The 57,671-nt window shown below is 38.9% G+C and carries 51 protein-coding genes, 4 pseudogenes, 1 CRISPR repeat array and 1 riboswitch (2 of these 57 running past the window's edge); of the genes and pseudogenes, 50 read left to right on the top strand and 5 right to left on the bottom strand.

All coding sequences use genetic code 11. The features are described from left to right. The 4 genes in view from EHLA_RS09725 to EHLA_RS09710 are tightly spaced (at most 9 nt apart) and all read left to right on the top strand, a layout consistent with a single transcriptional unit that may run on beyond the window. On the top strand, positions 1–705 hold the 3' portion of the coding sequence (locus tag EHLA_RS09725) for a DUF4430 domain-containing protein (protein WP_173854284.1). Its footprint begins 516 nt before the window's first position; only the last 705 of its 1,221 coding nucleotides appear in the window; its start codon lies off the left edge, out of view; its stop codon occupies positions 703–705. A gap of 9 nt (positions 706–714) precedes the next feature. Further along, a complete protein-coding gene (locus EHLA_RS09720; RefSeq protein ID WP_096240616.1) occupies positions 715–1,653 on the top strand; it encodes an energy-coupling factor transporter transmembrane component T in 939 nt (312 codons plus the stop codon). Next, positions 1,641–3,416, top strand: coding sequence for an ABC transporter ATP-binding protein (locus EHLA_RS09715; protein ID WP_096240614.1), 1,776 nt, complete (start codon positions 1,641–1,643; stop codon positions 3,414–3,416). Before EHLA_RS09720 ends, EHLA_RS09715 begins: the two co-directional genes overlap by 13 nt. Next, positions 3,386–4,381 (top strand): ECF transporter S component, encoded by a 996-nt coding sequence (locus EHLA_RS09710; protein WP_096240612.1) that lies wholly within the window; start codon positions 3,386–3,388, stop codon positions 4,379–4,381. The genes EHLA_RS09715 and EHLA_RS09710 overlap by 31 nt, the downstream gene beginning before the upstream one ends. A gap of 220 nt (positions 4,382–4,601) precedes the next feature. Here the strand turns inward: EHLA_RS09710 and EHLA_RS09705 are convergent. After that, a pseudogene (locus tag EHLA_RS09705) lies at positions 4,602–5,991 on the bottom strand (transposase). Between the two features lie 364 nt (positions 5,992–6,355). Beyond that, positions 6,356–7,745 (bottom strand): annotated as a pseudogene (locus EHLA_RS09700) (transposase). Between the two features lie 167 nt (positions 7,746–7,912). Between EHLA_RS09700 and EHLA_RS09695 the strand changes: the two are divergent. The 7 genes and pseudogenes from EHLA_RS09695 to EHLA_RS09670 all read left to right on the top strand — a co-directional run bounded on the left by EHLA_RS09695 (position 7,913) and on the right by EHLA_RS09670 (position 14,237). After that, positions 7,913–8,926 (top strand): TIM barrel protein, encoded by a 1,014-nt coding sequence (locus tag EHLA_RS09695; RefSeq protein WP_157908572.1) that lies wholly within the window; start codon positions 7,913–7,915, stop codon positions 8,924–8,926. A gap of 378 nt (positions 8,927–9,304) precedes the next feature. Beyond that, positions 9,305–10,429 carry an adenosylcobinamide amidohydrolase gene (locus EHLA_RS09690; protein ID WP_096240604.1) on the top strand — a complete coding sequence of 375 codons (1,125 nt, stop codon included), beginning with the start codon at positions 9,305–9,307 and terminating at the stop codon, positions 10,427–10,429. Then, a pseudogene (locus tag EHLA_RS17035) lies at positions 10,426–10,581 on the top strand (TetR/AcrR family transcriptional regulator); the annotation flags it as partial. The gene EHLA_RS09690 and the pseudogene EHLA_RS17035, both read left to right, overlap by 4 nt. A gap of 21 nt (positions 10,582–10,602) precedes the next feature. Then, entirely contained in the window at positions 10,603–11,025 is a 423-nt protein-coding gene (locus EHLA_RS09685) for a hypothetical protein (protein WP_242970784.1), read from the top strand. 87 nt (positions 11,026–11,112) lie between these two features. After that, positions 11,113–11,250: riboswitch (cobalamin riboswitch) on the top strand. A gap of 286 nt (positions 11,251–11,536) precedes the next feature. Then, on the top strand, positions 11,537–13,402 hold the full coding sequence (locus EHLA_RS09680; protein ID WP_096240600.1) for an ABC transporter substrate-binding protein: 1,866 nt from the start codon (positions 11,537–11,539) through the stop codon (positions 13,400–13,402). 167 nt (positions 13,403–13,569) lie between these two features. Then, positions 13,570–13,791, top strand: a complete 222-nt coding sequence (locus EHLA_RS09675; protein ID WP_096240598.1) for a hypothetical protein — start codon at positions 13,570–13,572, stop codon at positions 13,789–13,791. A 104-nt stretch (positions 13,792–13,895) separates the two neighbouring features. After that, positions 13,896–14,237 carry a DUF3784 domain-containing protein gene (locus EHLA_RS09670; RefSeq protein WP_096240596.1) on the top strand — a complete coding sequence of 114 codons (342 nt, stop codon included), beginning with the start codon at positions 13,896–13,898 and terminating at the stop codon, positions 14,235–14,237. Positions 14,238–14,563: 326 nt separating this feature from the next. Here the strand turns inward: EHLA_RS09670 and EHLA_RS09665 are convergent. Together EHLA_RS09665 and EHLA_RS09660 are read right to left on the bottom strand one after the other, a co-directional pair. Continuing rightward, positions 14,564–15,761 (bottom strand): annotated as a pseudogene (locus EHLA_RS09665) (IS256 family transposase). A gap of 199 nt (positions 15,762–15,960) precedes the next feature. Continuing rightward, complete coding sequence (locus EHLA_RS09660) at positions 15,961–16,782, bottom strand: AraC family transcriptional regulator (protein WP_096240594.1); 822 nt, start codon at positions 16,780–16,782, stop codon at positions 15,961–15,963. An 879-nt stretch (positions 16,783–17,661) separates the two neighbouring features. On the opposite strand from EHLA_RS09660, the gene EHLA_RS09655 reads away from it, so the two are divergent. From EHLA_RS09655 to thiI, 9 genes are all read left to right on the top strand, one after another. Beyond that, positions 17,662–18,120, top strand: a complete 459-nt coding sequence (locus EHLA_RS09655; RefSeq protein WP_096240592.1) for a sigma factor-like helix-turn-helix DNA-binding protein — start codon at positions 17,662–17,664, stop codon at positions 18,118–18,120. Then, a complete protein-coding gene (locus tag EHLA_RS09650; RefSeq protein WP_096240590.1) occupies positions 18,089–18,334 on the top strand; it encodes a helix-turn-helix domain-containing protein in 246 nt (81 codons plus the stop codon). The genes EHLA_RS09655 and EHLA_RS09650 overlap by 32 nt, the downstream gene beginning before the upstream one ends. Before the next feature lie 168 nt (positions 18,335–18,502). Beyond that, the gene (locus EHLA_RS16240) at positions 18,503–18,712 is read left to right on the top strand and encodes a hypothetical protein (protein WP_096240588.1); all 210 of its coding nucleotides are present in this window, start codon (positions 18,503–18,505) and stop codon (positions 18,710–18,712) included. Between the two features lie 47 nt (positions 18,713–18,759). Beyond that, on the top strand, positions 18,760–18,954 hold the full coding sequence (locus EHLA_RS09640; RefSeq protein ID WP_096240586.1) for an excisionase: 195 nt from the start codon (positions 18,760–18,762) through the stop codon (positions 18,952–18,954). A gap of 100 nt (positions 18,955–19,054) precedes the next feature. After that, on the top strand, positions 19,055–19,273 hold the full coding sequence (locus EHLA_RS09635) for a type II toxin-antitoxin system Phd/YefM family antitoxin (RefSeq protein ID WP_096240584.1): 219 nt from the start codon (positions 19,055–19,057) through the stop codon (positions 19,271–19,273). Between the two features lie 84 nt (positions 19,274–19,357). After that, positions 19,358–20,617 (top strand): tyrosine-type recombinase/integrase, encoded by a 1,260-nt coding sequence (locus EHLA_RS09630; RefSeq protein WP_096240582.1) that lies wholly within the window; start codon positions 19,358–19,360, stop codon positions 20,615–20,617. Positions 20,618–20,784: 167 nt separating this feature from the next. After that, positions 20,785–24,057: an Ig-like domain-containing protein gene (locus EHLA_RS16635; protein WP_242970710.1), complete on the top strand. Its 3,273-nt coding sequence runs from the start codon at positions 20,785–20,787 to the stop codon at positions 24,055–24,057. A gap of 355 nt (positions 24,058–24,412) precedes the next feature. Continuing rightward, the gene (locus tag EHLA_RS09620) at positions 24,413–25,561 is read left to right on the top strand and encodes a cysteine desulfurase family protein (protein ID WP_096240580.1); all 1,149 of its coding nucleotides are present in this window, start codon (positions 24,413–24,415) and stop codon (positions 25,559–25,561) included. A gap of 96 nt (positions 25,562–25,657) precedes the next feature. Further along, complete coding sequence (gene thiI / locus EHLA_RS09615) at positions 25,658–26,842, top strand: tRNA uracil 4-sulfurtransferase ThiI (protein WP_096240579.1); 1,185 nt, start codon at positions 25,658–25,660, stop codon at positions 26,840–26,842. A gap of 82 nt (positions 26,843–26,924) precedes the next feature. Here thiI and EHLA_RS09610 read toward each other — a convergent pair whose 3' ends face one another. After that, positions 26,925–27,161, bottom strand: coding sequence for an HPr family phosphocarrier protein (locus EHLA_RS09610; protein ID WP_021907228.1), 237 nt, complete (start codon positions 27,159–27,161; stop codon positions 26,925–26,927). 255 nt (positions 27,162–27,416) lie between these two features. On the opposite strand from EHLA_RS09610, the gene mtaB reads away from it, so the two are divergent. From mtaB to cas2, 30 genes are all read left to right on the top strand, one after another. Beyond that, the gene (mtaB, locus tag EHLA_RS09605) at positions 27,417–28,769 is read left to right on the top strand and encodes a tRNA (N(6)-L-threonylcarbamoyladenosine(37)-C(2))-methylthiotransferase MtaB (protein WP_096240576.1); all 1,353 of its coding nucleotides are present in this window, start codon (positions 27,417–27,419) and stop codon (positions 28,767–28,769) included. Between the two features lie 54 nt (positions 28,770–28,823). Then, on the top strand, positions 28,824–29,081 hold the full coding sequence (locus EHLA_RS09600) for an IreB family regulatory phosphoprotein (RefSeq protein ID WP_005350395.1): 258 nt from the start codon (positions 28,824–28,826) through the stop codon (positions 29,079–29,081). Between the two features lie 2 nt (positions 29,082–29,083). Continuing rightward, positions 29,084–29,521 (top strand): Holliday junction resolvase RuvX, encoded by a 438-nt coding sequence (gene ruvX, locus EHLA_RS09595; RefSeq protein WP_021907230.1) that lies wholly within the window; start codon positions 29,084–29,086, stop codon positions 29,519–29,521. A gap of 39 nt (positions 29,522–29,560) precedes the next feature. Beyond that, the gene (locus EHLA_RS09590; RefSeq protein WP_096240574.1) at positions 29,561–29,848 is read left to right on the top strand and encodes a DUF1292 domain-containing protein; all 288 of its coding nucleotides are present in this window, start codon (positions 29,561–29,563) and stop codon (positions 29,846–29,848) included. A 122-nt stretch (positions 29,849–29,970) separates the two neighbouring features. Then, the gene (locus tag EHLA_RS09585) at positions 29,971–31,635 is read left to right on the top strand and encodes a ribonuclease J (RefSeq protein ID WP_096240572.1); all 1,665 of its coding nucleotides are present in this window, start codon (positions 29,971–29,973) and stop codon (positions 31,633–31,635) included. 3 nt (positions 31,636–31,638) lie between these two features. Beyond that, positions 31,639–32,028 carry a YlbF family regulator gene (locus EHLA_RS09580; RefSeq protein ID WP_096240570.1) on the top strand — a complete coding sequence of 130 codons (390 nt, stop codon included), beginning with the start codon at positions 31,639–31,641 and terminating at the stop codon, positions 32,026–32,028. Between the two features lie 122 nt (positions 32,029–32,150). Further along, complete coding sequence (locus EHLA_RS09575) at positions 32,151–32,516, top strand: endolytic transglycosylase MltG (RefSeq protein WP_096240568.1); 366 nt, start codon at positions 32,151–32,153, stop codon at positions 32,514–32,516. Continuing rightward, complete coding sequence (locus EHLA_RS09570; protein ID WP_096240566.1) at positions 32,513–33,163, top strand: O-methyltransferase; 651 nt, start codon at positions 32,513–32,515, stop codon at positions 33,161–33,163. The genes EHLA_RS09575 and EHLA_RS09570 overlap by 4 nt, the downstream gene beginning before the upstream one ends. A 100-nt stretch (positions 33,164–33,263) precedes the next feature. Then, on the top strand, positions 33,264–34,487 hold the full coding sequence (locus EHLA_RS09565; RefSeq protein ID WP_096240564.1) for a peptidase U32 family protein: 1,224 nt from the start codon (positions 33,264–33,266) through the stop codon (positions 34,485–34,487). 58 nt (positions 34,488–34,545) lie between these two features. Further along, positions 34,546–35,175: an RNA polymerase sporulation sigma factor SigK gene (sigK, locus tag EHLA_RS09560; protein ID WP_096240562.1), complete on the top strand. Its 630-nt coding sequence runs from the start codon at positions 34,546–34,548 to the stop codon at positions 35,173–35,175. 35 nt (positions 35,176–35,210) lie between these two features. Next, the gene (locus EHLA_RS09555) at positions 35,211–35,726 is read left to right on the top strand and encodes a YqeG family HAD IIIA-type phosphatase (protein WP_096240560.1); all 516 of its coding nucleotides are present in this window, start codon (positions 35,211–35,213) and stop codon (positions 35,724–35,726) included. A gap of 62 nt (positions 35,727–35,788) precedes the next feature. After that, complete coding sequence (efp, locus tag EHLA_RS09550; RefSeq protein ID WP_021907673.1) at positions 35,789–36,346, top strand: elongation factor P; 558 nt, start codon at positions 35,789–35,791, stop codon at positions 36,344–36,346. Positions 36,347–36,574: 228 nt separating this feature from the next. Beyond that, positions 36,575–37,729, top strand: coding sequence for a polysaccharide deacetylase family protein (locus EHLA_RS09545; protein WP_162290858.1), 1,155 nt, complete (start codon positions 36,575–36,577; stop codon positions 37,727–37,729). A 178-nt stretch (positions 37,730–37,907) separates the two neighbouring features. Beyond that, a complete protein-coding gene (locus EHLA_RS09540) occupies positions 37,908–38,768 on the top strand; it encodes a DMT family transporter (RefSeq protein ID WP_096240556.1) in 861 nt (286 codons plus the stop codon). Positions 38,769–39,081: 313 nt separating this feature from the next. After that, entirely contained in the window at positions 39,082–39,465 is a 384-nt protein-coding gene (locus EHLA_RS09535) for a BlaI/MecI/CopY family transcriptional regulator (protein WP_157908571.1), read from the top strand. A 221-nt stretch (positions 39,466–39,686) separates the two neighbouring features. Next, the gene (locus EHLA_RS09530) at positions 39,687–40,043 is read left to right on the top strand and encodes a hypothetical protein (RefSeq protein ID WP_096240553.1); all 357 of its coding nucleotides are present in this window, start codon (positions 39,687–39,689) and stop codon (positions 40,041–40,043) included. 191 nt (positions 40,044–40,234) lie between these two features. Further along, a complete protein-coding gene (locus EHLA_RS09525) occupies positions 40,235–40,507 on the top strand; it encodes a co-chaperone GroES (protein WP_021907677.1) in 273 nt (90 codons plus the stop codon). Between the two features lie 89 nt (positions 40,508–40,596). After that, entirely contained in the window at positions 40,597–42,219 is a 1,623-nt protein-coding gene (gene groL, locus EHLA_RS09520; RefSeq protein WP_096240551.1) for a chaperonin GroEL, read from the top strand. A 328-nt stretch (positions 42,220–42,547) separates the two neighbouring features. Beyond that, the gene (locus tag EHLA_RS09515) at positions 42,548–43,876 is read left to right on the top strand and encodes a hemolysin family protein (RefSeq protein WP_096240549.1); all 1,329 of its coding nucleotides are present in this window, start codon (positions 42,548–42,550) and stop codon (positions 43,874–43,876) included. Continuing rightward, the gene (locus tag EHLA_RS09510) at positions 43,860–45,167 is read left to right on the top strand and encodes a TrkH family potassium uptake protein (RefSeq protein ID WP_096240547.1); all 1,308 of its coding nucleotides are present in this window, start codon (positions 43,860–43,862) and stop codon (positions 45,165–45,167) included. Before EHLA_RS09515 ends, EHLA_RS09510 begins: the two co-directional genes overlap by 17 nt. Positions 45,168–45,183: 16 nt before the next feature. Next, positions 45,184–45,846 (top strand): potassium channel family protein, encoded by a 663-nt coding sequence (locus EHLA_RS09505; RefSeq protein WP_096241617.1) that lies wholly within the window; start codon positions 45,184–45,186, stop codon positions 45,844–45,846. Between the two features lie 154 nt (positions 45,847–46,000). After that, positions 46,001–46,477, top strand: coding sequence for a DUF1700 domain-containing protein (locus EHLA_RS09500; protein WP_096240545.1), 477 nt, complete (start codon positions 46,001–46,003; stop codon positions 46,475–46,477). 28 nt (positions 46,478–46,505) lie between these two features. Continuing rightward, positions 46,506–47,687, top strand: a complete 1,182-nt coding sequence (locus tag EHLA_RS09495) for a M20 metallopeptidase family protein (RefSeq protein WP_096240543.1) — start codon at positions 46,506–46,508, stop codon at positions 47,685–47,687. Positions 47,688–47,976: 289 nt separating this feature from the next. Beyond that, positions 47,977–50,196 carry a CRISPR-associated helicase/endonuclease Cas3 gene (locus tag EHLA_RS09490; protein WP_096240541.1) on the top strand — a complete coding sequence of 740 codons (2,220 nt, stop codon included), beginning with the start codon at positions 47,977–47,979 and terminating at the stop codon, positions 50,194–50,196. 19 nt (positions 50,197–50,215) lie between these two features. Next, a complete protein-coding gene (cas5c, locus tag EHLA_RS09485) occupies positions 50,216–50,944 on the top strand; it encodes a type I-C CRISPR-associated protein Cas5c (protein ID WP_096240539.1) in 729 nt (242 codons plus the stop codon). Then, positions 50,938–52,770 (top strand): type I-C CRISPR-associated protein Cas8c/Csd1, encoded by a 1,833-nt coding sequence (gene cas8c, locus EHLA_RS09480; protein ID WP_096240537.1) that lies wholly within the window; start codon positions 50,938–50,940, stop codon positions 52,768–52,770. The genes cas5c and cas8c overlap by 7 nt, the downstream gene beginning before the upstream one ends. A gap of 1 nt (position 52,771) precedes the next feature. Then, the gene (cas7c, locus tag EHLA_RS09475) at positions 52,772–53,632 is read left to right on the top strand and encodes a type I-C CRISPR-associated protein Cas7/Csd2 (RefSeq protein ID WP_096240535.1); all 861 of its coding nucleotides are present in this window, start codon (positions 52,772–52,774) and stop codon (positions 53,630–53,632) included. Next, positions 53,629–54,303: a CRISPR-associated protein Cas4 gene (gene cas4, locus EHLA_RS09470; RefSeq protein WP_096240533.1), complete on the top strand. Its 675-nt coding sequence runs from the start codon at positions 53,629–53,631 to the stop codon at positions 54,301–54,303. Before cas7c ends, cas4 begins: the two co-directional genes overlap by 4 nt. Next, complete coding sequence (cas1c, locus tag EHLA_RS09465; protein ID WP_096240531.1) at positions 54,300–55,322, top strand: type I-C CRISPR-associated endonuclease Cas1c; 1,023 nt, start codon at positions 54,300–54,302, stop codon at positions 55,320–55,322. Before cas4 ends, cas1c begins: the two co-directional genes overlap by 4 nt. Positions 55,323–55,350: 28 nt before the next feature. Further along, the gene (cas2, locus tag EHLA_RS09460) at positions 55,351–55,641 is read left to right on the top strand and encodes a CRISPR-associated endonuclease Cas2 (protein ID WP_096240529.1); all 291 of its coding nucleotides are present in this window, start codon (positions 55,351–55,353) and stop codon (positions 55,639–55,641) included. Positions 55,642–55,802: 161 nt separating this feature from the next. After that, positions 55,803–57,671: direct repeats of the CRISPR family, unit length 33 nt; unit sequence GTCACATCCCACACGGGATGTGTGAGTAGAAAT (it continues 379 nt past the right edge of the window).

Raw genomic sequence — 57,671 nt, 5'->3', positions numbered from 1 at the left:
AAGGAACAGGGAGGAAATCTGGCTAAGATGAGTGATGTTACCATTGCAGCAGACATGGAGAATGGTTCTACGGTGCTGACCATGAATGTCTCCACACTGGACGGCGACTGCTATGTGGTAGGCGGGATCACCGGTACCCAGAATAAGGGGGCAGACGGTGCCAACGATGCTGTAGGCTCCTCCGGCGGAAGTTCCGTCAGCGGTTCCGGAAACAGCAGTTCATCGGGAAACAGTTCTGACACTGGCTCTGGTGATTCCTCCGATGGTGACGTGAAGAACAGTGAGAGCTCTGCCACCGTCCATACCTGTACCATCTCCATCAGCTGTTCCACCATCTTAAACAACATGGGCAATCTGACCGCAGGAAAGGAAGAGTTCGTGCCTTCCAATGGGCAGATCCTCGCTCCGTCCACGATAGAGTTCACCGAAGGGGAGAGCGTCCATGATGTTTTAAAACGGGTATGCAAAGAAGCGGGGATCCATATGGAATCCACCTATACCCCGATGTACGATACCGCATATGTGGAAGGAATCAACCAGCTTTACGAATTTGACTGCGGCGAGCTGTCCGGCTGGATGTACAATGTCAACGGGTGGTTCCCGAACTACGGCTGCAGTAAATACAAGGTGGAAGACGGCGATGTGATCAACTGGGTCTATACCTGTAATCTTGGAAAAGACGTTGGGGACAACTCAATGTATTAAGGAGTGGCCATGAAAGATACATTTTCGACTTACCATCCGTTATTAAATATGCTGTATTTTGTGGGGAATATCGGGATCACAGTCTTTGTGACCCATCCGGTCCTCCTGGGGATCTCCTTTGTATCGGGAATCGCCTATTCTTTCCTGCTGAAAGGAGTAAAGCATACTTTAAAGTTCAACTTGTGCTTTTCCATCCCGGCGATGGCCATCGTGGCGCTGATCAATCCCATGTTCAACCACTACGGTGTTACCATCATCGGCTACCTGTATAACGGGAATCCGTTTACCCTCGAGAGCTGTGTGTATGGCGTCATCATGGCACTGATGCTCGCCTGCACCCTGATCTGGTTTTCCTGCTATACGGAAGTGATGACTTCTGATAAGTTCATCTATCTCTTTGGAAAGATCATCCCGGCCCTCTCTCTGGTGCTGTCCATGTGTCTCCGATTTGTGCCACGGTTTGTCCGCCAGATGGGCGTGATCTCAGACGGACAGAAATGCATCGGGCGAAGTACGAAGAACGGCAGCCTGGTCAAACGGGCGAAACATGGGATCACGATCTTCTCCATCCTTGTGACGTGGGCGCTGGAAAATGCCATTGAGACTGCGGATTCCATGAAATGCCGGGGGTATGGTGAGAAGGGCAGGACTGCCTTTTCCATCTACCGTTTTGATAAAAGGGACAGCCTGTGTCTTTTGTTCATGGCCGTCTCCTTCGGGCTGACCCTCTTTGGGGCTTCCCGGGGATATGCCTTTTCCAGGTTCAATCCGAGGATCATCATAGAGGGAGTTCCCCTCACCCCGGGCAGTGCCTTGGTATTCGGCTCTTACCTCATTTTCTGCCTGATGCCGGTCGTTATGGAACTGTCTGACCGGCAGATGTGGAAGCTGCGGAGAAAAGACATACAGAAACAGGCGATAGGAGGATACCGTTTATGGGAAGCATAAAGAAGAAAGGAACATTTTTAGAGATCCAGGATCTTTCTTTCGCATATCCTGAGGAAGAAAAACGCGCACTGGATCATGTGAACCTAACAATAGAAGAAGGGGAGTTTCTGGTGCTTTGCGGAAGGAGCGGGTGCGGCAAGAGTACCCTTCTCACCCACCTGAAGACGCCGCTGACTCCCCATGGGAAACGGAAAGGGGAGATCCTCTTTCAGGGGATGCCCCTTTCCGATATGAGCAACCGGGACCAGAGCCGGAAGATCGGATATGTCCTGCAGAACCCGGATAACCAGATCGTCACAGACAAAGTCTGGCATGAACTGGCCTTCGGTCTGGAGAGCCTCGGGTACTCCACGCCGGACATCCGTATACGTGTGGCGGAGATGGCAAGCTATTTCGGAATCCAGGACTGGTTCTACAAAAACGTGGCGGAACTTTCCGGAGGGCAGAAGCAGCTCTTAAACCTGGCATCCATCATGGCCATGCATCCAGACCTGCTTGTCCTGGATGAACCCACTTCCCAGCTGGATCCCATCGCAGCCTCCGATTTCCTGGAGACTGTAAAGAAGATCAACCGGGACCTGGGGACTACCATCATCCTGACAGAGCACCGGTTAGAGGAAGTCTTCCCGTCTGCAGACCGGGTGGCCGTTATGGAGGAAGGGACCATCCTCGCAGAAGGAAGCCCGTCCCATATCGGGCAGGTCTTAAAGGAAAAAGACCATGAGATGTTCCTGGCCATGCCGGTACCGATGCAGATCTATTCCATGGTGGATGCAGATGTACCAGTGGAATGCCCGGTCACCGTCCGGGATGGAAGGAAATGGCTGGATGCCGTCTGCGAAAAAAAAGGCATTCTGCCGGAAGAAAAAAGGGAATCTGCCCATGGACCGGAAGGAAAGCATTCTATTCATTCCGGGAAAGGGCAGGACAAAGGAGAAGAGAGGGAAGTCCTCCTGGAATGCAGGGATGTTTGGTTCCGGTATGAAAAGGACACGCCGGACGTGGTGAAGGGCCTGAACCTTTCCCTATATAAAGGGGAATTTTACTGCCTTTTGGGAGGAAACGGGACCGGAAAAACCACCACCCTTTCCCTGATTAGCCGCCTCCGGAAACCTTACCGGGGGAAGATCCTCCTGGGCGGAAAGGATATACGCCGCTATACAGACAGGGAACTGTTCCACGGCTTTTTAGGCGTGCTCCCACAAAACCCGCAGTCCCTTTTTGTGAAAAAGACAGTCGAACTGGAACTCTTTGAGATGGTGGGAGGAAAGAAAGAACGGAAAAATGACGAATATAACCTGTCACTGGAAAAGAAGGATGTAGTGGACGGCATCATGCAGGTGACCCATCTGGAAGGACTCCTCCACCGACATCCCTATGACCTTTCCGGAGGGGAACAGCAGAGGCTGGCCCTGGCAAAGATCCTGCTGCTCCGGCCGAAGCTCCTCCTGATGGACGAGCCGACCAAAGGTCTGGACAGTTATTTTAAAAAGGAATTTGCAGATATCCTGGCCCTCTTAAAGGAGCAGGGGGTGACCATCTTCATGATCTCCCATGATATCGAATTCTGCGCCAGCCATGCGGACCGGTGCGGACTGTTCTTTGATGGCAGCGTGGCGGCATCCGGGACTCCGGAAGCCTTCTTTGCCGGAAATAATTTTTATACGACAGCAGCCAACCGGATGGCGAGAAAATATTTTCCAATGGCAGTGACCGGAAAGGATGTGGCAGAATGTCTCAGACAGCAAACGAAGAATTCCTGAAGCAGTTTTATCAGGCGGAAGAGACCCAAACAGACAGCCTGGGGAAAAGGGTGGCATCTGCAGTCCTCCCGGAAAGCGCAGCCAGACATAAAAAGAAAAAACGGCTGGAAGAGATGAGACAGGCGGTGGAGGACCTCAGGGAAGAAGGCGGAGCCGGAGACCAGGTCCTGTATGATGATATATTTGAAGTGGATTCCGAAGCATTTATCACTACGGAAAAAAGAAAACTGTCCAAAAGGACAAAAGTAAGCCTATTCCTCCTTCTTGTGATGATCCCGGTCACCATCGCCATCGGGGTCATCCGTTTCCGGGGTACCGCTTACGATGCGGGGACCCTCCTGCAGACCATTTTTGGGAGCCGGGTCTACTACTTCATCAGCCTGGTAATCATGGTGTATGCGCTGATCCCGTTCTTTATGGTATTTGAGGGGAGAAAACCTCAGGCAAGGGAGATGATCGTCCTGGCGACCATGGCCGCTCTGGCCTGTGCCGGAAGGGCAGCTTTCTTCATGTTACCCAGCTTTAAACCGATCGTTGCCATCGTCATCATCAGCGGCATCGCCTTTGGGGGTGAAGCCGGATTCCTGGTGGGGGCAGTCACGATGCTGGTCAGCAATTTCCTCTTTGGACAGGGACCGTGGACCCCGTGGCAGATGTTCGCCATGGGATTTATCGGGTTCCTCACTGGGATCCTCCACCAGAAAGGCCTGCTCCCTGCAAAACGCCTGACCCTCTGCTTTTACGGATTTCTGGTGACCTTTTTCATCTATGGCGGCATCATGAACCCGGCGGCCCTCTTCATGAGCGTTTATGAATTTACCTGGAGCGGCCTGCTGGCAATCTACATATCCGGCGTGCCGGTGGACCTGGTCCATGCCACCTCAACCTTTCTCTTTTTGTGGATCGGTGCAAGGCCGTTATTGGAAAAACTTCAGAGAATCAAGATAAAATACGGATTACTATAGTAGGTAATTGCGAAACTCGCTAAGCTCGTTCTCAATCTTGAACTTAAACAGGGAAGGATTCGTGCAGAGCACGAATCCTAGAATAAAAAGTGGATAACCGGACATTTTAGGCGCACTTTAATAAGCCCTCGGCTTTATGGAGTTGGTAAGTCCTAGGCTATGAAAGATTTTAAACTTCTGATGTATTGTCGTTGATGGATTTTGTCGGCAACAACTACAGTTAGTAACTGTGATATACCAGCAAGAAGTAAATCTGCATGAAGTGTTTTTTTGTTTGTTGTTTTTCGATTGGCGACACAAAAACTGTCTTTAAAGTGGTTGATTGATTTTTCAACATTTACTCGGATTTTGTAAGTGTCATCCCATTCCTGTGAGCCGCGTTCCACACCGGGGTATGCTCTAAGGTTTTTTTCGAGATAAACGTAAATCATTCTACCACAGGAAGAAGTTGTACATGGATTATCGCAGTGGCACACCCGTCGTTTTGATTTGTCTTCACGATTGTATTCCCATTTCATTTTGGGACATACAAATTTCATGGTCGGAAGATTATTTCTTAAGTGAGACTTGCTACCTTCCCGTTTCATAGGGAGTGAAGGATCATGAGGACAGCAGGGAATACCATTTTCATTGAATGTATAATCCACGTTATCCAGTGACAGTTTTACCTTTAAAGGGATAAATGCTTTTTGAAATTTAAAATCTTCAAATAAGGATTTGTAGATTTCAATCGTATCAAAGGCAGCATCACCAAGAAATATCTTAGGATTGATAAGAGGGTGCCGTTCTTTGAAATCTTTAAGGGTTGGAATCAAGGCTTTCGAATCGGCAAGTGATTTATCTTCATCAGGAGATTTTGATTTCTTTTCAACAATGATGTCAGGATGAGAAGCAAGATAATCCTTGTTATAAAAATCAATGGAGCGAACAATGCCAAGTCCATTGGTCGTAATGCCAAATTTATAAGCATAGCAGAAATGACCATTCACATACTGCTGCTTTACTTCTGGGTTAGCAGCGGCGGATGCAGGCATAGAGGCATAGGCTGCCTTGTAAGGATCATACGAATCATCGAAGTTATGAGCTTTAGCATAGGACTTAAGCTGTTTCATAATGCGGTTAGCGTATTTTGGATTGTTTTCAGTCACATATGCTTCAATTCCTGAAGTATCAAACAAAAGCATAGAGGCGAGATTACCGTCAATGTCCTGGCAGATTGGCTCCGTGATATCTACGAGATTGTCAAAAACTGATTGTAAGTCCATTAAAAAATCCTGTTTAAAGCGAGTGATTTTTGAAGCGTCAGGAACTTTAGTAAAGCCACAGAATTCCCTCAGGTGTCTGGAATAATGAAGGAAGATTAACAGGAGAGAATCTGTTGGAATAGAAAAGAGGCGTTGTATAATCAAAGCCCAAAGCATTGCATTCAAAGGATATTTACGATTTCTGCCAGTGGATGCGTAGTAATGCTTGTAAAAAGAAGTCGGAATAATTTTATCAAGGTCAATGTGATTTTCGAGCAGAGTAAGGAAATGAGGTTTGTCAGATTCATAAATATCTTTACAATCTTCAAAAATATCTGCCAAAGAGAGTTGTTTTTGTGGTATCATAGATATATCTCCTTTCGGGGCGTGGTTTATGGTTTCTAGTCAACTCCATTATATCACAAACCGTGAGGAGATTTTTATTTTCAGCAACAAAAAATGTCGTATTTATGCGGCTTGTGGCGTTTCGCAAATGCCTAATTACTATAGTAGGTAATTGCGAAACTCGCGATGCTCGTTCGCAATCTTGAACTTAAACAGGGAAGGATTCGTGCTTAGCACGAATCCTGGAATAAAAAGTGGATAACCGGACATTTTAGGCGCACTTTAATAAGCCCTCGGCTTTATGGAGTTGGTAAGTCCTAGGCTATGAAAGATTTTAAACTTCTGATGTATTGTCGTTGATGGATTTTGTCGGCAACAACTACAGTTAATAACTGTGATATACCAGCAAGAAGTAAATCTGCATGAAGTGTTTTTTCGTTTGTTGTTTTTCGGTTAGCGACACAAAAACTGTCTTTAAAGTGGTTGATTGATTTTTCAACATTTACTCGGATTTTGTAAGTGTCATCCCATTCCTGTGAGCCACGCTCCACGCCGGGGTATGCTCTAAGGTTTTTTTCGGGATAAACGTAAATCATTCTGCCACAGGAAGAAGTTGTACATGGATTATCGCAGTGGCACACCCGTCGTTTTGATTTGTCTTCACGATTGTATTCCCGTTTCATTTTGGGACACACAAATTTCATGGTCGGAAGATTACTTCTTAAGTGAGACTTGCTACCTTCCCGTTTCATAGGGAGTGAAGGATCATGAGGACAGCAGGGAATACCATTTTCATTGAATGTATAATCCACGTTATCCAGTGAAAGTTTTACCTTTAAAGGAATAAATGCTTTTTGAAATTTAAAATCTTCAAATAAGGATTTGTAGATTTCAATCGTATCAAAGGCAGCATCACCAAGAAATATCTTGGGATTGATAAGAGGGTGCCGTTCTTTGAAATCTTTAAGGGTTGGAATCAAGGCTTTCGAATCGGCAAGTGATTTATCTTCATCGGGAGATTTTGATTTCTTTTCAACAATGATGTCAGGGTGAGAATCCAGATAATCCTTGTTATAAAAATCAATGGAGCGAACAATGCCAAGTCCATTGGTCGTAATGCCAAATTTATAAGCATAGCAGAAATGACCATTCACATACTGTTGCTTTACTTCATGGTTAGCAGCGGCGGATGCAGGCATAGAGGCATAGGCTGCCTTGTAAGGATCATAAGAATCATCGAAGTTATGAGCTTTAGCATAGGACTTAAGCTGTTTAATAATGCGGTTGGCGTATTTGGGATTGTTTTCAGTCACATATGCTTTAATCCCTGAAGTATCAAACAAAAGCATAGAGGCGAGATTACCGTTAATGTCCTGGCAGATTGGTTCTGTGATATCTACGAGATTATCAAAAACTGATTGTAAGTCCATTAAAAAATCCTGTTTGAAACGAGTGATTTTTGAAGCGTCAGGAACTTTAGTAAAGCCACAGAATTCCCTCAGATGTCTGGAATAATGAAGGAAGATTAACAGGAGGGAATCTGTTGGAATAGAAAAGAGGCGTTGAATAATCAAAGCCCAAAGCATTGCATGCAAAGGATATTTACGATTTCTTCCAGTGGATGCGTAGTAATGCTTGTAAAAAGAAGTCGGAATAATTTTATCAAGGTCAATGTGATTTTCGAGCAGAGTAAGGAAATGAGGTTTGTCAGATTCATAAATATCTTTACAATCTTCAAAAATATCTGCCAAAGAGAGTTGTTTTTGTGGTATCATAGACATATCTCCTTTCGGGGCGTGATTTATGGTTTCTAGTCAACTCCATTATATCACAAACCGTGAGGAGATTTTTATTTTTAACAACAAAAAAATGACGTATTTATGCGACTTGTGGCGTTTCGCAAACGCCTAAATTACTATAGATAGGAAAGGAGATGATTACAGTGGGATATTTACCGGAATGCAGATCCATGAATTTTTCTGTATATTCAGGGATGCTGGACCGATATAAAGACAGTGATGATATCAAAAATGCCTGCAGAAAAGCAGGACTGAACGGGCTGGAAGTGATCCTGGCGGGGGAATCCGACCAGGGAAAGATCCTGCCGGAGATGGTCAACGGGGTCCACTTGTATTTCCATATATTCTGGATGGATTACTGGCTGGGCAACTATGAACGCCTCGACCGGGAATTTGATTCCAGGGAGCAGTGGATCGACTATTATGGAGGGCAGGACAGGGAAGCCTATCTGAACTTCCTGCGGAATGATTTGAGATATGCGGAAGAGAATGGTGCCAGATATGTGGTCTTCCACGTCTCGGAAGTGACACTTCGGGAAAGCTATCAGTACAAGTACCGGTATACGGATGAAGAGGTGATCGATGCATCCCTGGAGATCATCAATACCCTGCTGGATGAACATGAATACCCTTTCGATTTCCTTGTGGAAAATCTCTGGTGGAGTGGCCTTGACATGAAGACCCCGGCATTGACAAAAAAGCTGGTGGAAGGGATCCATAGCGAACGAAAGGGGATCATGCTTGACCTGGGCCACTACATGAACACAAACAGTGACTTAAGGACACCGGAAGATGCGGTGGCCTACGTCAATGCCATGCTGGATGCCCACGAAGAGGCAGGATGCCCGGTCACAGACTGGATCAAGGGGATCCATCTCCAAATGTCCCTTGGTGGGGAATACGTCAAAAAGCAGAAAGCAGAATGGGAGCAGGCTCCCATGAACTTTGACGACTATCCGTTCTATGAGCTTTTTCAGCTCGCCTACGAACACGCCTGTAATATTGACCTCCATCAGCCGTTCCTCGGCGAAGGCGTGAAAGAACTCATTGAGCGGATACATCCGGACTATGTGACAGAGGAGTTCCAGCAGAACAGCCGGGAAGAATACGAGCAGTTTGCAGAAGCACAGGGAAAACTGTTGGGATATATTGAATAAAGATGAATATTATTTTCATGAGAGAAGGATATTGAGTTTATGATTCGATATCCTTTTCGTTACTGCGAAAGAGATATTTAAGAACGCTTCGGCGTTCTTGCTGCGAGATGTGCATTATGCGTTAGCATGACATAATTCTTATGTACATCTCTGCAATCCGCCGGAGACTTTTATCAAAGTCGGAGTTTTCTCCAGCTTCGATAAAAAACCGTATACGGAGATATAGGAAAATAAAAAGACTTATGTTAAGATAAATCTAAGAAAATTATACATTGGTCTCATATAAATTGGTGCCATTATAATATGATATGCATTGATTTAATGAGAAGCAACATGGCTATAGTGTAGAAAGAAATAGTCTTTAGGGGTGTGCAAAACATGAAAATATACGATTTTTCCAATGGAGATGAATTGCATCATTATAAAAAAGCCCTGGTGCTCACTTTCCGGGGATCTCGGGATGTGCTGAGTACCGGGCCGGATAATGGAGGTTTTCGAAAAGATCTGGAGGCAGTGTTTAATGTAGATATTAATCCGGGAGCCGGAATGGGGTGTGTGATGCGCGGCAAAACCTACGAAGAACATATGAATGTCATTGTTATCGAGGATCTGGGTTTGGATCCTTCCCATTGCAGCGGTTTATGCACGGCGGCAAGCATGGACAATGTGTCCATCCAGACGATGAAATATGAAGAATGCGCACCTTTTTCTGTGACGGCTATTGTTACGGCAGGGATTGAACATAATGGCGGAAGAGTTGGTGAACCGGCCCTCTGGCATGAGACGGGAGAAGAATTTTGCCAGGTAAAGCCGGGAACCATCAATATTTTATTACATATTGATGCCAATCTGGATGCGGGAACTCTTGCACGGACCGTGGTAACCTGCACGGAAGCCAAGGTGGCGGCCATTCAGGAGTTACAGGCACCAAGCTGTTCATCTCGAGGAATCGCTACCGGTTCCGGAACCGATGGGGTCATTGTCATTTCCAATCCGGAATCAGCAACGAAGCTGACCAATGCCGGAAAGAATTCCAAGCTGGGAGAATATATCGGCAAAACAGTGATGCGGGCAGTGAAAGAAGCCCTGTCTCTCCAGTCTGGATTAAACCCCAAAGGACAGCATGATATTATCTGTCGCATGGGTCGTTTTGGAGTGACCGAAGATGCCCTGTGGGAATATTACAAGGAACAGGGGAAAGGAACTCTTTCCAGAGCGGAATTTATGGACAGGCTTGACCGTAAAAGAAAGGATTCCCGTCTGGTAACCAATGCATCTCTCTATGCCCATCTCTTAGATCAGTTAGACTGGGGATTGTTGGATGCAGGAGAAGTCTGGCAGGCAGCAAAAGAACTGCTGGTTTTTCCTGACTTAGAGAAACAGGAAACGGCAGAGAAAGTACCGGAAGAATTACCGGAAAAGATACAGGTGGACAAAGAAGCAACGATTCAGTGGATGATTGAGCAGTATGTAAATGCTCTTTCCTATTTTAAAGAAATATGAAAAGAGAATTAAAAACAGAACTAACAAAACAGAAAATAATAAATGCTGCAATCCGTGAATTTTCCAGGAGCGGATATGAAAAAAGTTCCATTAATGAGATATGCAAAAGTGGAATAAATAAAGGCTTGATTTATCATAATTTTAAAAATAAGGATGAGCTTTATCTCATTTGTGTGAAGATAAGTTGCGATGGTTTTTTGGATTTGATGGATCAGAAGATGGAAAAGGTGGATATGAATCGATATTTCGAACTCCGGGAAGAGTATTCCTGCAGGGAAGAAAGCCGTATTTTTTTTGAGGCATTATTGAATCCTCCGGTTCATCTTGAACAGGAGATACGAACAGTCCTGAAGCCTTTTTATGAACACAGGGAAAAGGTGATAAAAGAAGTACTTTCATCCTTTCCATTGAGAGAAGGCTGGACCATGGAGGAAGCCTGCCGTTATTTTGCTCTCATCATAGATGGGTATAATGAATTTTTCAGCAGAAAGAGAATGAACAATCCTGAGTTGACATCCATCGTGGAAAAGCATGAAAACGATGTGCCGAAATTGATCGACCTGTTACTGTATGGAGTTGTGAAACGGTTGCAATAAGATTGACATTGGAAAAAAACAGGTATATAATTGACCTGTAGGTCAATTTTTTGGTGTGGCTTTGTAAACCATCGAAAATTGTTTAATTACATATTGTTGGATCATAGAACGTGAAGCAATTCATGTTCCATAAGGGGAAACAGGTGAAAGTCCTGTACTGTCCCGCAACTGTAAGTGGTTTTGCGCCATAAGTCAGAGTACCTTACTATGATCCGTTGTCTGATCTGCGAGGTATGGGAATGTAATCCCGATTTTGCAAATCTTTAATAAGAACCTTAAAACCCTTGAAAATCCAGTATTTTCAAGGGCTTTTCTTTTCTGATGACGGAAAGGAATGAAAAGGGGCATCTGGTCAGTTGGCTGGATGTCTCTTTTCGTTCTTAAGAACTAATTATTGGTCATATCTTGATTTTTTGTGGGGAGATGATATAAATGTAATTTGAAACATTATATACAGGAATGAATGAGCATGTTGCAAAGGCATTTGAAGTAGAATGTGAGGAGAAGGAAAATGAAAATTAAAATCAAAATCAAAATGAAAAAATTATTTTGCCTGTTGCTGGCGCTTATCATGACATCAACGGTGATGACCGGATGCGGGACACAGTCTGACGACGAAAAAAAGAATGAAAAAGAAACAGTAAGAGTTGCTTTGTGGGGTTCACAGCTTTTGGAGAATTATACCCAGTATCTGTGCGATACTTTCCCGGAGGTTGAGTTTGAATTCACACTTGCAACTAATTCCACGGATTATTACCGCTATCTGAATGACCATGATGATTTGCCGGATATTATGACTGTGAGACGATTTTCACTGAAGGATGCTGTTTTATTAAAGGATTTTCTGTATGATTTTTGTGATACGGAACTTGCTTCTACATTTTATGGTACATATCTTGAGAATTATACTTATGATGATGGTACTATTAATTTGCTTCCGGCATGTGCGGATGTAGATAGTATCATTATCAATGAGACGCTGTTTAAAGAGCATAATATTGATATCCCTACAGATTATGATTCTTTTATTGCTGCCTGTGAGGCGTTCGAAAAGTTGGGGATTAAGGGATTTTCTTCTGATTTTGGTGACGATTATACATGTATGGAAGTGCTTCAGGGTTTTTCAATTTCACAGCTTTTATCGATGGAAGGCAGGGAATGGCGCCAGAAGTATGAGAGTGGACTGACTAATCAGCTTTCAGAAGAAGTATGGATGCCGGTCTTTGAGAAATTTTTTGATATGAAGGAAAAGACAGGAATTGGAAAAGCAGAAGTAGAAATGATCAATCAGGATCCTAAAAAATTATATTTAGCCGGTAAGCTTGCGATGTACCGTGGTACAGGTGCAGATGCAATCGGTTTTTCGGGGCGCGAGGGAGACCACTCCATTTTGCTTCCATATTTTGAAGAGGATGAGAAAGATAACTGGTATTTGACATATCCTTCCTTCCAGGTTGCTGCCAGTAAAAAAGCAATGGAAGATCCTGAAAAGGAGAAACTGCTTCTCAGAATTATGGAAGCCATGTTGAATCAGGAAGGCCAGAGCTGCATCTCTTACGGAAAGAATATGATTCCTTATAACAGGGACGTAGATTTAGAACTGTTGCCGGAACTTGACAATATAAAACCATATATCGATCAGAACAAGATGTATATCCGCCTGGCTTCCAGTGAGATGTTCAGCATATCTCAGAATGTGGTGCAACGCATTCTGCTCGGCGAATTGAACACACCGAAAGAGGCGTTCGACGCATTCAATGTTCTTATGACCGAGAACGATACGTCTGATGATGTTGTAGCGCATATCAATACCGCATATTCCAATAAATTTACGACAGAGCATGGTAACCTTGCAGCATCTGCAGTTTATAATACTGTTCTTTCAGAAGCTGATGTTGATCTGGTATTTGGACAGTCATGCTATATAAGCAACGATGTCTATGAGGGCGATTATACGGAAAAGGATTTGGGATATCTTATTAATAATGATGTAGGAAAGCCTGTTATTGCTCATCTGACAGGGGAACAGATTTTCAAACTTGTTGAAAACACTCTTTCACTTAAGGGTAACAGAGGAGTTTGCTGTAATGACAGTACCCTGTATGTATCCAGTGGCTTTGAGATGAATATCTCAAGAACTGAAAGCGGCTATTCGCTTAATTCATTGACTGTAGGAGGGGAAAAGATGGATCAAAATGCGGAATTTTCCGTACTCCTTTGCAGTGACTACGACTGGTATGTGGTTGATGCCATGAAGGCAGTAGGGTGTGAAGATTACAAGATTGACGATGTCCATTTTGAGGAATATGTTTTCAAGAGACTCATTGAGAAAGGTGGTCAGTTGGAAGAGCCTTCGGATTACATTACCCTACAATGACACTGAATTCAAGAACGCCTCGGCGTTCTTGAATCAAATCAATCATGTTGAAATAGTAAGCACAGAATATGAATTTCAAAAAGGTGCTGACAAAATGCTAATAATAAAATAGGGGATTCATATTTAAAATTTGATAGTTGGAATTTATGAATTATTTGGAGAATATCATGAAAAAAACTATTTTTGTTTTGGGAATTATTTTCATCCTAATCAGTGTTATCGCATTTTTAATCGGGGGATTGTTTTGTTATGTTAGCAATCATATGTTGGATGGGCCGGCCGGTCTTTATGCACATCAGCGCGCAATAATGATGACAGCAATTATCTGTGGAATTATTTTGCTGGTTGTTGGGGTTGTCTTCTTGATTTTGTCAAAAAAGATGCGTTAGAAAATTATCTCGGAAGTTTTTGATGGGAAATTCATATTTATGAAATTGAAAAATATCCAGTTTTTAGTTCTGGATCAATCGGGATGTGAGGAGAGGAATGTGTTATGACATTAAAAGATATAAGCAGCGGCCCTGATTGGATTATATGGGTAGTCGGCATTATCTTGGCTATATTCAGTATTATTCTTCTTACAGGACATGGTGCAAATTTGATAGCTGGATATAATACAGCAAGTAAGGAAGTAAAGGATAAGTACAATGCTAAGAAACTTAGCAGAGTCGTCGGAGGTGGAATGACCGTTATAACCGGTTTGGTGTTTGCTATGGGGATTTTTGAGAATGTATTGCCAGCATCGTTTGCAGCAATATCCTTAATTATTATTATTATTATTATAATAGATATTGTAATAATGCTTGTGATAGCAAATACGGTCTGTAAGAAGTAGGCCTGTTTGTTGGTTTCAGGTATCGAACAACTTATGCCAAAACAGAGATCATGCCAGAGACATCAGAAGATAGTCAGTATACATTAAAAATATATATGATCGGGGAACCGTAATGGCCTTTCGGTGTTGCCCATTGCAGATTGGAATTATTGGCGGTGTGAAATTTTCTCTGTAAATCGATCTTCTATGATAATTGCTTGGGAGTAAATAGCATTTTTTGCCATTTACTCCCTTGATTTATATATAGCAAGAATCCGATGGCATGTCAAGAGCGGCTCCATAAATGGAGCCGTGCATTTACTTTTGATATGACAGCCGGATTTTTGTTATTCAGGCATCCTTTCCGGATACATGATCACTAATTCTGCCCTTACTTTTCCCCAGTTTCTTATTGGCATCGTCCATTTTTTTGCTACTTCAAACGTAGAAAGATACAAGGCTTTTAAGAGAGCTTGGAAATACGCTTCTTTGTTTATTCAGTCTCCTGTAAGATGAATTCAGGGATTCGATTGCATTGGTCGTATAAAAAGCGGTCCTTGTCTCTTTGGAAAATTTAAAGATCGGTGATATGGCATCCCAGTTTTCTCTCCACCGGTTTAAGACGCCTGGGTAGTGTGTCTCCCATTTTTCAGAAACCATATCTAACTGGCTCAATGCAGCTTTTTCATCCGGAGCGGTATATATTGTTTTCAGTTCTTTCGCAAAAGCTTTCATGTCTTTGTTTGCCACATATTTCAGTGTGTTCCTGACCATATGGACAATACAGCGTTGCTGTTCTGTCATTGGAAATGCCGCAGTGATGGCCTCTTTTATCCCTGTCAGCCCATCTGAGCAGAGAATCAGGATATCACGGACTCCGCGGTTTTTCAGGCTGTTCAGGACACTCAGCCAGTATTTACTGCTTTCGTTTTCACCGATCACGATGGTAAGTACCTCTTTTTTCCCTTCCTCGTTGATGCCGAGGACAACATATGCCGCAAGTTTCCGAATCACACCATCATCCCGGACGGAAAAATGTACGGCATCAATGAATACGATTGGATAGACAGCTGCCAGCGGACGGTTCTGCCATTCCTCAATCCGGGGCAGCTGCTTGTCCGTGATATCGGAAATCATACCTTCACTGACTTCGAATCCATAAATATCCTCAATGGTATCGGAGATCTGGCGGGTCGTCATCCCTTTTGCATACATGGCAATGATCTTATCGTCTATGGAGGAGATATCTTTTTTCCGTTTCGGGACAATCTTTGGCTCAAAAGTGCTTTCCCGGTCCTGAGGGACATCCACTTCGAACTCACCATATTTACTTCGCACCCGTTTGGATTTTGTGCCATTACGGTAATTCGGTTCTTCAGAACGTTCATATTTTTCATATCCAAGATGGTCGTCTATCTCGGCTTCAAGCATTTCCTGGATAGTACCGGAAAGAAGATCTTTCAGGGCATCCTGGATATCTTCTGCGGTTTCGATATCATACTCCTGGAGCAGCCCCTGGATGATGTTTCTTTTTCCTTCTGTCATTGGTTTCGGTTTGTAAACTTTTTTCTTTCTGTTTGCCATAATAAAAGGCCTCCTATGTTTTAATATTTTATCATAGAAGACCTTATAATTACTTATATTTTATTCTTTTACAGACTTTTTTTCACAGGCTCTCATAAACACAGCGACTACAGAGCAGATGGGATGTATTATTTTTTTCTTTTTTCGTCTATTACCAAATCTACAAATCAGTCACTGGCAGATAAAGATATGCTTCTTCTCCCTGATAACATTCAAAACACATCCCCTGATGTGATATTTTATACTCTTTTTGCGTACAGAGCCATTCGGTAAAGACGTAACGCCAGCCATCCCGTACAGCATCCGCTGTTTTTTCAGGAGTTTCCTGTGATTTAATTGTAAAAACTGCATATCGTCCGGCAGGAATCTCCACCTTATGGAAACCATCTGGAATTTCTGTAGAGTCAGTTAAAAAGCCAAAGAAATAGTGTAATTCACCGCTGATATGATCGGGATGAATCCATAGACCAACTTCGCCATAATCATGGATTCCTTCTGGATAGGCAGGGTATTCTTTAAAATTAATGTGATTCCAATAAGCACCAGATTTGCTATAATCACTGTCATATTCGCCGGGAATCTCATACCCAAGCGCTATCTGAGACTGTAATGTTTTAATTTCAACGTGTAGCATAATAAAGACCTCACTTTCTTTATTTTGTTTTAAATATTCTCGTGCACTAATACCATATTCTTTACGAAATGCTTTAGAAAAACCAGAACTGGTTTCAAAGCCATTATCAAATCCGGCCTGTGTGATGCTCATTCCAGATAAAATATCCTTTTTTGCTTTTTCCAAACGGAGAAGGCGTATGTATTTTCCCGGTGACATATCACAGCAGATTTTAAAAATGTGGCAGAAATGATAAAGAGAGTAACCATAGCGGGAAGCCAGAGCTTCTGCTGTTAATGGGTATTGAAGATGAGTTTTAATGTAGGTGGTACAATCTTCTATTATTTCTAAAGAATTATTTTTATTCACAATCTCTCCTTTCTGTAGTTTTTATGGGTGTTGTCAGTACATGTGCAGTCAGTGGCTGTAGATTTTATTATAAATATCATACACCAATACACAGGTTATGTTTTATAAATATTGTATCAGAGAAAAGAAAAAAGACTTTTCCAGAGTTGCGAAGTTTATCTGAAGAATAGAAATCGTCCGTAGTGGGAGTTGTAAATTGACAGAATATTATAGGTGATTTACAATATAACTAAAAAACATTTGGATATTAAAAAAATAATATTCAAGTCGAGCAACCGCGAGACTTGGCGCGTGATTCTGGTCAGCGTAAGCTGACATATTCTTTACAGAATCACTGCGCATCCTCGCGGAGCGTTTATCTCAGTCGGAGATTTGTTCTTAAATCTGATTTTTTTGGACTACACTCTGGCCGAAAAACCGGGGTCTAAAACCATAGATTCAACCTACGATTTGACCGGCCTGAGGGACTACACCCTGGCCGAAAAACCGGAGTCTAAAACATCCATTTCTGAATATAGACGAGCACTCTCGGAACCACACTTTGGAAGAAAAAACAGAATAGGCGTGAATATATAAAAAATCCCCGTATAGATACGTTTAAGTAGTTATCTATACGAGGATTTTTTTATTGTAGAAAAGCACATACTTTTATAAAAAATATATTTACTTTTGGATCAATATTGATATAATTTATAACTGAATCTCTTTTCTCTAAAGTCCAATAGATGAATCATCATCTGTTTGGACTTTTTTTGATTTTTTTAAAAAAATTTCTGGAACACCCGAACATTTGAGGTATTGCAATCGGTATATGTAATGAAAGGGAAATAAATCACTATTACACAATTGCAAACATAGTCGGGAAGGAGGTGAACTCGAATGGGTAAATCATCTTCTTCCGATGATAAAGAGACAATCAGATATCGATTTGATTCTTTTTGTAAAAAAGCATTGAAAGGTGAAGTCGCTGATTATGAAAGGCATATGGCATATCGAAGGGAACATGAAATTTCTTTTTCCGAATTATCTGAGCAGGAATTACGAAAACTGTATGCAACTGATGAGTACAAGTCAGACAGTTATCTATTTCAGGCATTGGGATATGATATCGAAGTGAGAGATGCATTGATTGCGGAAACATTGCAGTTATTAACAGAGAAGAAACGAAATGTTGTCTTGCTGTCTTATTTCATGGACATGAGTGATGCGGAGATTGCCAGAGAGATGAATCTGGTACGCAGTACCATTCATGAGCATCGGAAACGGTCTCTTGAACAAATGAAAAAAATAATGGAGGGAACTTTAGATGGAAAAAAAGAATCAAGTGAAAAAAGCTGATCTGTTGCCTTTCTATATAATAAAGGCAGCATCAGATGGTGATGTGGAAGCAATCAACACGGTCGTGGATCATTATGAGGGATACATAATCAGATTATCAATTCGGAAAATGTATGATGAGTATGGACAGATTCATTTTTGTATCGACGAGATACTTCGCAGACACCTTGAAACAAAACTGATTACAAAGGTTTTGGATTTTAAGATAGCATAGCATGTTTTAGATTTATTCCCTTTTCAAATATCTGAAATATTTTGAACCTTGATAATTTAATATGGAATTCCTGCAAGTACGTGTGAAGTAGTTGAGCCGTGTAATAAATACGCCATGATTATCTGTTCAGGTTAATTTTCCAACAAAATGTTACAAAGCAAGTTGAAAATGGATTCATGCGATGAAATGTTTGTAAGAAACAACATTGAAGTAAAGGTAAGAGCGAGAAATATTTCATTACAGTCAGAGGTTGGGAACTCTGTGGCGAAGATGCTGCTTTTGATAATGATACTTCCGGCAAATGACCGGTCTGAAAAAGATGGTGCAATTCCAATGGGGCTATACCCGATGGCCGCTTGCAGGGGATTATTCTATTGATAGAAAGGAATATTTGTTATAATTATGATTGGAAAAGAGGAGTACAAATGGAGTGTGAAAAAACATTATTGTCTTTTGAAGAATTTTGTAATTATGTTGGAATTGGAAAGACAAAAGCAAGAGAATTGATATCGAATCCATGCTGTAAATATGTTGTCAGGATAGGCCGAAGAGTTTTTATTCATAAAGAATTGTTTGATGAAGAATTGAAGAAAAATGCAAAATATGGATTAACTATGTAAATTAGTATTGATCAATGAAAAATATCTATGACTAATGAAATGATATTGCTTGTTATTGCGTCATGATTGTGCTACAATGATTATGAAAGGAGATGGGAAAATGCCAAAAATAATACCAGTTAGGGAACTTAGAAATACAAGTGAAATATCAGAAATGTGCCATAGTTCAGATGAGCCGGTGTTTATTACAAAAAACGGATATGGAGATATGGTAATCATGAGTTTGGAAACTTTTGAAAAGAATTCTGGTATGAGAGATTTCTATACTAATTTAGAATTTCCAAACGGGAGAACATCAGATTTAAAGAAACATAAATAGCATTTTTGCATCTCTGAAATTTGATTTATTTTATTAGTGATTGGATCTTTTTCGTTGTAAGAAAACAATAGAAAGGATGCAATTATGGGTAAAAGCTTAAATGGTAAGGAATTAGGGAGAGGCATAACTCAGCGACCGGATGGCAGATATATGGGACGTGCACAAGTTGAAGGTAAGTCCATCGTTCTATATGACTGGAAATTAAAAAATCTCAAAAAGAATTTGGCAATTGCTATTGACGAAGTCAAAAGAGACAATTTATCAAAGAATGGTATTGGAAAATATATCACATTAAATGAATGGTTTGAAGAGTGGTATTCTAAATATAAAGCTCCAATATTAAAAAATGGAGGTTCCCCTTCATATAAGAGAAAATTTGTTAATTATTATGGCGTTCGTATTGGAACAAAACCTTTGATTGATATCAGACAGATTCATGTTCAGACTGCAATTGCTGATATGATTGAATGTGGCAGATCTTCAAAATCGATTAGAGAAGCTACGGGTATTTTCCAGAGCTGCGTCGAGGCTGCTATTGCCAATGGTTTAATGACAATTAATCCTGTTCTTGGAGTAGTAATACCGAAATGTGAAACAGTTGAAAGACGAGTGTTGTCTGTTGAAGAACAGGAAATTTTTCTGGAATATCTGAAGAGTCAGAACCATTGGTATCAGGAAATGTGTCAGTTCCTTCTGCTTACAGGTTTGAGAGTTGGGGAAGCAAGTGCTCTACGATGGGATGATATAGATTTTGTACATAAATTTATATATGTTAAAAGAAGTCTAACTTATGAGTATATAAATGGTGCAAAAACGCTGAAAATAACTACTCCCAAAACAGAAAATTCCGTCAGGAAAGTCCCATTTTTTGGGGAAACACAAGCTGTTCTTGAACGACAACATGAAAAAATCAATAGTAGACGGCAAGAAAAGAAAAATGTATGGCGGCAACCAGAAGAATTTGGTGATCTTGTCTTTTTAACATCGCTTGGATCTCCTGTTGGACGACATAATTTAGAAAGCATATTGCGAAGTATCACAAAGCAGATTAATGAAATGTTTCGTGTAGAGGCGCAATATACAGGAGAGGTTCCACGTCATATCGAAGGGATTCATCCTCATGCTTTAAGACATACTTTTGCTACAAGATGTTTTGAAAAGGGTATGTCACCGAGAACTGTCCAGGAGATAATGGGACACGCAAATTATAACACTACAGTTTCTTATACACATGTGTTGGATGACATCAAACAGAAGGAGGCAATGAGAGTAGGAAACTTTCTGGAAAATAAAATTGAACAGAGTCCGGCAATTGATTATGAAAGCTTAATAGGCATTATGTGATGCTGTATTTTACTCACGTATATTGTGTAGACGTCCATTAATAACTTACGAAATCAGATTATATCGTAAGATAAAAATGGGATGAACAGTGATTATGGAAGATTGTTAGAATAAACTAATCACGAAAACTATGCAAAACAGATGTAAAGCTTTCTGTGGGGGATTCTGTGCAGGCAGTTTATAATAAAGAAAATAAAACTGTGGAAGTTCTGATCGGTTTTAAAAAGATGGATGATAGTGCGGTAATCGGTCCTGATGGCAATAAAACAGCGTATTGGAGTGAATCCTACAGGAAAGTAAAGAATCTCTATCAGGATGCAACGGGTAAAAAAGTAACTACAACCAAACTTTGGAACGACTATTCGAAACTGCGAGGAAAGCTGAAAAAACAGAATGCAAGTCTTGGCCTTAAGGCAAGTGCGTCTGTAGCAGGATATTTAGAATTTTCCTGTGGAAGTGGGAAACCAGTATTTTCCAAAGGTGGAATCGTGACAGAGATGAAGACTGGCGCAGATTATACATTCCACTGGAACCCACCGTTTTCAGCGGTATATACAAGAATAGGAGTAGGAGTTGACAGTGCAGGTAATCTCGAACTGAAATACAACAATGCAAAGCAGTTTGTATTTTCTGGAAGTCTTGCAATTAATGGTACATTAGAAGGTGCGATTGGAATTGGAAGTAAGAGAGGCGGAACTTATGCAGAAGGTACATTAACTGGAAAGATGAACTCCAAACTGAAGTTCCCTGTAGCATCTTTGGAAGATTCTCTGGAAGTTACCGGAAATCTGACGGCAAAAATTAATATTGCTGTACTTAACTATGATTTGACAGAAGATAATTTAAAACATGATTTCGGAGATTATCAATTCTATCCGGCACAGAGCAAGGCAAAGATGCGCAGTATACAAAAGCGTGCCAAAAGCGTAATTGATGAGTCGGAGATGACGTTAACAGACCGTTCTTATCTAAAGGATACAGAGAATAGTATCCAGGCATACGCATTGGATGGAACCTTTGAAAAGGAAAATTGTTTTCCAAATAGTGCACCGCAGCTTATTTCTTTCACTAATGGTAAAAAGCTTTTAATTTGGAACGATGATAATCCAGAAAAAGATAAGAAGAATAATGTTGCCATCTATTACTGTGTATATGATGGCCAAAGCTGGGGCGAGCCAAAGCTTCTTGAGGATGGAGGCTGTCTTTGCGGCAGTGTTTCAGCAGTGGAGAATAACGGAAAGGTAAATATTGTATTTTCACGTTCAAATGGACAGGTGTATGCAGAAGATACCTTGGATGATACATTACGTCAGATGGATTTATATACTGCGGAATTTGACGGAGAAAACTTTTCTTTTCCAGATAAATTAAAAACAGAAGAAGATTATATGGGAAGTGGTAATACAAATTCCGTATATGAAATGATGTATAGTGTTGGGGGTAATGAGGATCAGTTATGCTATGCGTGGGTAGAAAACACAGAAAATTCCTATTTCCTGTCAGAAGGAAGTAATTCTATTTACAGAGTAGAAGATGTGGGCGGCGGTGTTGTTGATAAGGAATCTATCCGATATACTACAGATACCGTATCTGATTTCGTAATGAGTAAAGATGGCAGATACATGGCGTGGAAAGAAACAAGTTCTGATGATGATATCGGCAAAATTTATGTATCGACCGGATCAGGAGATGTAAAATCAATTTCTACGGATGAAGAATTTTCTAATTTAAAAATTGCAGATGGTCAATTATTTGCGACAAAAGAAGATGGAATCTGTTACTGGGATCTTGCCACAAGAAAAGAGGAAGGCGAATGTTCACTGAACCTGAGTGATTACGAAGTAGTGAAGAATGGAGATTCTTATATAATTGTCTATCGTCAGGTAGATGAGAGTGGAAAGCAGACACTCTGGATGGTAAAAGGCAGTGAGTCCAATTGGGGAGAATCTGTTCAGATTTCAGACGATAATTCCTACATAAGAAGCATGAGCATTTCTTTAGATGAAGAAGGAAATGTAATGGCTGCCCAGAATCTTTTAGACGTTACAAAAGACGGTGTGCAGTTTGATAAAGGTACATTAAAAGTAGATACTTTAGATAGCTATGCAGACCTTATCTGTGGGGAGTACCTTGCTTATGATTCCGATAAAATTGTTCCAGATGGAAATGCCGACTTTGCTTTCTCTGTTTTAAATAACAGCCAAAAAGAAATGAATTCTTTTGAGGCAGTAATAAAGGATGAGAAGGAAAATGTCCTCTATTCAGGTGAAGTATCTGAAAATATAGCATCTGGAGAAGAAAAAGAATGTACAGTAACTGCTCATTTACCAGCAAGCATACAAAAAACAAAAGTAACTTTGACAGTAACACCTTCTTATCATGAGGCAGATACAACAAACAACAGTTGCTCTACAACTTATGGTTATGCCAATATACAGATTGCAAATGTAGAACAAAAAGAGAATAACCAGGTTGCAGTTACAATGAAGAATACTGGATATGAAGCAATTACAGGTTTGTCCATTGCATTTTATCTTAATTCAGAAGAAGATACACCGATTTATACTGGTGAAGGTTCGGCATTAGCTGTAGGAGAAACAGTTATAAAGACGTATACCATTCCTGAAAATGTGTTAGAAGGAGAAGAGGGAACGGCATCTTTAATTTGTGTTGTCACACCAAAAGAAGAAGAGCAGGAAACTGCAGATAATACAGGATATCTGGAATTCTCATGGAATAAAACTAAGCCGGTTAATCCAGGCAAACCAAACCCGGATGATTCCAAGAAGGATGATAACACAGACAAACCAAACCCGGATGATTCCAAGAAGGATGATACTACAGACAAACCGAAACCAGACGATTCCAAGAAAGATGACAATACAGATAAACCAAACGATATTTCAAATCGCCAGATAAAAGTAAATTCTATTCAAATTGCCGGAATTTCCAAGCAGATTGCGCAGGGAAAGAAAGTTACTTTAAAAGCTGCAGTTTATCCAAATACAGCAACGAACAAAAGGATAATCTGGACTTCCTCAAATCCAAAAGTAGCGACAGTAAATGCAAATGGTGTTGTAACAGTGAAAAAGAAAACCGGAGGGAAAAAGGTAACGATTACGGCAACGGCGACTGATGGCAGCAGAGTTTCCGCATCCTGGAAAGTAACTTCCATGAAAGGAATCGTAAAGAAGGTGAAAATTACAGGAGCGAAAACTGTTAAAGCAGGAAAAAGCTTAAAATTAAAAGCCAACGTAACTGCTACAAAGAAAGCGAATAAAAAGTTACAGTGGACATCCTCCAACACAAAATATGCCACTGTTAATGCCAAAGGTGTAGTCAAAACTAAAAAGACCGCCAAAGGAAAAGCTATAAAGATTACCGCTATGGCAACCGACGGAAGCGGAAAAAAAGCAACCTTTAAAATCAAGGTAAAATAATTATAATATCAAGGTTTTCTTGAATTTTTAACCACTTCTTCTCTAACAGCCAGTAAAATGACTTTGGAGAGCCAACAAACAGAAAATGAAAAAGGATACTGCCCTCAAGATGTAATGTCGGAGTGAGTGAAAATGCGGTGAAGCATTTTGCTCGAACGACTATCTTTACAGCTTGAGGGGAGTATCCTTTTTCATTTTCGTCTGTTTATCCGCAAAATCCATTTTACTTCTCTCTCATTTTATGTTATGTTTATATACGATTATGCCATTTTTTATGGCTGCTTTTTTGAGTATAGAGAATGGAATGAAAAAACAATAAGACATAATATATTTTTTGAAGGAGTTGTAAACGAGAATGTCAGAGATTTATTTTGACAATGGAGCGACCACAAGAGCGCTGCCGCAGGTGCGTGAGATTATGGATGAGGTACTTGAGAAAGAGTATGGGAATCCTTCTTCTATGCATATGAAAGGATTTGATGCAGAGAAGTATGTCAATCATGCGAAAGAGATTATCGCAAAGAGTCTGAAAGTTGATCCAAAGGAGATTTATTTTACTTCTGGTGGTACAGAGGCGAATAATCTTGCATTGATCGGCACTGCATTTGCAAATAAAAGAGAGAGAAAGCACATTATTACAAGCTGTATTGAACATGCTTCTGTATATAATCCATTATCTTTTTTGGAAGATGAGGGATTTGAAGTGACCTATCTTCCTGTCGATGAACATGGAATCGTAGATTTAGAGGCTTTAAAGAAGGCGCTTCGTAAAGATACGTTGATGGTTTCTATTATGTGCGTGAATAATGAGATTGGTGCCATCGAACCGATTGAGGAGATTGGAAAGATTGTAAAGTCTTTTGATCCAAAGATTTTATTCCATACCGATTGTATTCAGGCATATGGTAAGTTGAATTGTTACCCTAAGAAATGGAAAGCAGATATGATTTCTGTAAGTGGACATAAGATTCATGGTCCAAAGGGAATCGGATTTATTTATATTAAGAATGGAACAAAGATAAAGCCGATCATCTGGGGTGGAAATCAACAGAAGGGAATGCGTTCCGGAACAGAAAATGTGCCGGGGATTGCAGGTCTTGGTAAGGCGGCAGAGTTGATTTATGAGAATCATGAGGAAAAGATCGCACATATCAGAGAGATAAAGGAGCATTTTATAAAAAGAGTGATGGAGGAGATTCCAGAAGTGAAGGATAATTCCGGAGATGCTCCGCATGTGGCGAGTATCAGCTTTTTAGGAGTAAGAAGTGAAGTGCTTCTTCACGCATTAGAAGAACGTGAGATTTATGTATCGGCAGGTTCTGCCTGTTCATCTAATAAACCGGAAGTCAGCGGTACTTTGAAGGGCATTGGCCTTACAAAGGAATACTATGAATCGACGCTTCGTTTTTCATTCTCTATTTTTAATACAGTAGAAGAAGCAGATATTTGTGTGGAGGCATTAAAGGAGTTATTACCGATGCTTCGGAGATTTACAAGACGATAAAACAATTAGAACATAATGTACTCTCGGAATCTTTTTGTGCTTCATTTTGTGACAAGAAAGACTACGAGAGTACAACATATAAAGAAGGAGATATTTATGGAATTTAAAGCATTTTTGATTAAATATGCGGAAATAGGAATCAAGGGAAATAACCGCCGCTTTTTTGAAGATGCCCTTGTTCGTCAGATGAAGTATGCATTAAAACCGGTTGGAGAGTTTGCTATCCGAAAAGAATCCGGACGTATTTTTGTACATGCATTAGAAGAATATGATTTTGATGAGGCAGTGGAAAGTTTAAGCCATGTATTTGGTATTGCAGGAATCTGTCCGATCGTAGTGGAAGAAGATAAAGATTTTGAAAAGATTGCAGAAGTAGTAGAAAAATATGTTGATGAGGATTATGCAGACAAGCATTTTTCTTTTAAAGTACATGTAAGAAGAGCAGATAAAAAGTATCCGATTCCTTCTATGGAAGCGGCAGCCCGTCTTGGAGAGAGATTGTTAGAGAAGTTTGAGGACTTAAGTGTTGATGTACACAATCCAGATGTTATGCTTACAGTGGAGATTCGTGATAAGGTATATATTTATTCCAGAGAAATCGCAGGACCAGGGGGAATGCCGGTTGGTACAAACGGAAGAGCAATGCTTCTTCTTTCCGGTGGTATCGACAGCCCTGTGGCAGGCTATATGATTTCTAAGAGAGGGGTAAGTATCGATGCAACTTACTTCCATGCACCTCCTTATACAAGTGAGAGAGCAAAACAGAAGGTTGTAGATTTAGCGAAAGAAATCGCAAAGTATACAGGACCGATCACTCTGCATGTCGTTAACTTTACAGATATTCAGATGGCAATCTATGAGAAGTGTCCACATGATGAGCTTACGATTATTATGCGCCGTTATATGATGAAGATTGCAGAACATTTTGCTAATCAGGATAACTGTCTTTCTCTTGTTACAGGAGAAAGTATCGGACAGGTTGCCAGTCAGACGATGCACAGTCTGTATGTGACGAATGAGGTTTGTCAGATGCCGGTATTCCGTCCATGTATCGGACTTGATAAAAATGAAATTGTAAAAGTGGCAGAAAAGATTGGAACATATGAGACATCTATTCTTCCATATGAAGATTGCTGTACGATCTTTGTGGCAAAACATCCGGTTACCAAGCCGAGATTAGATGTGATCAAACGCTCTGAGAGAAATCTTGATGACTGTATTGATGAATTGATGAAAACAGCGATCGAGACAACAGAAGAGATTAAGATTAATGCACATTAATTGAAAAATGTATTAAAAAAACCGGGGAAAATAAAGTATTTTCCTCGGTTGATTTCATACATTATGTAACTGTGCAATAGAATTATTCAGTTACTAAATATGGCTGTAACTGTTCCATGATCTCATCGAGATTATCAGCGTTATGGATATTCAGATCAATAGGTTTAGAAATATCTAAGCTGAAAATTCCCATGATAGATTTTGCATCAATAACGTAACGACCGGAAACTAAATCAAATTCTGCATCAAAGCGATTGATAACATTAACAAATGTTTTTACCTTGTCGATGGAATTTAAAGAGATTTTAATCGTTTTCATGTATACGTTCCTCCTTAAAATGTCTATATATTTTTAATAATATAGTACCTTTTTAGTGTAAAAAAGTCAATAGATTTAAGGAGAATTTGGAAAATATTATCTAATAATAAAGGGTAATTTATTGTCCTTCTTTTCTGTTGATTTTTTTATATATGTTTATATGATAAAGAAGGTAACGTGTGAGAATAAAATGATAAAAGGTTCCGAGAGTGTATTAGAGCAGAAAAGGAGAAACGGAAAAAGGAGATTTTATATATGAGCAAAAGAAGAGCGGCATTTCTTACACTAGGCTGTAAGGTAAATCAGTATGAGACCGATGCGATGGAAGAAATTCTTGAAAAGAATGGATATGACATTGTCAGTTTTAAAGAGACAGCAGATGTCTATATTATAAATACTTGTTCTGTTACAAATATGGCAGACAGAAAGAGCCGTCAGATGATCCACCGGGCAAAGAAGAATAATCCGGATGCAGTGATCGTAGCGGCAGGATGTTATGTACAGGCTGCAGAAAAAGAAATGGCGGAGAAAAATATGGCAGACATCCTTGTTGGTAATAATAAAAAGAAGGATATTGCACAGATCCTTGAGGAATATTTTGCAGTAAAAGAAGAAGAACAGCAGGTTCCGTTAGTTTCTGAAGTGATTGATATTAACCATACAAAAGAATATGAAGATTTGACAATTCATAAAGTAAATGAGCATACACGAGCATATATTAAAATACAGGATGGATGTAATCAGTTTTGTTCTTATTGCATCATTCCTTATACAAGAGGAAGAATCCGCAGCAAAAACCCGGAAGAAGTTATTGAAGAGGTAAAGAATCTGGCAGCACAGGGATATAAGGAAATCGTGCTTACCGGAATTCATTTAAGTTCTTATGGTAAAGATCTGGGGGATATAACGCTTCTTGATGTGATTCAGAGAATACAGCAGATAGAGGATATTGAAAGGATTCGTCTTGGCTCTTTGGAACCACGAATTATTACAGAACAATTTGTAAAGGAATTAAGAGCGTGTGATAAAGTCTGTCCACACTTCCATCTTTCCTTACAGAGCGGCTGTGATGAAACGTTAAAGCGTATGAATCGTAAATATACAACGGAGGAATATGAGACAGCCTTAAATATTTTAAGGACATATTATGAGCATCCGGCGCTGACTACCGATGTTATTGCCGGTTTTGTCGGGGAGACAGAAGAAGAGTTTGAAAAAACAAGAGCATATCTTGAAAAGATTAATCTTTACGAAATGCATATTTTCAAGTATTCTGTAAGAGAGGGAACAAGAGCGCAGAAGATGTCCGGTCATGTGCCGGAGCAGGTAAAGACAGAGCGTTCCGATGTACTTCTTGCGATGGCAAAGCGCCATAAATCGGAATTTGAAAAATGGTATGTTGGAAGAAAAGAAAAAGTACTTTTAGAAGAAATCGTAGAGAAGAATGGTAAAAAATATTTCCAGGGATATACTGCTCATTATGTGAAAGTTGCGGTGGAATTGTCGGAAAATGATACAAAATTAAGACAAAATGAAGTAATTGTAGTAGATATTCAAGGATTTATTGATGAAAATTTACTGTACGGAAAAGTTTCGATTGAATTTTAATGTCACTCATAGTAAAATATTTATTGATTGTAAATCTGCTAGAAGGAGGTAGACATGGGTAGAAATAATACACAGTTTTTTCATGTGGTTAAAGAACAGGAATACGATGTGGCATCTATTTTGAAAGATGTGTACGAAGCATTAACGGAAAAAGGATATAATCCTGTGAATCAGATCGTAGGTTATATTATGTCTGGAGATCCGACTTATATTACCAGTCATAAGAATGCAAGAAGCCTGATTATGAAGGTGGAGCGTGATGAGATTCTTGAAGTTTTATTCGAAAATTATATTGATACTCAGTTGAAGTAATTATGAAAGAAAGATGGATGGGTCTTGATTACGGGACAAAGACAGTAGGCGTGGCAGTCAGTGATGCTTTGGGTATTACTGCGCAGGGAGTGGAGACGATCACAAGAAAGTCGAACAAGAAGCTGCGCCAGACCCTGGCAAGAATCGAAGCATTAGCAGAAGAATACGAAGTGAGCAGAATTGTGCTTGGATTGCCAAAGAATATGAATAATACGCTAGGAGAAAGAGCAGAAGAAACGAAAGAGTTTCAGGAGATGCTGCAGCGAAGAACCGGATTGGAAGTAGTCTTATGGGATGAAAGACTGACTACGATGGAGTCTGAAAGAATTTTACAGGAGGGCGGAGTGCGTCGTGAGAACAGGAAAGAACGTATTGACTGGATGGCGGCAACTCTGATCCTGCAAAGTTATATGGATGCATATCCAATTCCGGAAAAGTAAGCAAAGAACGGATGTAAGTACGGAAGAAAGAGGTTTTTTATGAATGATTATGCAAGCATTCCATTTGTGACCGAAGACGGAGAAGAAGTGGAATTCTATGTCCTTGAACAGACAACCCTTAATGGGTTTCACTATCTGTTAGTAGAAGACGGAAGTGCAGATCCGGAAGAAGAGGATGTTGTTGTCTATATTATGAAGGGAGCCGCTGGCTCAGAGGACGAAGAAGAAATGGCAGCCTATGAGATGGTTGAAGATGAGGAGGAACTGATATCAGTATCAAAAGTATTTGAACAGCTGATGGAGGATACTGATTTTGAAGTAGAGTAGCAGGCAGACGTTTGTGTGAGGATAAAACGGCGGATACTTTTGCAGAAAGGGATTGTCCGTTTTATTCTATGCAGCCGTACTTTCTGCTATGGACAAGTGAATAGTAGAACGGAGGTTATAATTTGAAAACAACAGGAAATCAATCAGTAAAGATAATACCTCTCGGCGGATTAGAGCAGATCGGTATGAATATTACTGCGTTTGAGTATGAAGACAGTATTATTGTAGTAGACTGTGGTCTGGCTTTTCCGGACGATGAGATGTTGGGAATCGATTTAGTTATACCAGATATTACCTATTTGAAAGAGAATGCATCTAAGGTAAAGGGACTTGTAATTACCCATGGACACGAAGATCATATCGGTGCGATTCCCTATGCTCTTAAAGAACTGAATATGCCTATTTATGCGACAAAGCTTACAATGGGACTTATTGAGAATAAGTTAAAAGAGCATAATCTTTTAAGAACAACCAGAAGAAAGGTCATTAAACATGGCCAGTCTATTAATCTGGGAAGATTTCGTATAGAATTTATCAAAACGAACCACAGTATCAGTGATGCGGCAGCTCTTGCTATCTATACACCGGCAGGAATTATCGTACACACCGGTGACTTTAAGATTGATTACACACCGGTATTCGGAGATGCAATCGATCTGGGACGTTTTGCGGAACTTGGAAAGAAAGGTGTTCTTGCACTGATGTGCGAGAGTACAAACGTTGAGAGAGAAGGATATACTCCTTCAGAAAGAACCGTTGGGCGAACGCTTCGCCATCTTTTTGATGAGAATAAGGATCATCGTATTATCGTGGCAACTTTCGCTTCCAATGTAGATCGTGTACAGCAGATCATAGACTGTGCATATAGTTGTGGAAAGAAAGTAGTAATCGAAGGAAGAAGTATGGTCAGCACAATTTCTACGGCGGCAGAGCTTGGCTATATTAAGATTCCAGATAATACGCTGATTGACATAGAACAGATGAAGAATTACGTGGATGAGCAGCTCGTGCTTATCACAACAGGAAGTCAGGGAGAGACAATGGCAGCATTAAGCCGTATGGCAGCTTCCACACACCGCAAGGTTTCTATTAAGCCGGGTGATGTGATCATTTTCAGTTCTCATCCGATTCCTGGTAATGAAAAGGCAGTATCAAAAGTAATGAATGAGCTTGCCAAGAAGGGAGCGAGTGTTATCTTCCAGGATACACACGTTTCCGGACATGCCTGTCAGGAAGAGATTAAGCTTATCTACACGTTGACAAAGCCACAGTATGCTATCCCGGTACATGGGGAGTATCGTCATTTGAAGAGACATAAAGATCTTGCGGTTGAGATGGGAATTCCAAAAGAGAATGTTATGATTCTGCAGTCCGGTGATGTACTGACCATTTCTAAAGAGCAGGCGAAGGTAACCGGTCATGTACCGGCACAGGGAATCTTAGTAGACGGTCTCGGTGTTGGAGATGTCGGTAATATCGTTCTTCGTGATCGTCAGCATTTGTCACAGAACGGATTATTTATCGTAGTAGTTACACTTGACCGTTATAATGGAGTGCTTTTAGCGGGACCTGATATCGTTTCAAGAGGCTTTGTTTATGTAAGAGAGAGCGAGAAGCTCATGGAAGAGGCAAAGAGTGTTGTTACGAATACGTTAGAGCATTGCAATGCGAAGAAGATTACAGACTGGGGCCGCATTAAGGGCGCTATCCGCGACGATCTCGGAGATTATATATGGAAGAAGATGAAGAGAAGTCCGATGATTCTTCCGATCATTATGGAAGTGTAGAACATGATGAATGAAGGAAAGTTATCAATACCGTTCTTTCCTGATACAGAAGATATTTGTCAGAGTACGAAGCAGCTGACGAATATGATCTGCCATACAGAAGATTACAAGTGTTATCAAAAGGATTTGGCAGTTCTGAAAGCACAGGAAGAGCTGTATCATAAGTTTAAAGAATTTCGTGGAAAAAGCCTGCATTTACAGCTGGAAAGAGAACAGGAACAGTACTTTGAAAGAATGGAGTCGCTTCATTCGGAATATAAGGATGTGCTGACAGAACCAGTGGTGGTAGATTTCCTTTCCGCAGAACAGCGGATGTGCAAGCTGATGCGAATTGTATATGATGGTATCGCAGAGGATATCAAGCTGGATCTGTCCTATATGGATGAAGTTTAATAAAAGACAGATGAATACGGGAAGTCTACTTATGCGCTTTATAAAATCAGGCACATAGGATTCCGGGATATGTTTCTGAGATATATTAAGAATAAAAGGAGCAAGAATAAGGAGAAAGAATCATGTTGGAAAGAGTAATGCACATCATTATAAAGACATTAGCATATATTTTTATTCTGCTTCTTTTTGTTCTGCTCTTTGTGCGAATGAGTGGGTTTGGTCGTGCTATTTTTGAAGACAAGGCAAAGAACAAGCCACAGGAAGCAAGAGAGACTGTACTGGTTGTGGAGGAGAAGGAATCCCTTCTGGATATCTCTAAGGATCTGGCAGAACAGGGAATCGTAGATAATGCATATCTGTTTGCCATATCTCTTCGATGTATGAACGGATATGAGAATATCCGTCCGGGAGAATATCGGGTTTCTTCTTCCACGAAGCCGTCAGATATATTAAAACAGTTAACCCATGAGGAGGAAAAGCTACAGTGATCACAGAAGAGAGAGTTCTGGATTTCATTCGTTCCTTTGGAGTAGACAGAGGGTCTGAGGCTTTGCATATGATTGAGAAAGAGGCAGTCAGGGATGATGTGCCGATTATCCGTAAAGAGACAGGCGAGCTTCTTCGAATACTACTGCAAATTAAAAAACCGGAGAGAATTCTTGAGGTAGGTGCTGCCATAGGATTTTCTTCGGTTTTTATGGGTGAAAATACCGGAAAAAATACACACATAACAACAATAGAGAATTATCCGCCACGTATTGAACGGGCGAAGGCAAACATCGCTCTTGCAGGAATGGAAGATAAGATTACGTTAATTGCAGGAGATGCGGCAGAAGTTTTAAAAGAATTGTCCGGAAGCTGGGACTTTATTTTCATGGATGCGGCAAAGGGACAATACATTCATTTTATGCCGGAAGTGATGAGGCTTTTAGCTCCGGGAGGAATCCTAGTGTCAGATAACGTGCTTCAGGACGGAGACATTTTTGAGTCCCGTTATGGTATTAAACGACGGAATCACACGATTCATAATCGAATGAGAGAGTATTTATATGCACTGACCCATGATGAAGCAATCGATACCGTTATTCTTGAAACCGGAGATGGCATGGCAATCAGTGTTAAAAAAGAAGATTAAAATTAAAAAAGAAAATTAAAATAAAGATAATCAATAAAAATGATAATACAGGCGATACCATAATGATCGTCTATAAGCAGAACAGAAAGAAAGGGATATAATGAGAAATACAGAATTACTTATACCGGCAAGTAGTTTAGAAGTATTAAAGACAGCAGTACTTTACGGCGCGGATGCAGTATATATTGGTGGAGAAATGTACGGTCTTCGTGCAAAAGCCCGTAACTTTTCAAGAGAAGATATGGAAGCAGGTATAAAGTTTGCTCATGAAAATGGAGTAAAAGTATACGTTACAGCTAATATTGTGGCACATAATGAAGACTTAGAAGGAATACGGGAGTATTTTAGAGAATTAAAGGAAGTCGGACCGGATGCATTGATCATTTCTGACCCGGGCGTGTTTATGATAGCAAAAGAAGAATGTCCGGATATTGAAAGACATATCAGTACACAGGCAAATAGTACAAACTATGCAACATATAATTTCTGGTATGCACAGGGAGCAAGTCGTGTTGTGGCAGCCCGCGAATTATCGTTAAAAGAGCTTTCAGAGATTCGTGCTAATATTCCGGAAAATATGGAAATCGAAGCCTTTGTTCATGGAGCAATGTGTATTTCTCATTCTGGAAGATGTCTGCTTAGTAACTATTTTACCGGAAGAAATGCAAACATGGGAGCATGCACACATCCATGCCGCTGGAAATATTATGTTATGGAAGAAAGCCGTCCGGGTGAATATCTTCCGGTGGAAGAGAATGAAAGAGGTACTTATATTTTTAATTCAAAAGATCTTTGTATGATCGAACACATTCCGGATCTGCTTGAGGCTGGAGTGGATAGTCTGAAGATTGAAGGACGTATGAAGACAGCACTTTATGTGGCGGCTGTTACAAGAACGTATCGAAGAGCAATCGACGATTATAAGACTTCTCCGGAATTATTTGAAAAGAATTTGGATTATTACCGTAAAGAAATCGCAAAATGCACGTATCGTCAGTTTACTACAGGATTTTATTATGGAAAAACAGACGAGAATTCCCAGATTTATGATGCAAATACGTATATTAAGGAGTATACGTATATCGGAATCGTGCAGGATGTTGATGAGAATGGCTGGTGCAAGATTTACCAGAGAAATAAATTCTCTGTAGGAGAAACAATTGAAGTGATGATTCCAGACGGAAGTAACAGAGATCTCAAAGTACTTGGTATGGAAGATGAAGATCGTCATGCAGTAGAATCTGCACCACATCCAAAACAGGAAATCTGGATCAACTTTGGGGAAGCATTAGAGAAGGGGTATCTGCTTCGAAGAAAAGAGTAGGAACAGTGTCCATCCTGTCGTGCATATAATGTAAGGAAAACGGGTTTCGGAGCGTTGTATGCGGTCATTTAAGAAGCCATTAAAGGTGGAAGAAGAAAGATATTATCTTAAAATGTACCGTAACGGAGATGAGAAGGCGAAAGAGAAATTGATTGAGCATAATCTCAGGCTGGTTGCCCATATTGTAAAGAAATATAACTCACCAGACCGAGACCTGGATGATCTGATTTCCATCGGCACGATCGGATTGATCAAAGCAGTAAATACATTTGATCTGGATAAGGGTGGAAGGTTGGTAACCTATGCTGCCAGATGTATAGAGAATGAGCTTTTGATGATGCTTCGCCAGGAAAAGAAGATTCTAAGAGAAGTATCTTTATATGAACCAATTGGTACCGATCAGGAAGGAAACCACATCAGTCTTCTTGATATTATTTCTACGGATGAGGCGGCGTTGGTGGATCAGTATCTTCACAAATATTATCTCAGTCATCTTGAGCAGGAAGTCTTTTTGTTAGAAGACAGCAGGGAACGGACGATTATTTTGAAACGATATGGATTATGTGGAAATAAACCACACACGCAAAAAGAAGTAGCGGCAATGATGGGAATTTCCAGATCGTATGTAAGCCGTATTGAGAAAAAAGCGTTAGAAAAGCTTAGAAACAGTTATGAAGAATATATGTAACTTACGAAAATGCGAAGAATGAGAAAGGAAAATATATGCGGCACATGTTATACCCGGATGAGTATATGGATTCTACTTATGCAATTGATTTTAAAAAGTTATATAAGGACGGATACAGAGGAATATTGTTCGATATTGATAACACTTTAGTTCCTCATGGAGCTCCTGCGGATGAGCGGGCGATTGCTTTGTTTAAAGAATTAAAACAGATAGGTTTTACAACCTGTCTTATATCGAATAATAAAGAACCGAGAGTAAAAAGTTTTTGCGATAAAGTAGATTCTGACTATATTTTTAAAGCAGGAAAACCTCTGCCGGGAGGATATGAAGAAGGAATCCGTAAAATAAAAACAACAAAAGAAAATACCCTGTTTATAGGAGATCAGATTTTTACAGACGTATTAGGGGCAAAGAGAGCCGGTCTTTACACGATCATGGTTAAGCCGATCCACCCAAAAGAAGAGATTCAGATCGTTCTCAAACGATATCTGGAAAGAATCGTTCTGTTTTTCTATTTCCGAAGCATAAGGAAAAAAAGTGTTGAAAAATAGAGGTATTTATTATAGAATAGATTAATGAATGATTTACTAGTGATTAAGGAGGATTTTCAGATATGATTTCTGCAGGCGATTTTAAAAATGGCTTAACTATCGAACTTGAGGGAAATGTATTTCAGATCGTAGATTTCCAGCATGTAAAACCAGGAAAGGGTGCAGCTTTCGTAAGAACAAAGATGAAGAATATTAAGAACGGTGGTGTTGTTGAGAAGACATTCCGTCCAACAGAGAAGTTCCCACCGGCACATATCGAGCGTACAGATATGCAGTATTTATACACAGATGGTGACTTATATTACTTCATGGATGTAGAGACATTCGATCAGATCGCATTGAACGAAGATATGATTGGTGACTCTCTTAAGTTTGTTCGTGAGAATGATATGGTTAAGATGATTTCTCATAACGGAGATATCTTTGCTGTTGAACCACCAATGTTTGCAGAGTTAGAAGTAACAGAATGTGAACCAGGTGAGAAAGGTAATACAGCAACAGGAGCAACAAAGCCTTGTACAGTTGAGACAGGAGCAGTTGTATACGTACCTTTATTTGTAAATCTTGGCGATAAGTTAAAGATTGATACCAGAACAGGAGAATACTTATCCAGAGTATAATTTTTGTTCATTTCAGAATATCTTTATGACATTTTGAAACTATGCAATAAGTTAAAAGCAGGCGGAAATCATACTTTGGTTTTCGCCTTTTATATTTTATATCAGATGAGAGATGACGTTCACTCTGCAGGTAGCGCGTATCTCGCAGCAAGAATGTCGAGACATTCTTGAATAGATGTAACAGATTTTTAAGAGTACATGAAAGTAGAGACTTTACAGGAGGCAGTCATGAAAAGAAAAAAGAAATCAGGTGCCGTTAAGATGATCGCAGCAATCGTAGTTGTTGTGATATTATTATGTGGTATTTTTGCTATTATAAGGAATCTTTTTTCTCCTGGTTCAGCAGATAACAAAGCAGGGAATAAAGGAATGGATTCAGGAAAAGCAACAGAAGCATCAACTGAAAAAGCGGATAACAGTGTACCGATGACAGATTTAAAGGTCAGTGCACCGGCAACAACGATTCGTGTTGGCGAGACAATGCAGTTAAAGATTACGCATGAGCCATCGAATGCGACAAATACGAAGCTGAAGTGGACTTGTGATAAAGATGGAATGGTAACAGTTACAAAAGATGGAGTGTTAAAACCAGGCAAGAATGCAGGTAAGAATACAGTGAAGGTAACTGCTACAGCAACAGATGGTTCGAAGTTAAGCGCATCTTTTGATCTTAGAATTTATCCGGCAATCGACCCAAGTAAACCAATGGTAGCGATTACTTTTGATGATGGTCCTAACCCGGATACAACAACCCCAATGCTTGATACTTTAGAAGAAAACTATGCAAAGGCAACTTTCTTCTGTTTAGGACAGAATGCGGGATATTATCCGGAAACTGTACAGAGAGAACATAATCTTGGTATGGAAGTTGGAACACATACGTACAGCCATAAAGTTCTCACAAGTCTTGACGCATCTACACTTGACAGTGAAATCAGCAAGTCTGTTAATGCGATTGAAGATGCCATTGGTGTGAAGCCAAGCTTAATGCGTCCTCCTTATGGAGCAGTAAACAAAACAGTATTATCTGCCGTAGGTGGATATAACCTTTGCTGTATGAACTGGTCCCTTGATACAGAGGACTGGAAAACAAAGAATGCAGATGCGACCTATAATGAAGTGATGAAAGCACAGGATGGAGATGTTGTACTTCTTCACGACATCCACGAATATAATGTAGATGCAGTAAAACGATTTGTTCCGGATTTGATCGCACAGGGATTCCAGTTAGTAACCGTACCTGAACTCTATAAAGCAAGAGGAGAATCTCTTGATGCGGGAACTGTTCATTATCGTACAGATCCTACAACACAGGCAGTGACAGAGACAACACCTGCAGATTCTACCGATGCAGCAACAGGAACTACCGCTGTTTCAGAGTAAGATGCCTGCAGCCAAAAGGTAAGGACGAAACTGCTGTAGATACTATTTAAAAGAAGCATGATTTATTAAAGTTATAAAATCAATACTTTAATGAATTATGCTTCTTCTTTCAAGTTCGGCATTAAAAAGTTTTAACTAGAATTTTTAACTATAATTAATTATAGAAAGAGGAATTTGTATGAGTCAGAAAAATAAAGGGATTATCTTGATTATTACGTCAGCTTTTTTCTTTGCACTTATGAATATGATGGTTCGGCTTGCCGGAGATCTGCCGTCTATTGAGAAAAGCTTTTTCCGTAATTTTGTTGCAGTATTTTTTGCGCTTATTGCTTTGAAAAAATCGCATACACCAGTGCATATACCAAAAGGACAGCTTAAAAATCTGTTGATGCGTTCAATCTGTGGTACGCTTGGTATTTTATGTAATTACTATGCGATCGATCATCTGATGCTTGCAGATGCATCTATTTTAAATAAACTATCTCCGTTCTTTGCCATTTTGTTTTCATTTCTGCTTTTAAAAGAAAAAATACATCCATTTGCGGCAAGTTGTGTATGTATCGCTTTTATCGGAAGTTTATTTGTTATTAAACCAGGTTTTGCCTCAGTAACTGCACTCCCGGCTTTTATTGGACTTCTTGGTGGAATGGGAGCAGGAATCGCATATACGTATGTTCGAATCCTTGGAACAAACGGTGTGAAAGGTCCGTTTATCGTCCTCTTTTTCTCCGCATTCTCCTGTATAGTGACATTGCCATATCTTATATTTGACTTTCATCCAATGACACTTGCTCAGTTTGGCTGTCTGCTCCTTGCCGGATTATTTGCAAGTGGAGGACAGTTTACTATTACTGCAGCATATACCTGCGCACCGGCAGGCGAGATTTCAATCTATGATTATTCACAGATTATTTTCTCCACAATCCTTGGTTTTCTGTTCCTTAGACAGATTCCTGATTTGTGGAGCTTTGTCGGATACGGAATTATCATCGCAGCTTCTGTTGCCATGTTCTTGTTCAATAATCGAAAGAGAGCGTAATCTTTCTTTCTTTTTTTGAGCTTTTACATGATTTTTTGCTTTCTCGTAAATATCAAATGCTTCTGTATATCTTGGACTGTAATCATTATGGTAACGACCTATTTTTTTCATAAAAAATCCTTTCGTTTATTATAAATAAAAATCAAAAAAATCTGAGAGTACAGTATAATATATTAAAAAAAATGTCAAGATACCTTTTAACCCTAACTAATGTCAATGAAAGAAATATAGAAAGTGCTTGCAAAAATAATTAAGCCATAGTATAGTCTATATATTATAAAATGCAAAGCAAGTACACAGGAGGATGAAGTATATGAGTAGTCACTTGAGTAAAACAGAATACGAGATAATGGAGTATTTCTGGGGAATGGGGGATAAGTATACTTTTGGGGAATTGATGAAGTATTTTAATGAGAATCTGGATAAAAACTGGAAGAAACAGACATTGAATACTTTTTTAAGCCGTCTCATTGAAAAGGGACTGTTAAAGAAAGAAAAAGAAGGAACAAAGACCTGTTATCAGATGAAGATAACAAAGGCGCAGTTTAAGCAGAATAAAGCAAGGGCGATTCTTAAAGAGTCATACGATGGAAAGATCAGCCATTTTATTGCGGCGCTGACGGGTGATGATGCGATTACGGATGTGGATGAGCAGGAACTGCTCTCACAGATTAAAGCGATAAAGAGTGATTCCTGAAGTTATAATAGAAAAAACGAAGAAAGATAACAGTTTGTAATTAAATAAAAGAAATGATAAAGTGTGCTATATAGATAGTGCACTTTTTCTTTTTTACAAAAAGATGAAACATTTTATATAAAAACTGCGTCTATATATAAAGTAAAATAAGGTACAGATGATTGAGATCATTGAGATAATTGCGATGATGGAATGACTTGATTGCGCTGGGGAGGAGAACGATGAAGATAAGAATACTGGGGTTTGGAGTACTTATAGGAATTCTATTGTGTTCCATGGTAGTGAATGCAGAGGAATATGATAGAAAAGGAGAGGAGCCTCCTTTGGCTATGGAAAGAATGTATAGTGTTCCGCATAAGATATATGGGAGAAAAAAGAACCGAAACAGAATTCGAAGAGTGTACGGAAAGTTTCAATTACCTCCAGATGCTAAGGTGGGAGACATTATAAAAACAAAAAGAGGATATAAGCAGATTACCGGTATTTATGAAAATGGGCGGTTTCGAATGAAGAATCTTGAGAAGAAACATACTGAAAAGAGAAAAACTAAAGAAAAAAGAGATATAATCAGAAAATAAGAGGAAAAAAGAGATAAATATAGATATAAAACAAATTACCAAGAAATAAAGAATTTTTAAACTTGCAATTATAAAAGAAAAAACATATTATAGGTATTAGCGATTAGCACTCAAACGTAATGAGTGCTAACAATATAAAAATAAGAAAGATAACAGATTTACAATTAATTTTAATTAGGAGGCATTATATTATGAAGTTAGTACCATTAGCAGACAGAGTTGTATTAAAACAGCTGGAGGCAGAAACAAAAACAAAGACTGGTATTATTCTTACTAGCTCCGCACAGGAAAAACCACAGGAAGCAGAAGTAGTAGCTGTAGGTCCTGGAACAGATGATGTTAAGATGGAAGTAACCGTTGGACAGAAAGTAATTTATTCTAAATATGCAGGAACGAATGTTAAAATGGAAGAGGAAGAATATATCATCGTAAAACAGAGTGATATTCTTGCAATCGTAGAATAATAGGTAACATATATTTATTTTGATTTATATCAGATAATCATCCATAATTTTTGGTTAATATATTTTATATAACAGGAGGAATCTTTATTATGGCTAAAGAGATTAAATATGGCGTAGAAGCCAGAAAAGCATTAGAAGCAGGCGTAAACCAGTTAGCAGATACTGTAAGAGTAACACTTGGACCAAAAGGACGTAACGTAGTTCTTGATAAGAGCTTTGGCGCTCCTTTAATTACAAATGATGGTGTTACGATCGCAAAAGATATTGAATTAGAAGATGCATTTGAAAATATGGGTGCTCAGATTGTAAAAGAAGTTGCAACAAAGACAAACGATGTTGCAGGTGACGGTACTACAACAGCTACTGTTTTAGCACAGGCAATGATCAATGCAGGTATGAAGAACTTAGCAGCAGGTGCAAATCCTATTATCTTAAGAAAAGGTATGAAGAAAGCAACAAATGCAGCAGTAGAAGCTATCGAAAAGATGAGCGAGCAGGTTGGAGGCAAAGAACAGATTGCCAAAGTTGCATCAATCTCTGCCGCTGATGAAGAAGTTGGCCAGTTAGTAGCAGACGCTATGGAGAAAGTTTCTCAGGATGGCGTTATTACGATCGAAGAGTCTAAGACAATGAAAACAGAACTTGACCTTGTAGAAGGTATGCAGTTCGATCGTGGATATATTTCAGCTTATATGGCAACAGACATGGAAAAAATGGTTGCAGAATTAGATGATCCATATATTCTGATTACAGATAAGAAGATTGCTAATATTCAGGAAATCCTTCCATTATTAGAGCAGATTGTACAGAGCGGTTCTAAATTATTAATTATCGCTGAGGATATTGAAGGAGAAGCATTAACAACATTAATCGTTAACAAATTAAGAGGAACATTCTCTGTTGTTGGTGTGAAAGCTCCTGGATATGGTGACAGAAGAAAAGCAATGCTTGAAGATATCGCTATCTTAACAGGTGGTACAGTTGTTTCTGAAGAAGTTGGTATCGAACTGAAAGATGCAACAATTGATATGCTTGGTCGTGCAAAATCTGTTAAAGTTGAAAAAGAGAATACAGTAATCGTTGATGGTGCTGGAGATAAAGATGCGATCAAAGCAAGAGTAGGTCAGATTAAGTCCCAGATTGAAGAGACAACATCTGAGTTTGATAAAGAAAAATTACAGGAAAGATTAGCTAAATTATCTGGTGGTGTTGCAGTTATTCGTGTTGGTGCCGCAACAGAAACAGAAATGAAAGAAGCAAAACTTCGTCTGGAAGATGCTTTAGCAGCAACAAGAGCAGCAGTGGAAGAAGGTATCATCGCAGGTGGTGGATCTGCTTACATCCATGCAGCAAAAGCAGTGAAAGAAATGGCTAAAGAACTTTCTGGTGATGAAAAGACAGGTGCCGAAATCGTGCTGAAAGCGTTAGAAGCTCCTTTATATCACATTGCAGCGAATGCAGGGCTTGAAGGATCTGTTATCATTAACAAAGTAGCAGAAAGCGAAGTAGGAATGGGATTTGATGCATTAACAGAAACATATGTAAATATGGTTGAATCTGGAATCATTGATCCTGCAAAGGTAACAAGAAGTGCATTACAGAACGCAACAAGCGTAGCTTCTACTTTACTGACAACAGAATCTGTAGTAGCAGACATTAAAGAAGATGCACCAGCTCCAGCAATGCCAGCAGGCGGAATGGGAATGATGTAATCAATATCTTTTGATTCAAATATCTTGATAATTGATTAATATTTGATTAATATAAGAAATTAAAAAGTACAGTATCGTATATGTAAAGATTGTCATGTGTGAGAATGTTTAAACACATTTTATTTACTATGACATTACAGCTGCGATGCTGTACTTTTTTTGATTCCCACGTTTATTTAAATCAAAATGTTATTTTTAGGGGTTTTGTGCTATAATAGGTTTTACTAATGTGCCCTTGGAATCTTCTTATAAATCTTTTTAATATAAGTAAGTGAAGGGAAGACTCTGAGAGTATATACTACATACATGGAGGATTTTTTTAGAAAAAATGGTTGGCATAATAATATTACAGATTGTATTGATCATATTGAATGCGATTTTTTCAAGTGCAGAGATTTCGGTTATTTCTATGAATGAAACAAAGATAAAACAGATGGCAGAAGAAGGTGACCGACGGGCTGAGAAGGCTGTTCTGCTCCTTGAGAAGCCGGCAAAGTTTCTTGAGGCGATACAGGCGGCTGTGACATTCGCAGGATTGCTAAGTGGCGCTTTTGTGGCAGTGTATTTTGCAGAATTTGTAAAAAGTGTAGTGCTGGAAGGTTTTGCAGGAAAGATGATTGTTTCAGAACAGGTCATTTATGGAGTGTCGGTTATCGTAGTTACACTTATTCTTACGTATGTGAATCTGCTGTTTGGTGAGATATTGCCAAAAAGGGCAGCGATGAGTAAATCCGAGGATGATGCCTTTAAAAGGGTAGGAATATTATTTCTTGCTGCGAAGCTATTTGCACCGCTTGCGGGATTGCTTCATATTTCTTCTAATATCTTTTTGCGGATAGTCGGTATTAATCCGGAGGAAGAACAGGAAGTAGTTACAGAAGAGGAAATCCGTATGATGCTTGCAGAGGGAAAAGAGCAGGGTACGATTCAGAATGAAGAGAGTAAACTGATCCAGAATGTATTTGAGTTTAATGATACGACAGCGGAACAGGTCAGTACAAGACGGCGGGATCTGGTTTGTTTAAATCTTGAGGACGATGCGCAGGAATGGGAGAAGACGATCAGAGAATGTCGTTTTTCACATTTTCCGATTATTGATTCAAATCAGGAAGACGTTGTAGGGATTCTTGATACGAAAGATTATTTTCGTTCGGAAGATAAGTCAAAGGAATACGTAATGAAGAATGCGGTGGATGATCCGTATTTTGTACCAGAGAATATGAAGGCCAACATATTGTTTGCACATATGAAGAAGGTTAGGATTTATTTTGCAGTTGTACTTGATGAGTACGGAGGAATGAGTGGAATCGTAACGCTTCATGACCTGGTAGAAGCTTTAGTTGGTGAGTTAGAAGAAGAAGAAATGCCGGCAAAACCGGAAGATATTAAAAAAATCAAAGAAGATGTCTGGCGGATTCAGGGCTGTGCACAGCTTGACGAGGTATCGGAGGCTCTTGGTGTAGAGTTCCCGGAAGTGTTTGATACTTTCAGTGGTTTTGTGTGGGATGCAATCGGAAGAGTTCCGGCAGAAGGAGAAAAGTTTTCGCTGGAAGTGAATGATTTAAAGATAGATGTAAAAAATATTGAGAATCATATGGTGGACTATGCAATCGTGCGAAAAGTTAAGAAAAGAGGAAGCAATGAAGCGGATATTTGATTTATTAAAAAAGCAAAGTCCAAGCAGGATTATTGCGCTGGGGTTTAGTGTAGTAATCCTGACGGGAGCAATACTATTGATGATGCCTTTTTCTCTGAAAAAAGGAGTACATCTTTCTTTTCTTAATGCATTATTTACATCAACGAGTGCTGTTTGCGTTACCGGTCTTGTAGTAGTAGATACTGCAGACAGCTTTACTGCGATAGGGCAGATAATCATTGCCATGTTGATACAGATCGGTGGTCTGGGAATTGCTTCTGTCGGTGTCGGACTGATTATCGCAGCCGGTAAAAGAGTAAGCATTAAAAGCCGTCTGATGGTAAAAGAGGCATTAAATGTTGACACCTATGGCGGAATGGTGCGTCTGGTGCGGGTCGTTCTTGCGATTACTCTTGGATTTGAGGCAGTAGGAGCGCTTATCAGTTTTATTGTATTTAGGAAAGATTATTCGCCATTACATGCAATAGGAATAAGCATTTTTCATTCTATTGCCGCGTTTAATAATGCTGGCTTTGATAATCTTGGAGGAATGCATAATCTGATTCCCTACAAAGATAATATTTTACTAAATATAACAACAGATATTTTGGTAATTGCCGGCGGTCTTGGTTTTCTTGTTCTTGTAGATATTGTGAAGCAAAAACGTTTTAAAAAACTTTGTCTGCATTCAAAGGTTGTTGTTTCTATGACAGCAGTACTTCTGCTTGGAGGTATGTTTATTTTAAAGGCAACAGAAAAAAATATCACATGGATGGGTGCATTTTTTCAGAGTATGACAACGAGAACAGCAGGATTTTCTACGTATGATATTGGAAGCTTTTCAAAAGCAGGCTTATTTGCGATGTGTATTCTTATGTTCATCGGTGCCTCTCCGGGTTCAACGGGAGGTGGTGCAAAGACAACGACCATTTTTGTGATGATACAGGCTTTAAAATGTATGGGAAGGAAAAAGTCTGCACATGCTTTCCGGCGCAGCATATCTGATGAGAATATTTCAAAGGCATTTATGATTACAGTATTATATGTCGGCATTTTATGCACCGCTACATTTTTGATATGTGTATTTGAGCCGGAATATGATTTTATACAGCTTATATTTGAAGTGATATCTGCATTCAGTACCGCAGGACTTTCTACAGGAATTACTCCGGAACTTGGCATAGCTGCAAGAATACTTCTTATTCTGTTAATGTTTACGGGACGTGTTGGTGCATTTACACTTCTTTCTGTATGGAGTAAAGATACTACACCGAATGCAAGATATTCTGAAGAAATGATTTCGATTGGATAGAAGAAAGGATATAGAGATGAAAAAGAAGCGTGGAACAGCTTATGGAGTGATTGGACTTGGACGTTTTGGAACAGCACTTGCCATTGCCCTTGCACAGGCAGGAAAAGAAGTAATCGCAGTTGACAGAAGTGAAGAAAAGATTAAAAATATCCGTCGTTATACGGATTATGCGTTTGTAGCAGAAAGTCTGGGAATCGATACGTTAAGAGAAACAGGAATCCAGAACTGCGATGTTGCAATTATCTGTATTGGAGAAAAAGTCGATGTCAGTATTTTAACAACAATGTCTGCATTAGAACTTGGCGTGCCGCATGTTATTGCCAAAGCGACAAGTGAAGAGCAGGGAGCAGTATTAAAGAAGCTTGGCGCAGAGGTAGTCTATCCGGAACGTGATATGGCACTTCGCCTTGGGAAAAAATTAATATCGGATAATTTCCTTGATTTTGTTTCTTTAAGTAACAATATAGAAATCCGTCAGATTCCGGTTGGGAAAAATCTGATCGGCAAAAGTGTGCAGGAATCAGAAATCCGTCGGAAGTATCAATTAAATATTATCGCTTTAGAAAATAATTCGGAAACGAATATTGAAATTATGCCGGATTATCGCTTTAAACATAATGATATTATTGTAGTAATTGGAAAAACCGAAAATATGGATAAATTTGAAAAAGATAATTAGTCTGGATATTTGAAGAAGGATGTTTTAAAGTTATAGAAGAATAGGTCATGCCTTACATGACACACACCTCGCAGTAAGAATGCCTTGGTATTCTTGAACAAAGTATTTATGAAAAAGAATAAAAGTATCGAAAGCAAAAGAAAGGTAGAAAAGAATGACAAAAGAACAGTTTATGATGGAATTAGAACAGTCTCTGCAAGGAGAGGTATCTGCGTATGAATTGTCCGATTCTTTAACATATTACAGGCAGTATTTTGAGGACGAGATCCGTAATGGAAAAAGTGAGGAAGATGTGATCCGGGAGTTAGGAAGTCCACGTCTTATCGCACGTTCAATTATTGATGCTCATGGGAATGAGGGGGCCGCTTCTGGTAATTCAGGTTATGAAGACAGCGATTACAGGGAAGGCTCATACAGTAATTATGGAAGTTCGTATGATTCTGAAAGAGGCGATATTGAAAGCAGCAGACAGCGGGGAAGCGGAACGCTGCAGAATGCTGGAAGAATGATCATGACAATCATTATATCAGCACTTATATTTTTTGTTGTATTATTTTTACTTCGGGCATTGTTACCGGTCGCAGTTGTAATTATTGCAATCGTGTTCATTGTTCGTTTGATTCGTGGATAGAGTAAGAGCATATAAAAAGGAGGCAAGTATGATACGGGAAGAATTATTAGAGAAAGTATCCGGGAAGAGAGAAGAGTTCATTTCCTGGTATCATGAATTCCATCAGATACCGGAATTGGGTTTTGAGGAAGAAAAAACAACAGAATTAATCTGTGAGAAGCTTACTGCGATGGGAATTCATCCACTTCGTTTGGATCCAACAGGAGTAACCGCATATATTGGACCACATGATGCCTATACAGTAGCACTTAGAGCGGATATTGATGGTCTGAGAGTTTCAGAAGATACGGATCTGCCATTTCAGTCAAAACATCCGGGAAAGATGCATGCCTGTGGACACGATGGACATATTGCAGGGCTTTTAGGGGCAGCCTCCATATTAAAAGAGATGGAATCAGAACTTACAGTACGTGTCAAGCTGATTTTTCAGCCATCTGAAGAGAATACAAAAGGTGCAAAACATATTATTTCACAGGGAATCTTAGAAGATGTGGATGAGATATTTGGCCTGCATCTGTTTTCCGATATAAAGGCCGGGGAGATTTCGGTAGAACCGGGAGCAAGAATGGCACAGACAGACCGTTTTTCTATTACTTTTATCGGTAAAGGCGGCCATGCGGCAAAACCGCATCAATGTGTGGATGCTACGGTTATGGCAGCGGATTTTGTGATGAATATACAGACAATTGTAGCAAGAGAATTAGACCCGATCGAAGGAGCAGTTGTCACAGTCGGTTCCTTAAAATCAGGAACACAGTATAATATCATTTCAGGAAAAGCCGTATTAGAAGGAACTTGTCGAAGTTATTCTGAAATAGTAGCACAGCATCTGCAGGATGCCATCCGAAGAAGAGCGGAAGCAGTCGCTGACAGCTACGGTGGGAATGTAAAGATTGCTTATGAGCAGGGTTCCCATCCACCGGTACTTAACGACGAAGCACTTTCCCGTCGGATCGCAGACGAAGCGGAACAGCTATTAGAGAATAGAAAGCTGGTCCATATCGCACCATTGATGCTTGGAGAAGACTTCTCCTGGTACCAGAAGGAAGTTCCGGGCGTATTTGCCTTCGCAGGCTGTGGCACACCGGGAAGAAAGTGTTATCCGAATCATCATCCGAAGTTTGAGATCGAAGAATCTGCACTTGCTGATGGAGTGCTGCTTCATTTGGCGGCGGTAGTTTCGGCGATGCATCGGGAGAAGGAAGAGTAGAGTATATAATTTTGGGATTGGATTTTCCAGTTTGTTAGTATAGAATAAAGGATGTAATTTATAAAAAGTGTATTTATAAATGGAAGTCATGCCTTATAAGTATGTGAGTAGAAATTATTTGGTTGAATATTGTTCTAGAGAAAGTTTCTTGCAGAAAAATGCAAGGAACTTTTTTATTGGAATTATAATTAATATTCAACTAAATAAAGAAAAAATTGAAATAAAAAAATAAGTGTGCTATCATGAATGTACAAAAATAAATACAATATTGCTTTTGAAAGGGTATTATATGGAGAAAAAGTATATTGCGCATATTAATGAAGAATTAAAAACAGAACAAACAGTAAAGGAACATAGTGAAAATGTTGCGATGTTAGCGGAAGAATATGCTGTTGAAATATTTAAGAAGATAGCATATGTAACAGGGTTATTACACGACTGTGGGAAGTATCAGGAATCTTTTCAAAAAAGAATATCAGGAAGTGATATAAGGGTAGAACATTCAACTTGTGGAGTAATTATTGTAAAAGATATGTCGGAGAATAAATCCAGATATCCATTAGGGATTTTGTCAAGAATGATGGAATATTGTATAGCCGGGCATCATTCAGGAATACCAGATGGTGGAACTAGAAATGATTATGGGACAGATTCGACATTAGCTGGAAGATTAAAAAGAAAATTTGAAGATTTTTCTACATATAAAGAAGAATTGGAAATACCGGAACTAGATGAGAAGGATTTTCTACAATTTCTGTTATCAGATTGTGACAATAGTGAAGAGAAAGTACTAGATAAGATTGCATTTTTGACAAGATATTTATTTTCATGTCTTGTAGATGCAGACTCAGAAGATACAGCGAATTTTTGTAGAGTTGATGAAAGACCAAGAGAATTAAAAGGGGATTTTGGGGCAGCGTTAGATAATGTAAATCAAAAATTAGAAAGTTTTCAGGTTGAAACAGAGCTTCAAACAGCCAGAGCATTGTTACAAAGCCAGGCATTTGAGAATGCAAAAAAAACTGCGGAAATTTATCTGTTGAATATGCCAACGGGAAGTGGAAAAACCTTGGCGAGTGTTAAGATTGCGTTAGAACGAGTGATTTCACAAAAGAAAAAAAGAATCATTTATGTAATACCTTATAATAGTATCATTGATCAGACTGCAGAAGTTTTTAATGAGCTGTTTCAAAATAATTTAGAGATATTAAGGCATCAATCTACATTTGATTATGAAAATATAGATGAAATGGATGAAGATTATAAAAAAGCGGCTAAGGTAGCAGTAGAAAACTGGGGAAATACGAAGTTTATTATTACTACAACGGTACAATTTTTTGAGTCAATTTATTCAAACAAGCGTGGAAAGTTACGTAAGATACATAATATGGCTGATAGTATTTTAATATTTGATGAAGCACATATGATGCCAGAAGAATATTTACAGCCATGTCTACAGGCAGTTGCATATATTACCAAATATTTACAAAGCGAATCGATTTTTCTAACAGCAACAATGCCGGATTATTTAAGCTTGATAAGAAAATATGCAGTGACAGACAGTAAAATTGTAAACTTAATAGAAGATAAGTCATTATTTAAAAAGTTTCAAAAATGTAATTATAATTATTTAGGAGAGATAGGAGAAGATGAACTGCTTGCAAAGAGTTCATTAAGCCCATCCTCATTAATCATCGTGAATACAAGAAAAGCAGCAAGGAAACTATATAAGAAGATTTCGGGGAAAAAGTATCATTTATCTACATATATGACAGCGTTAGACAGGGCAATCGTATTAAAGAATATCAGAAAAGAGTTAAAGTGCTTGGAAAAAGAATTCACAGATTTTAAAAATGTACCGGAAGAGAGAAGGATTACTATTGTTTCTACATCGTTAATAGAAGCTGGTGTAGATTTGGATGTGTACACAGTTTTTAGGGAATTAAAAGGACTGGATAATATTTTACAGGCAGGAGGACGATGCAACAGAGAGGGAAAAAGGAAAAGGGCAGATGTGTTTGTGTTTGAATTGCTTGATTCAAAAAAGAAAGCGATATCAGTAGAAATGGATATAACAAGAGATTTATTAAAAAAATATGAAGATATTTCTGATTCTGCTTGTATAAAAGAGTATTATGAAAGAATTTTTTCGCTTAAGGAAGATAGTATATCTCAAAATACGATGCATTGTATGTGTGATGATTTTAGGTATATTCCATTTAAAGAATATGCAAAGAATTTTGAATTGATTGATAGTAGAACAGTTTCTCTAGTAATTCCAAGAGATGAGAAAAGTAGACAAATGGTAGCAGATTTAGAGTGTAAGCAAACAGTGAATGAGAGGAACTTACAGAATTATACCTGCTCTTTATATAAAAATGAGTTGGACGATTTAATAAAACAAAATGTGGTAGATGACTTTGGGACAGGCATTTATTGTCTTACTAATTTGGATTATTATGACGAAGAAATAGGTCTTTTATTTGAAGCAAGAGATTATCTTTTATAATGAAAGTGAGGGGAGAATAATGAGTTATGGATTTAAAGTATTAGTAGAGGGGGATTATGCCTGTTTTACCAGGCCGGAGCTTAAGGTTGAAAGGGTAAGCTATGATGTACCTACTCCGGGAGCGTTGGAAGGAATGCTAAAAAGCGTGTATTGGAAGCCTGCTGTTCGATATGTAATTGATAAGATTATTGTATTCCATCCAATTGATTTTATTAATATACGAAGAAATGAAGTAAAAGAAAAAGTGAAATTTAAAGCAGTTAAAAATCAAATGAAAGGGAAAGCGGAAAGTCCATGTATCTATACCTCGAAAATCAGGAGTCAGAGAGCCTCTATGGTATTAAAAAATGTGAAATATGGGATAGAGTTTCATTTTGAATTGACAGGTCTGAAAAATGAAGAGGAGCAGGATGCGGAAAAAAAGCACTATAATATTATTAAACGACGTTTAGAAAAGGGACAATGTTTTAGAACACCGTGTTTAGGATGCAGTGAATTTCCGATAAAGAGTATTTCATTACTGGAGAAATTTAATGAGAATATGATCAGTGAAGAAATTATTGCAATGGGAGATGTTGATTTGGGGTTTATGAGTTATAAAGTACAATTTGAAGATGGTGGAAAGCCGATTAATGGAGACTGGGATAATCCCAAATTTTCAGATAAAGCATCGACACTCTACTATCGCCCGCATATGGTAAATGGAGTTATTGATGTAGAAAAATACAGGGAGGGACTTAAATGCTAATTCAGGCACTATGTAATTATTATGATATTTTATCGGCAGAAGGAAAAGTTCTTCCAGAAGGATATTCTAAAGTAAAGATTCATTACCTGATTTCTTTGACGGAGGAAGGAACGATAGATAATATAATAAATGTGCAGAGAGAAATTGCGGAATCTAAAAAAGAAAAAGTGGTCAAGAAATTAGTTCCGAAAGAAGTAAAAATGCCAGAAAGGACAGAAAAATCTGGAATTGAAGCAAATATTTTAGAACATAGACCTTTGTACATTTTTGGATTAAATAGAGATAAAAAAACAGGTGAATTATCTACGGAAGATAGGACAGGAAAGGCAAAAAAATCTCATAAGGCATTTGTAGAGAAAAATTTAGAATTTATCGAAGATTTAAAGTCTCCTATAACAGATGCTTATCGACAATTCCTATTAAATTGGAATCCAGAAGATGAATTGGAAAATAAATTTCTTTTAGGGTTGGGAAAAGATTATGAGACCTCTGGATTTTCTTTTACTTTATCAGGAAAATCAGATACGACATTATTATACGAGGATATTGAGTTAAAGAAAAAATGGGATGCTGTATATAAAACTGATAGAGAAATGGAAAACGAAAAAATATTTGCACAGTGTGCCATTACAGGAGAAGAAGAACCGATAGCAAGAATACATGGAAAAATAAAGGGAGTATATGGTGGCCTGGCAACAGGAAGTGTGTTGATTGGATTTAATAATAATTCAGAAAGCTCTTATGGGAATGAACAATCCTATAATAGCAATATTTCAGAAAAAGTTATGAAAAAATATACAGAGGCTTTGAATGTTTTATTAAGTAGTAGCAAGCACAAAATATTGTTAGATGGCATGACAATTGTTTTCTGGGCTATGGATAAAGGGGAAGAATACGAAGATTTATTCCTAAAGATGCTTTCTCAAACAACAGATAAAATAAAAGCAAAAGAACTTTCCAATATACTTCAAAAACTTATGAGAGATGGACAAAAAGGAAAAGTGTTAAAAGAACATTTTTTAGAATTGGATAAAATAGATGAAAATGTAGATTTTTACATATTGGGATTGAAACCAAATTCTTCAAGGCTGTCTGTGAAATTTATTTTCAGAAAAAAATATGCAGATATATTATGGAACATTTCAAAATTTCAGCAGGAATTAAAAATAGTAGGTGGACTTGATATTGTATCGATTCATCGTATTTATTTTGAATTGACTTCTCCGGAGTATAGAATGAAAGATGATAAAAATAATAAAATAAATCCAGCATTGTCGGCAAAAATATTTGAGTCTATTATTTATGACACACCTTATCCAAATGCTTTATTAGAGACAGTAGTTCGAAGAGTTAGAGTGGATAGTGGAAGTGAAAAGTTAAATGGTGTAAGAGCAGGAATGATAAAAGCATATATTAACAGAAATTATAAAAAGGAGGAATTAAAAATGGCATTGGATAAAGAAAATAAGGGGCAGGCATATTTGTCTGGAAGACTTTTTGCCGTCTTAGAAAAGTTGCAGCAGGAGGCATATCAGAATGCCCTTAATCGAACAATTAAGGATTCTTATTTTTCATCAGCATCTATGAATCCTCAAATGGTTTTTCCTAAATTGCTTCGTTTAGGACAGGCACACTTGAAGAAAGTTTCATATCCTGTTTTTTATAATAAATTAATAGGTGAGATTATAGATTCATTGAATGGAGGTTTTCCTAAACTGCTTTCATTAAAAGAACAGGGAGAATTTATAGTGGGATATTATCAGCAATATCAGAGCTTTTTTGAAAAAAATGAAAAGAATGCAAGTAAAGAAGAGGAGGAAAAATAATATGGCACTGAATAATAGATATGATTTTGTTATGATTTTTGATGTGGAGAATGGAAATCCTAATGGGGATCCAGATGCTGGAAATGCTCCTAGAATGGATGTAGAGTCGGGGTTGGGATATGTGACAGATGTATGCCTGAAGCGTAAGATAAGAAATTATGTGGAACTTGTAAAGGAGGGAGTTCCGGGATATAACATACTGATAAAACCAGACAAGCCATTAAACGAAAAATTTGCGGAAGCATATAGAACTGAAAATTTAGAAACTGGGAAAAAAGGAAAAAATGTAGATGATGTAAAAAAAGCAAGAGAATATATTTGCAAAAATTATTTTGATGTAAGAGCTTTTGGAGCGGTAATGTCAACGGGAGATGACCCTTGCGGAATAGTAAGAGGACCAGTGCAGATTAATTTTGCCAGAAGTATTTCTCCAATAAATGCATTAGATATTACTATTACCCGTCAGGCAAAAACATCTGAAGTGCGTAATCAAAAAAGTGGTGATACGGAGATGGGAAGAAAAAGTATTATTCCATATGCATTATACAGGGCAGAGGGTTATGTGTCAGCCGCTCTTGCTAATAAATCAACAGGATTGACAGAAGAGGATGTAGAGCTTTTATGGACATCAATTATAAATATGTTTGAAAATGATCATAGTGCTGCAAGAGGAAAAATGTGCATGAGAAAGTTGTATGTTTTTAAACATGATAATGTTCTGGGAAGTTGTCCATCTCATATTTTATTTGATAAGATAACAATTCAGGAAAAAGAGGGAAGGATTCCTCGGTCATTAGAAGATTATGTTATTCAGGTTGATAACAATATGCCGCAGGGAGTGGAGATGATAGAAAAATTATGAGTAGTGTAGAAATTGCAATTCGCTCTATCCAACATTATTTATACTGCCCACATCGATGGGGACTTTTGGAAATTGATAAAGCATGGGAAGAAAATATCTTTGTCACAAAAGCAAATTTGATGCATAAAAGAGTGCATGATCCAAAGAAAAATTATATTTCTAGAGGGAAAAAAGTTTTTACATCAGTTCCGATATATAATGATTTGGAACCCTATAATTTATATGGAATGACCGATTGTATGGAGTTGCACGAAAATAAAAACGGGATATCTATTAATGGAAGTAAGGAGAAGTATCAGATAGTTATTGTCGAATATAAACCGACAAAACCAAAAAATCAAGAATATCGGGAAGATGACTTAATGCAGGTATTTGCACAAAAGTTATGTATAGATTTTGTATTTGGAAGTGATTGTAAAGGGGTTATTTATTATGGAGACGTGAAGAAAAGGGTTGCCTTACCTTTACAAGAACATTTTCAACAGTACGATGATTTTTTGAGAAAAACTTTAGAAGAAATGAGAGATTATTTAAAAAGAGGCGAAATTCCTCCTATTAGAAAAAATCAAAAGTGTAGTGGATGTTCAATGAAGGATTTATGTATGCCATCAATGAAAAAGATTAATGACGTTCGAAACGAGATAGAAAAAATTGAAAGGGCATCAATATGAGAAAACTTTTAAATACAGTTTATATATTGCAAGAACAGGCATATTTGACATTAGACGGAGAAAATCTGGTATGTAAAATAGATGGAGAAACAAAACTTCGTATTCCATTCGAAAATGTAGAAAATATAGTTTGTTTCAATTATCTGGGTTGCTCTCCAGCATTAATGGGAAAGTGTGTTAGTAAAACAATACCTATTAACTTTATTTCACCGCAGGGGAAATTTTTGGCAAAAGTATGTGGTGAAACAAAAGGAAATGTTTTTCTGAGAGTACAGCAGATAGACAAGTTTAGAGCTGAAGGTTTATTATTAACACAAAATACTATGGCAGCAAAATTTAGTAATTGCAGACAGTTAATACGTAGAACATTACATGATAATGCGGAGTTAAGAGAAGATGAAGATATACAGAAAGTATTAGAAGTTTTGAAGGAGGGGGTTGATAAAGTTTACGAGGCAGAGTCCATCGAAGAAATAGTGGGAATTGAAGGATTTTGTGCAAAGAATTATTTTTCCATATTTAACAAACTTATTACAAATAAAAAGGTTGATTTTGAATTTCAATTAAGAATAAAACATCCGCCACTAGATCCAGTGAATGCATTATTATCATTTGTTTATACGTTAGCGACAAATGAGGTGGCCGCAGCATTAGAGACAGTTGGATTAGATAGCTATATAGGATATTGTCATACATTAAGAAGTGGGCGAAGTTCATTAGCTTGTGATTTAGTAGAGGAAATAAGATGTATTGTGGAGAGATTTGTAATTACTCTCTTGAATTTGAAAATAGTGGGAGAGAAAGATTTTGAACAAAAAATTTCTGGAGCTGTTTGGTTGAATGAAGAAGGGAGAAAAAAGGTTCTTTCTAAATGGCAGGAGAAAAAACGTTCTACAATGACACATCCATATTTGAAACAGAAAATTCCTCGTGGTTTGTTGCCATATGTACAAAGTAATTTGTTGGCGAAGTATGTACGGGGAGAAATAAGTACATATCCTTCATTTTTGCTTAAGTAATATATTAAAAATGAGGAAGTGAATAATAATGATGGTTTTGATAAGCTATGATGTAAGTACGACATCGCCGGCGGGGAAAAAACGGTTACGAAAAGTTGCAAAAGAATGTCAGAATCATGCCCAGAGAGTTCAAAATTCTGTTTTTGAGGCAGATTTAGATTATTCTTCATTTTTAAAATTAAAAGAAAAACTCATGGATTTAATAGATAAGGAAGAGGATAGTCTTCGATTTTATTATTTGGGGAATAATTGGGAGAGAAGAGTAGAACATGTAGGTGCAAAGAAGACATATAATCCAGAAGGTGTTATAATCATTTAATTTTTAAATGAAACAGGCGAACTACCGGTGATTAAAAAAATCTGGGAGGTTCGCTTGAAAAAAATCCGTTTTAACGGTAAAATTAATATAATTCTAAATGAATTATAAGTCCATCTCGTGATATATGGGGATGTTGAGACTGTAGTATACTATATATAGCGGTCACATCCCACACGGGATGTGTGAGTAGAAATAACGCCATGCGGTTATAGCCTTTGTAATAACGTGGTCACATCCCACACGGGATGTGTGAGTAGAAATCGCTTGTGCTTACAGTGGCCGTTGGTACTTCCGGTCACATCCCACACGGGATGTGTGAGTAGAAATCGCTATTGTTGTAGGTTTCTGGTAGCCACCTGTCTTTGTCACATCCCACACGGGATGTGTGAGTAGAAATTTACTCCAGAATACAGCGAGCCGTCCGTAATGTTGTCACATCCCACACGGGATGTGTGAGTAGAAATTAAATGCCCCTTTAAATCCGTTTACAGCATTTTGTCACATCCCACACGGGATGTGTGAGTAGAAATTGATATATTTCTCGCCTTCCCGCGGCACAAGTTCGTCACATCCCACACGGGATGTGTGAGTAGAAATTAAGGGAATTTACCCCAAACTTGCCATCAATTTGTCACATCCCACACGGGATGTGTGAGTAGAAATTTTCTCTGCCACTCTGGCAGACATAGAGGTATCGTCACATCCCACACGGGATGTGTGAGTAGAAATTAGAATTTGTTGCTCTGCTGTACGAATAGCCGCCAGTCACATCCCACACGGGATGTGTGAGTAGAAATTACTTAGCCTTGCCTGCACTTTATCCTCGATGTCGTCACATCCCACACGGGATGTGTGAGTAGAAATCTGCCTGTTCTAATGCCCTTGCAAGTGCCATGGGTCACATCCCACACGGGATGTGTGAGTAGAAATTTATTAACTCGTCTACTACCGCCGGAGGTAGGCAGCCGTCACATCCCACACGGGATGTGTGAGTAGAAATTTCCCTGAATCTTTGTAGTCCCAGTCCCGAGGAAGTCACATCCCACACGGGATGTGTGAGTAGAAATAATGATCGCACCATCGCAACCGTACTTCTTTACTGTCACATCCCACACGGGATGTGTGAGTAGAAATATCTACATGGCTTACAACATCAATATCCGCCATGTCACATCCCACACGGGATGTGTGAGTAGAAATCTTTTAATTCATCTGCAATAATTGCTGTGTATTCGTCACATCCCACACGGGATGTGTGAGTAGAAATAAAATATACCAGCTGTACAGCTTTCATTCTGTCGTCACATCCCACACGGGATGTGTGAGTAGAAATGTGTGCTCTCTTTTACGCGGGTGAGAGCACTTTTGTCACATCCCACACGGGATGTGTGAGTAGAAATTCACATGACAGAGACATTGAGATTCCGATTGACCCGTCACATCCCACACGGGATGTGTGAGTAGAAATCTGTGAAATGTTTACATTTTCAATGTTGAAATCGTCACATCCCACACGGGATGTGTGAGTAGAAATAAATAGTATTTATAAAAATATTAATCCTAACGAAGTCACATCCCACACGGGATGTGTGAGTAGAAATTGTTACTGTTATATTGTGTCTCAGCCGTTCTTGGTCACATCCCACACGGGATGTGTGAGTAGAAATAACTGAAACATTGAACGCAATTAAAGAAATGATAACGTCACATCCCACACGGGATGTGTGAGTAGAAATCTCATTGCTCTAAGTATGTTGAATCGGGGGATACAGTCACATCCCACACGGGATGTGTGAGTAGAAATTTATTTCCAGTTGTGTTTGTTCGTTCGGGTCTATGTCACATCCCACACGGGATGTGTGAGTAGAAATAAAAATGAACACGAATCTTTAGAAAAAGCTAAAGAGTCACATCCCACACGGGATGTGTGAGTAGAAATATGTAATGTTATCAGAAAAATTCCCAATGAGTAGAGTCACATCCCACACGGGATGTGTGAGTAGAAATGTAGTGTCAACGGTTGGCGAAAA

The sequence above is a fragment of the Anaerobutyricum hallii genome (genome assembly GCF_900209925.1).
Lineage (GTDB): Bacteria > Bacillota > Clostridia > Lachnospirales > Lachnospiraceae > Anaerobutyricum > Anaerobutyricum soehngenii.
The sequence above is the reverse complement of the archived record's forward strand: the minus strand, read 5'-3'. Positions and strand labels throughout refer to the sequence as shown.

Coding starts and splice junctions, on each gene's coding strand:
- EHLA_RS09620 (WP_096240580.1), top strand. CDS start 24,413: ATGTCAGAGATTTATTTTGACAATGGAGCGACCACAAGAGCGCTGCCG.
- cas8c (WP_096240537.1), top strand. CDS start 50,938: ATGCTAATTCAGGCACTATGTAATTATTATGATATTTTATCGGCAGAA.
- EHLA_RS09630 (WP_096240582.1), top strand. CDS start 19,358: ATGGGTAAAAGCTTAAATGGTAAGGAATTAGGGAGAGGCATAACTCAG.
- EHLA_RS09670 (WP_096240596.1), top strand. CDS start 13,896: ATGACATTAAAAGATATAAGCAGCGGCCCTGATTGGATTATATGGGTA.
- EHLA_RS09500 (WP_096240545.1), top strand. CDS start 46,001: ATGACAAAAGAACAGTTTATGATGGAATTAGAACAGTCTCTGCAAGGA.
- EHLA_RS09575 (WP_096240568.1), top strand. CDS start 32,151: ATGTTGGAAAGAGTAATGCACATCATTATAAAGACATTAGCATATATT.
- cas7c (WP_096240535.1), top strand. CDS start 52,772: ATGGCACTGAATAATAGATATGATTTTGTTATGATTTTTGATGTGGAG.
- EHLA_RS09715 (WP_096240614.1), top strand. CDS start 1,641: ATGGGAAGCATAAAGAAGAAAGGAACATTTTTAGAGATCCAGGATCTT.
- EHLA_RS09490 (WP_096240541.1), top strand. CDS start 47,977: ATGGAGAAAAAGTATATTGCGCATATTAATGAAGAATTAAAAACAGAA.
- sigK (WP_096240562.1), top strand. CDS start 34,546: ATGCGGTCATTTAAGAAGCCATTAAAGGTGGAAGAAGAAAGATATTAT.
- EHLA_RS09635 (WP_096240584.1), top strand. CDS start 19,055: ATGCCAAAAATAATACCAGTTAGGGAACTTAGAAATACAAGTGAAATA.
- efp (WP_021907673.1), top strand. CDS start 35,789: ATGATTTCTGCAGGCGATTTTAAAAATGGCTTAACTATCGAACTTGAG.
- EHLA_RS09530 (WP_096240553.1), top strand. CDS start 39,687: ATGAAGATAAGAATACTGGGGTTTGGAGTACTTATAGGAATTCTATTG.
- EHLA_RS09555 (WP_096240560.1), top strand. CDS start 35,211: ATGCGGCACATGTTATACCCGGATGAGTATATGGATTCTACTTATGCA.
- EHLA_RS16240 (WP_096240588.1), top strand. CDS start 18,503: ATGGATTCATGCGATGAAATGTTTGTAAGAAACAACATTGAAGTAAAG.
- EHLA_RS09515 (WP_096240549.1), top strand. CDS start 42,548: ATGGTTGGCATAATAATATTACAGATTGTATTGATCATATTGAATGCG.
- EHLA_RS09675 (WP_096240598.1), top strand. CDS start 13,570: ATGAAAAAAACTATTTTTGTTTTGGGAATTATTTTCATCCTAATCAGT.
- EHLA_RS09680 (WP_096240600.1), top strand. CDS start 11,537: ATGAAAATTAAAATCAAAATCAAAATGAAAAAATTATTTTGCCTGTTG.
- cas5c (WP_096240539.1), top strand. CDS start 50,216: ATGAGTTATGGATTTAAAGTATTAGTAGAGGGGGATTATGCCTGTTTT.
- EHLA_RS09610 (WP_021907228.1), bottom strand. CDS start 27,161: ATGAAAACGATTAAAATCTCTTTAAATTCCATCGACAAGGTAAAAACA.
- groL (WP_096240551.1), top strand. CDS start 40,597: ATGGCTAAAGAGATTAAATATGGCGTAGAAGCCAGAAAAGCATTAGAA.
- EHLA_RS09590 (WP_096240574.1), top strand. CDS start 29,561: ATGAATGATTATGCAAGCATTCCATTTGTGACCGAAGACGGAGAAGAA.
- EHLA_RS09650 (WP_096240590.1), top strand. CDS start 18,089: ATGGAAAAAAAGAATCAAGTGAAAAAAGCTGATCTGTTGCCTTTCTAT.
- thiI (WP_096240579.1), top strand. CDS start 25,658: ATGGAATTTAAAGCATTTTTGATTAAATATGCGGAAATAGGAATCAAG.
- EHLA_RS09720 (WP_096240616.1), top strand. CDS start 715: ATGAAAGATACATTTTCGACTTACCATCCGTTATTAAATATGCTGTAT.
- cas1c (WP_096240531.1), top strand. CDS start 54,300: ATGAGAAAACTTTTAAATACAGTTTATATATTGCAAGAACAGGCATAT.
- EHLA_RS09495 (WP_096240543.1), top strand. CDS start 46,506: ATGATACGGGAAGAATTATTAGAGAAAGTATCCGGGAAGAGAGAAGAG.
- EHLA_RS09535 (WP_157908571.1), top strand. CDS start 39,082: ATGAGTAGTCACTTGAGTAAAACAGAATACGAGATAATGGAGTATTTC.
- EHLA_RS09690 (WP_096240604.1), top strand. CDS start 9,305: ATGAAAATATACGATTTTTCCAATGGAGATGAATTGCATCATTATAAA.
- cas4 (WP_096240533.1), top strand. CDS start 53,629: ATGAGTAGTGTAGAAATTGCAATTCGCTCTATCCAACATTATTTATAC.
- cas2 (WP_096240529.1), top strand. CDS start 55,351: ATGATGGTTTTGATAAGCTATGATGTAAGTACGACATCGCCGGCGGGG.
- EHLA_RS09655 (WP_096240592.1), top strand. CDS start 17,662: ATGGGTAAATCATCTTCTTCCGATGATAAAGAGACAATCAGATATCGA.
- ruvX (WP_021907230.1), top strand. CDS start 29,084: ATGAAAGAAAGATGGATGGGTCTTGATTACGGGACAAAGACAGTAGGC.
- EHLA_RS09580 (WP_096240570.1), top strand. CDS start 31,639: ATGATGAATGAAGGAAAGTTATCAATACCGTTCTTTCCTGATACAGAA.
- EHLA_RS09640 (WP_096240586.1), top strand. CDS start 18,760: ATGGAGTGTGAAAAAACATTATTGTCTTTTGAAGAATTTTGTAATTAT.
- EHLA_RS09565 (WP_096240564.1), top strand. CDS start 33,264: ATGAGAAATACAGAATTACTTATACCGGCAAGTAGTTTAGAAGTATTA.
- EHLA_RS09540 (WP_096240556.1), top strand. CDS start 37,908: ATGAGTCAGAAAAATAAAGGGATTATCTTGATTATTACGTCAGCTTTT.
- EHLA_RS09505 (WP_096241617.1), top strand. CDS start 45,184: ATGAAAAAGAAGCGTGGAACAGCTTATGGAGTGATTGGACTTGGACGT.
- EHLA_RS09510 (WP_096240547.1), top strand. CDS start 43,860: ATGAAGCGGATATTTGATTTATTAAAAAAGCAAAGTCCAAGCAGGATT.
- EHLA_RS09710 (WP_096240612.1), top strand. CDS start 3,386: ATGTCTCAGACAGCAAACGAAGAATTCCTGAAGCAGTTTTATCAGGCG.
- EHLA_RS09545 (WP_162290858.1), top strand. CDS start 36,575: ATGAAAAGAAAAAAGAAATCAGGTGCCGTTAAGATGATCGCAGCAATC.
- mtaB (WP_096240576.1), top strand. CDS start 27,417: ATGAGCAAAAGAAGAGCGGCATTTCTTACACTAGGCTGTAAGGTAAAT.
- EHLA_RS09600 (WP_005350395.1), top strand. CDS start 28,824: ATGGGTAGAAATAATACACAGTTTTTTCATGTGGTTAAAGAACAGGAA.
- EHLA_RS09525 (WP_021907677.1), top strand. CDS start 40,235: ATGAAGTTAGTACCATTAGCAGACAGAGTTGTATTAAAACAGCTGGAG.